Origin of the sequence: Staphylococcus sp. Y174-1, assembly GCF_049897865.1 — a bacterium.
Taxonomy (GTDB): domain Bacteria; phylum Bacillota; class Bacilli; order Staphylococcales; family Staphylococcaceae; genus Staphylococcus; species Staphylococcus saprophyticus.
Genome location: NZ_JAFCXB010000001.1, coordinates 1 through 57,671, shown reverse-complemented (window position 1 = coordinate 57,671; position 57,671 = coordinate 1). Strand labels below are relative to the sequence as shown.

54 protein-coding genes, 34 tRNA genes, 1 rRNA gene, 2 pseudogenes and 1 riboswitch are annotated in these 57,671 nt (G+C 32.2%); of the genes and pseudogenes, 17 read left to right on the top strand and 74 right to left on the bottom strand.

Annotation, left to right across the window (positions count from 1 at the left end; genetic code table 11):
* The first annotated feature begins 134 nt into the window (after positions 1-134).
* The gene (locus ACP7BT_RS00455) at positions 135-1,061 is read left to right on the top strand and encodes an osmoprotectant ABC transporter substrate-binding protein (RefSeq protein WP_037538233.1); all 927 of its coding nucleotides are present in this window, start codon (positions 135-137) and stop codon (positions 1,059-1,061) included.
* Positions 1,062-1,283: 222 nt separating this feature from the next.
* Here ACP7BT_RS00455 and ACP7BT_RS00450 read toward each other — a convergent pair whose 3' ends face one another.
* Positions 1,284-2,135 carry an N-acetylglucosaminidase gene (locus tag ACP7BT_RS00450; RefSeq protein ID WP_002482919.1) on the bottom strand — a complete coding sequence of 284 codons (852 nt, stop codon included), beginning with the start codon at positions 2,133-2,135 and terminating at the stop codon, positions 1,284-1,286.
* Positions 2,136-2,302: 167 nt separating this feature from the next.
* Complete coding sequence (locus tag ACP7BT_RS00445) at positions 2,303-2,527, bottom strand: hypothetical protein (protein WP_002482918.1); 225 nt, start codon at positions 2,525-2,527, stop codon at positions 2,303-2,305.
* A 220-nt stretch (positions 2,528-2,747) separates the two neighbouring features.
* Between ACP7BT_RS00445 and ACP7BT_RS00440 the strand changes: the two genes are divergently transcribed.
* Together ACP7BT_RS00440 and ACP7BT_RS00435 are read left to right on the top strand one after the other, a co-directional pair.
* Positions 2,748-3,218, top strand: coding sequence for a sigma-70 family RNA polymerase sigma factor (locus ACP7BT_RS00440; RefSeq protein ID WP_041080044.1), 471 nt, complete (start codon positions 2,748-2,750; stop codon positions 3,216-3,218).
* Between the two features lie 13 nt (positions 3,219-3,231).
* Complete coding sequence (locus ACP7BT_RS00435; RefSeq protein ID WP_041080046.1) at positions 3,232-3,657, top strand: competence protein ComK; 426 nt, start codon at positions 3,232-3,234, stop codon at positions 3,655-3,657.
* A gap of 7 nt (positions 3,658-3,664) precedes the next feature.
* On the opposite strand, the gene ACP7BT_RS00430 is transcribed toward ACP7BT_RS00435, so the two are convergent.
* From ACP7BT_RS00430 to ACP7BT_RS00415, 4 genes and pseudogenes are all read right to left on the bottom strand, one after another.
* Positions 3,665-4,114 carry a hypothetical protein gene (locus ACP7BT_RS00430; protein WP_011302838.1) on the bottom strand — a complete coding sequence of 150 codons (450 nt, stop codon included), beginning with the start codon at positions 4,112-4,114 and terminating at the stop codon, positions 3,665-3,667.
* A 99-nt stretch (positions 4,115-4,213) separates the two neighbouring features.
* Positions 4,214-4,471 carry a pentapeptide repeat-containing protein gene (locus ACP7BT_RS00425; RefSeq protein WP_002482914.1) on the bottom strand — a complete coding sequence of 86 codons (258 nt, stop codon included), beginning with the start codon at positions 4,469-4,471 and terminating at the stop codon, positions 4,214-4,216.
* 108 nt (positions 4,472-4,579) lie between these two features.
* A pseudogene (locus ACP7BT_RS00420) lies at positions 4,580-4,714 on the bottom strand (pentapeptide repeat-containing protein); the annotation flags it as partial.
* Between the two features lie 515 nt (positions 4,715-5,229).
* Positions 5,230-5,943, bottom strand: coding sequence for a transaldolase (locus ACP7BT_RS00415; RefSeq protein ID WP_002482913.1), 714 nt, complete (start codon positions 5,941-5,943; stop codon positions 5,230-5,232).
* Positions 5,944-6,227: 284 nt separating this feature from the next.
* On the opposite strand from ACP7BT_RS00415, the gene ACP7BT_RS00410 reads away from it, so the two are divergent.
* From ACP7BT_RS00410 to ACP7BT_RS00400, 3 genes are all read left to right on the top strand, one after another.
* Complete coding sequence (locus ACP7BT_RS00410; protein WP_011302835.1) at positions 6,228-6,533, top strand: hypothetical protein; 306 nt, start codon at positions 6,228-6,230, stop codon at positions 6,531-6,533.
* Between the two features lie 210 nt (positions 6,534-6,743).
* Positions 6,744-7,109: a fluoride efflux transporter CrcB gene (gene crcB / locus ACP7BT_RS00405; RefSeq protein ID WP_011302834.1), complete on the top strand. Its 366-nt coding sequence runs from the start codon at positions 6,744-6,746 to the stop codon at positions 7,107-7,109.
* A complete protein-coding gene (locus ACP7BT_RS00400) occupies positions 7,106-7,462 on the top strand; it encodes a fluoride efflux transporter FluC (RefSeq protein WP_037538161.1) in 357 nt (118 codons plus the stop codon). The genes crcB and ACP7BT_RS00400 overlap by 4 nt, the downstream gene beginning before the upstream one ends.
* A 269-nt stretch (positions 7,463-7,731) precedes the next feature.
* Here ACP7BT_RS00400 and ACP7BT_RS00395 read toward each other — a convergent pair whose 3' ends face one another.
* The 3 genes from ACP7BT_RS00395 to metK form a co-directional block, all read right to left on the bottom strand.
* Positions 7,732-8,568: an aldo/keto reductase gene (locus ACP7BT_RS00395; RefSeq protein WP_002482912.1), complete on the bottom strand. Its 837-nt coding sequence runs from the start codon at positions 8,566-8,568 to the stop codon at positions 7,732-7,734.
* Positions 8,569-8,776: 208 nt separating this feature from the next.
* Positions 8,777-9,685 (bottom strand): nuclease-related domain-containing protein, encoded by a 909-nt coding sequence (locus ACP7BT_RS00390; RefSeq protein WP_002482911.1) that lies wholly within the window; start codon positions 9,683-9,685, stop codon positions 8,777-8,779.
* 98 nt (positions 9,686-9,783) lie between these two features.
* On the bottom strand, positions 9,784-10,980 hold the full coding sequence (metK, locus tag ACP7BT_RS00385) for a methionine adenosyltransferase (RefSeq protein ID WP_002482910.1): 1,197 nt from the start codon (positions 10,978-10,980) through the stop codon (positions 9,784-9,786).
* Between the two features lie 110 nt (positions 10,981-11,090).
* A riboswitch (SAM riboswitch) is annotated at positions 11,091-11,202 on the bottom strand.
* A gap of 166 nt (positions 11,203-11,368) precedes the next feature.
* Between metK and pckA the strand changes: the two genes are divergently transcribed.
* Positions 11,369-12,958 carry a phosphoenolpyruvate carboxykinase (ATP) gene (pckA, locus tag ACP7BT_RS00380; RefSeq protein WP_041080048.1) on the top strand — a complete coding sequence of 530 codons (1,590 nt, stop codon included), beginning with the start codon at positions 11,369-11,371 and terminating at the stop codon, positions 12,956-12,958.
* Between the two features lie 95 nt (positions 12,959-13,053).
* Here the strand turns inward: pckA and ACP7BT_RS00375 are convergent, their stop codons facing one another.
* A complete protein-coding gene (locus tag ACP7BT_RS00375) occupies positions 13,054-13,845 on the bottom strand; it encodes an alpha/beta hydrolase family protein (RefSeq protein WP_174543878.1) in 792 nt (263 codons plus the stop codon).
* A complete protein-coding gene (gene ytkD / locus ACP7BT_RS00370; protein ID WP_041080050.1) occupies positions 13,829-14,305 on the bottom strand; it encodes an RNA deprotection pyrophosphohydrolase in 477 nt (158 codons plus the stop codon). The genes ACP7BT_RS00375 and ytkD overlap by 17 nt, the downstream gene beginning before the upstream one ends.
* A 59-nt stretch (positions 14,306-14,364) precedes the next feature.
* Between ytkD and yidD the strand changes: the two genes are divergently transcribed.
* Entirely contained in the window at positions 14,365-14,616 is a 252-nt protein-coding gene (gene yidD / locus ACP7BT_RS00365) for a membrane protein insertion efficiency factor YidD (protein WP_011302826.1), read from the top strand.
* On the opposite strand, the gene menC is transcribed toward yidD, so the two are convergent.
* From menC to hemE, 15 genes and pseudogenes are all read right to left on the bottom strand, one after another.
* Positions 14,606-15,610, bottom strand: coding sequence for an o-succinylbenzoate synthase (gene menC, locus ACP7BT_RS00360; protein ID WP_041080052.1), 1,005 nt, complete (start codon positions 15,608-15,610; stop codon positions 14,606-14,608). The two genes, yidD and menC, sit on opposite strands and share 11 nt — an antisense overlap.
* Before the next feature lie 19 nt (positions 15,611-15,629).
* Positions 15,630-17,012 carry an o-succinylbenzoate--CoA ligase gene (menE, locus tag ACP7BT_RS00355; protein ID WP_037538157.1) on the bottom strand — a complete coding sequence of 461 codons (1,383 nt, stop codon included), beginning with the start codon at positions 17,010-17,012 and terminating at the stop codon, positions 15,630-15,632.
* A 190-nt stretch (positions 17,013-17,202) separates the two neighbouring features.
* Positions 17,203-17,642: pseudogene (locus ACP7BT_RS00350) on the bottom strand (carboxymuconolactone decarboxylase family protein).
* 256 nt (positions 17,643-17,898) lie between these two features.
* Positions 17,899-17,987, bottom strand: a tRNA-Ser gene (locus ACP7BT_RS00345).
* A gap of 39 nt (positions 17,988-18,026) precedes the next feature.
* Positions 18,027-18,098: transfer RNA gene (locus tag ACP7BT_RS00340), tRNA-Glu, on the bottom strand.
* Between the two features lies 1 nt (position 18,099).
* Positions 18,100-18,174: transfer RNA gene (locus ACP7BT_RS00335), tRNA-Asn, on the bottom strand.
* Positions 18,175-18,184: 10 nt separating this feature from the next.
* Positions 18,185-18,258 (bottom strand) — tRNA-Gly (locus ACP7BT_RS00330).
* Positions 18,259-18,271: 13 nt separating this feature from the next.
* A tRNA-His gene (locus ACP7BT_RS00325) sits at positions 18,272-18,347 on the bottom strand.
* 22 nt (positions 18,348-18,369) lie between these two features.
* A tRNA-Phe gene (locus tag ACP7BT_RS00320) sits at positions 18,370-18,442 on the bottom strand.
* A gap of 10 nt (positions 18,443-18,452) precedes the next feature.
* Positions 18,453-18,528, bottom strand: a tRNA-Asp gene (locus tag ACP7BT_RS00315).
* An 11-nt stretch (positions 18,529-18,539) separates the two neighbouring features.
* Positions 18,540-18,613 (bottom strand) — tRNA-Met (locus ACP7BT_RS00310).
* Between the two features lie 361 nt (positions 18,614-18,974).
* A complete protein-coding gene (locus ACP7BT_RS00305) occupies positions 18,975-19,532 on the bottom strand; it encodes an RBBP9/YdeN family alpha/beta hydrolase (RefSeq protein ID WP_002482903.1) in 558 nt (185 codons plus the stop codon).
* A 170-nt stretch (positions 19,533-19,702) separates the two neighbouring features.
* On the bottom strand, positions 19,703-21,097 hold the full coding sequence (gene hemY, locus ACP7BT_RS00300) for a protoporphyrinogen oxidase (RefSeq protein WP_041080110.1): 1,395 nt from the start codon (positions 21,095-21,097) through the stop codon (positions 19,703-19,705).
* A 17-nt stretch (positions 21,098-21,114) separates the two neighbouring features.
* Positions 21,115-22,038, bottom strand: coding sequence for a ferrochelatase (gene hemH, locus ACP7BT_RS00295; RefSeq protein WP_002482901.1), 924 nt, complete (start codon positions 22,036-22,038; stop codon positions 21,115-21,117).
* Positions 22,039-22,123: 85 nt separating this feature from the next.
* A complete protein-coding gene (gene hemE / locus ACP7BT_RS00290; protein ID WP_037538155.1) occupies positions 22,124-23,158 on the bottom strand; it encodes a uroporphyrinogen decarboxylase in 1,035 nt (344 codons plus the stop codon).
* A 261-nt stretch (positions 23,159-23,419) separates the two neighbouring features.
* Between hemE and ACP7BT_RS00285 the strand changes: the two genes are divergently transcribed.
* The gene (locus tag ACP7BT_RS00285) at positions 23,420-23,923 is read left to right on the top strand and encodes an antibiotic biosynthesis monooxygenase (protein ID WP_002482899.1); all 504 of its coding nucleotides are present in this window, start codon (positions 23,420-23,422) and stop codon (positions 23,921-23,923) included.
* A gap of 62 nt (positions 23,924-23,985) precedes the next feature.
* Here the strand turns inward: ACP7BT_RS00285 and ecsB are convergent, their stop codons facing one another.
* Positions 23,986-25,209, bottom strand: coding sequence for an ABC transporter permease EcsB (gene ecsB / locus ACP7BT_RS00280; RefSeq protein ID WP_041080112.1), 1,224 nt, complete (start codon positions 25,207-25,209; stop codon positions 23,986-23,988).
* The gene (ecsA, locus tag ACP7BT_RS00275; RefSeq protein ID WP_002482897.1) at positions 25,206-25,943 is read right to left on the bottom strand and encodes an ABC transporter ATP-binding protein EcsA; all 738 of its coding nucleotides are present in this window, start codon (positions 25,941-25,943) and stop codon (positions 25,206-25,208) included. Before ecsA ends, ecsB begins: the two co-directional genes overlap by 4 nt.
* A 128-nt stretch (positions 25,944-26,071) precedes the next feature.
* Between ecsA and ACP7BT_RS00270 the strand changes: the two genes are divergently transcribed.
* The 4 genes from ACP7BT_RS00270 to ACP7BT_RS00255 all read left to right on the top strand — a co-directional run bounded on the left by ACP7BT_RS00270 (position 26,072) and on the right by ACP7BT_RS00255 (position 28,931).
* Entirely contained in the window at positions 26,072-26,497 is a 426-nt protein-coding gene (locus tag ACP7BT_RS00270) for an HIT family protein (protein WP_002482896.1), read from the top strand.
* Between the two features lie 78 nt (positions 26,498-26,575).
* Complete coding sequence (locus tag ACP7BT_RS00265) at positions 26,576-26,950, top strand: YtxH domain-containing protein (protein ID WP_002482895.1); 375 nt, start codon at positions 26,576-26,578, stop codon at positions 26,948-26,950.
* A gap of 204 nt (positions 26,951-27,154) precedes the next feature.
* Positions 27,155-27,718, top strand: coding sequence for a DUF3267 domain-containing protein (locus ACP7BT_RS00260; protein ID WP_002482894.1), 564 nt, complete (start codon positions 27,155-27,157; stop codon positions 27,716-27,718).
* Positions 27,719-27,938: 220 nt separating this feature from the next.
* The gene (locus tag ACP7BT_RS00255) at positions 27,939-28,931 is read left to right on the top strand and encodes a peptidylprolyl isomerase PrsA (protein WP_011302817.1); all 993 of its coding nucleotides are present in this window, start codon (positions 27,939-27,941) and stop codon (positions 28,929-28,931) included.
* A gap of 143 nt (positions 28,932-29,074) precedes the next feature.
* Here the strand turns inward: ACP7BT_RS00255 and yhaM are convergent, their stop codons facing one another.
* The 6 genes from yhaM to xdrA all read right to left on the bottom strand — a co-directional run bounded on the left by yhaM (position 29,075) and on the right by xdrA (position 36,806).
* Positions 29,075-30,016 (bottom strand): 3'-5' exoribonuclease YhaM, encoded by a 942-nt coding sequence (yhaM, locus tag ACP7BT_RS00250; RefSeq protein ID WP_002482892.1) that lies wholly within the window; start codon positions 30,014-30,016, stop codon positions 29,075-29,077.
* On the bottom strand, positions 30,016-32,949 hold the full coding sequence (locus ACP7BT_RS00245) for an ATP-binding protein (protein WP_002482891.1): 2,934 nt from the start codon (positions 32,947-32,949) through the stop codon (positions 30,016-30,018). The genes yhaM and ACP7BT_RS00245 overlap by 1 nt, the downstream gene beginning before the upstream one ends.
* Before the next feature lies 1 nt (position 32,950).
* Positions 32,951-34,135 (bottom strand): metallophosphoesterase family protein, encoded by a 1,185-nt coding sequence (locus tag ACP7BT_RS00240; RefSeq protein WP_041080114.1) that lies wholly within the window; start codon positions 34,133-34,135, stop codon positions 32,951-32,953.
* 415 nt (positions 34,136-34,550) lie between these two features.
* Positions 34,551-34,895 (bottom strand): YlbF/YmcA family competence regulator, encoded by a 345-nt coding sequence (locus tag ACP7BT_RS00235; protein ID WP_002482889.1) that lies wholly within the window; start codon positions 34,893-34,895, stop codon positions 34,551-34,553.
* A gap of 68 nt (positions 34,896-34,963) precedes the next feature.
* Positions 34,964-36,094 (bottom strand): DUF445 domain-containing protein, encoded by a 1,131-nt coding sequence (locus tag ACP7BT_RS00230; RefSeq protein WP_002482888.1) that lies wholly within the window; start codon positions 36,092-36,094, stop codon positions 34,964-34,966.
* A gap of 247 nt (positions 36,095-36,341) precedes the next feature.
* A complete protein-coding gene (gene xdrA / locus ACP7BT_RS00225) occupies positions 36,342-36,806 on the bottom strand; it encodes an XRE family transcriptional regulator XdrA (protein ID WP_002482887.1) in 465 nt (154 codons plus the stop codon).
* A gap of 428 nt (positions 36,807-37,234) precedes the next feature.
* Here xdrA and purU point away from each other — a divergent pair, with 428 nt between their 5' ends.
* From purU to ACP7BT_RS00210, 3 genes are all read left to right on the top strand, one after another.
* Positions 37,235-38,086, top strand: coding sequence for a formyltetrahydrofolate deformylase (gene purU, locus ACP7BT_RS00220; RefSeq protein WP_011302813.1), 852 nt, complete (start codon positions 37,235-37,237; stop codon positions 38,084-38,086).
* 473 nt (positions 38,087-38,559) lie between these two features.
* Entirely contained in the window at positions 38,560-39,360 is an 801-nt protein-coding gene (locus tag ACP7BT_RS00215; protein WP_041080116.1) for an ABC transporter permease, read from the top strand.
* 335 nt (positions 39,361-39,695) lie between these two features.
* A complete protein-coding gene (locus ACP7BT_RS00210; RefSeq protein ID WP_002482884.1) occupies positions 39,696-40,004 on the top strand; it encodes a hypothetical protein in 309 nt (102 codons plus the stop codon).
* Between the two features lie 766 nt (positions 40,005-40,770).
* Here the strand turns inward: ACP7BT_RS00210 and ACP7BT_RS00205 are convergent.
* The 3 genes from ACP7BT_RS00205 to ACP7BT_RS00195 all read right to left on the bottom strand — a co-directional run bounded on the left by ACP7BT_RS00205 (position 40,771) and on the right by ACP7BT_RS00195 (position 43,939).
* Positions 40,771-42,060: a dicarboxylate/amino acid:cation symporter gene (locus ACP7BT_RS00205; RefSeq protein WP_041080118.1), complete on the bottom strand. Its 1,290-nt coding sequence runs from the start codon at positions 42,058-42,060 to the stop codon at positions 40,771-40,773.
* A 125-nt stretch (positions 42,061-42,185) separates the two neighbouring features.
* Positions 42,186-42,809 carry a response regulator gene (locus ACP7BT_RS00200; protein WP_041080120.1) on the bottom strand — a complete coding sequence of 208 codons (624 nt, stop codon included), beginning with the start codon at positions 42,807-42,809 and terminating at the stop codon, positions 42,186-42,188.
* Positions 42,810-42,823: 14 nt separating this feature from the next.
* Positions 42,824-43,939 carry a GAF domain-containing sensor histidine kinase gene (locus ACP7BT_RS00195; protein WP_041080122.1) on the bottom strand — a complete coding sequence of 372 codons (1,116 nt, stop codon included), beginning with the start codon at positions 43,937-43,939 and terminating at the stop codon, positions 42,824-42,826.
* 184 nt (positions 43,940-44,123) lie between these two features.
* Between ACP7BT_RS00195 and ACP7BT_RS00190 the strand changes: the two genes are divergently transcribed.
* Positions 44,124-44,951, top strand: a complete 828-nt coding sequence (locus ACP7BT_RS00190) for an RluA family pseudouridine synthase (RefSeq protein WP_041080124.1) — start codon at positions 44,124-44,126, stop codon at positions 44,949-44,951.
* A 202-nt stretch (positions 44,952-45,153) separates the two neighbouring features.
* Here ACP7BT_RS00190 and fumC read toward each other — a convergent pair whose 3' ends face one another.
* The 37 genes from fumC to rrf all read right to left on the bottom strand — a co-directional run bounded on the left by fumC (position 45,154) and on the right by rrf (position 57,670).
* On the bottom strand, positions 45,154-46,539 hold the full coding sequence (fumC, locus tag ACP7BT_RS00185; RefSeq protein WP_041080126.1) for a class II fumarate hydratase: 1,386 nt from the start codon (positions 46,537-46,539) through the stop codon (positions 45,154-45,156).
* A 377-nt stretch (positions 46,540-46,916) separates the two neighbouring features.
* Positions 46,917-47,333, bottom strand: coding sequence for a hypothetical protein (locus tag ACP7BT_RS00180; protein ID WP_041080128.1), 417 nt, complete (start codon positions 47,331-47,333; stop codon positions 46,917-46,919).
* Positions 47,334-47,489: 156 nt separating this feature from the next.
* On the bottom strand, positions 47,490-47,675 hold the full coding sequence (locus tag ACP7BT_RS00175; protein WP_011302805.1) for an SAS053 family DNA gyrase inhibitor: 186 nt from the start codon (positions 47,673-47,675) through the stop codon (positions 47,490-47,492).
* Between the two features lie 21 nt (positions 47,676-47,696).
* Complete coding sequence (locus ACP7BT_RS00170; RefSeq protein ID WP_002482876.1) at positions 47,697-48,296, bottom strand: 6-phosphogluconolactonase; 600 nt, start codon at positions 48,294-48,296, stop codon at positions 47,697-47,699.
* Between the two features lie 180 nt (positions 48,297-48,476).
* The gene (trmL, locus tag ACP7BT_RS00165) at positions 48,477-48,947 is read right to left on the bottom strand and encodes a tRNA (uridine(34)/cytosine(34)/5-carboxymethylaminomethyluridine(34)-2'-O)-methyltransferase TrmL (RefSeq protein WP_002482875.1); all 471 of its coding nucleotides are present in this window, start codon (positions 48,945-48,947) and stop codon (positions 48,477-48,479) included.
* A 4-nt stretch (positions 48,948-48,951) separates the two neighbouring features.
* Positions 48,952-50,079, bottom strand: coding sequence for a tRNA epoxyqueuosine(34) reductase QueG (gene queG / locus ACP7BT_RS00160; protein ID WP_002482874.1), 1,128 nt, complete (start codon positions 50,077-50,079; stop codon positions 48,952-48,954).
* A gap of 160 nt (positions 50,080-50,239) precedes the next feature.
* Positions 50,240-50,962 (bottom strand): amino acid ABC transporter ATP-binding protein, encoded by a 723-nt coding sequence (locus ACP7BT_RS00155; protein WP_002482873.1) that lies wholly within the window; start codon positions 50,960-50,962, stop codon positions 50,240-50,242.
* Positions 50,955-52,418 (bottom strand): ABC transporter substrate-binding protein/permease, encoded by a 1,464-nt coding sequence (locus ACP7BT_RS00150; protein WP_002482872.1) that lies wholly within the window; start codon positions 52,416-52,418, stop codon positions 50,955-50,957. The genes ACP7BT_RS00155 and ACP7BT_RS00150 overlap by 8 nt, the downstream gene beginning before the upstream one ends.
* A 629-nt stretch (positions 52,419-53,047) precedes the next feature.
* The gene (locus ACP7BT_RS00145; RefSeq protein WP_041080130.1) at positions 53,048-54,115 is read right to left on the bottom strand and encodes a PTS transporter subunit IIC; all 1,068 of its coding nucleotides are present in this window, start codon (positions 54,113-54,115) and stop codon (positions 53,048-53,050) included.
* A 201-nt stretch (positions 54,116-54,316) separates the two neighbouring features.
* Positions 54,317-54,399 (bottom strand) — tRNA-Leu (locus ACP7BT_RS00140).
* Positions 54,400-54,698: 299 nt separating this feature from the next.
* Positions 54,699-55,085 carry an aspartate 1-decarboxylase gene (panD, locus tag ACP7BT_RS00135; RefSeq protein WP_002482870.1) on the bottom strand — a complete coding sequence of 129 codons (387 nt, stop codon included), beginning with the start codon at positions 55,083-55,085 and terminating at the stop codon, positions 54,699-54,701.
* 212 nt (positions 55,086-55,297) lie between these two features.
* A tRNA-Gly gene (locus tag ACP7BT_RS00130) sits at positions 55,298-55,372 on the bottom strand.
* A 9-nt stretch (positions 55,373-55,381) separates the two neighbouring features.
* A tRNA-Gly gene (locus tag ACP7BT_RS00125) sits at positions 55,382-55,456 on the bottom strand.
* Between the two features lie 21 nt (positions 55,457-55,477).
* Positions 55,478-55,552, bottom strand: a tRNA-Gly gene (locus ACP7BT_RS00120).
* Positions 55,553-55,562: 10 nt separating this feature from the next.
* Positions 55,563-55,633: transfer RNA gene (locus ACP7BT_RS00115), tRNA-Cys, on the bottom strand.
* A gap of 9 nt (positions 55,634-55,642) precedes the next feature.
* Positions 55,643-55,714, bottom strand: a tRNA-Gln gene (locus ACP7BT_RS00110).
* Between the two features lie 11 nt (positions 55,715-55,725).
* Positions 55,726-55,798 (bottom strand) — tRNA-His (locus ACP7BT_RS00105).
* Positions 55,799-55,800: 2 nt separating this feature from the next.
* Positions 55,801-55,874: transfer RNA gene (locus tag ACP7BT_RS00100), tRNA-Trp, on the bottom strand.
* Between the two features lie 15 nt (positions 55,875-55,889).
* Positions 55,890-55,973 (bottom strand) — tRNA-Tyr (locus ACP7BT_RS00095).
* Between the two features lie 6 nt (positions 55,974-55,979).
* Positions 55,980-56,055, bottom strand: a tRNA-Thr gene (locus tag ACP7BT_RS00090).
* 12 nt (positions 56,056-56,067) lie between these two features.
* Positions 56,068-56,140, bottom strand: a tRNA-Phe gene (locus tag ACP7BT_RS00085).
* A gap of 8 nt (positions 56,141-56,148) precedes the next feature.
* Positions 56,149-56,224: transfer RNA gene (locus ACP7BT_RS00080), tRNA-Asp, on the bottom strand.
* Positions 56,225-56,233: 9 nt separating this feature from the next.
* Positions 56,234-56,307: transfer RNA gene (locus tag ACP7BT_RS00075), tRNA-Met, on the bottom strand.
* Between the two features lie 13 nt (positions 56,308-56,320).
* A tRNA-Ser gene (locus ACP7BT_RS00070) sits at positions 56,321-56,413 on the bottom strand.
* A 44-nt stretch (positions 56,414-56,457) separates the two neighbouring features.
* Positions 56,458-56,550, bottom strand: a tRNA-Ser gene (locus tag ACP7BT_RS00065).
* Positions 56,551-56,559: 9 nt separating this feature from the next.
* Positions 56,560-56,633, bottom strand: a tRNA-Ile gene (locus ACP7BT_RS00060).
* Positions 56,634-56,660: 27 nt separating this feature from the next.
* Positions 56,661-56,734: transfer RNA gene (locus tag ACP7BT_RS00055), tRNA-Met, on the bottom strand.
* Positions 56,735-56,759: 25 nt separating this feature from the next.
* Positions 56,760-56,835, bottom strand: a tRNA-Ala gene (locus ACP7BT_RS00050).
* A 20-nt stretch (positions 56,836-56,855) separates the two neighbouring features.
* Positions 56,856-56,929: transfer RNA gene (locus ACP7BT_RS00045), tRNA-Pro, on the bottom strand.
* Between the two features lie 8 nt (positions 56,930-56,937).
* Positions 56,938-57,011: transfer RNA gene (locus ACP7BT_RS00040), tRNA-Arg, on the bottom strand.
* Between the two features lie 18 nt (positions 57,012-57,029).
* A tRNA-Leu gene (locus tag ACP7BT_RS00035) sits at positions 57,030-57,115 on the bottom strand.
* A gap of 7 nt (positions 57,116-57,122) precedes the next feature.
* A tRNA-Gly gene (locus tag ACP7BT_RS00030) sits at positions 57,123-57,197 on the bottom strand.
* A gap of 3 nt (positions 57,198-57,200) precedes the next feature.
* Positions 57,201-57,282: transfer RNA gene (locus tag ACP7BT_RS00025), tRNA-Leu, on the bottom strand.
* 16 nt (positions 57,283-57,298) lie between these two features.
* A tRNA-Lys gene (locus ACP7BT_RS00020) sits at positions 57,299-57,374 on the bottom strand.
* A 7-nt stretch (positions 57,375-57,381) separates the two neighbouring features.
* A tRNA-Thr gene (locus ACP7BT_RS00015) sits at positions 57,382-57,457 on the bottom strand.
* A 13-nt stretch (positions 57,458-57,470) separates the two neighbouring features.
* Positions 57,471-57,546: transfer RNA gene (locus ACP7BT_RS00010), tRNA-Val, on the bottom strand.
* Between the two features lie 9 nt (positions 57,547-57,555).
* Positions 57,556-57,670: ribosomal RNA gene (gene rrf, locus ACP7BT_RS00005) — 5S ribosomal RNA — on the bottom strand.
* Position 57,671 lies beyond the last annotated feature (1 nt).

The following is a 57,671-nucleotide window of genomic DNA, read 5'->3' as shown; positions in this document are numbered from 1 at the left end:
CAATGATTTATCTTACTTTACACATTAATGGTTTACAGTTGTTTCATCCGTTAAGTTATAATGTTTTATTAAATATGTTATTCTAAATATATTGAGAAATTTATTTTTTTGTATTTTAAATAAGGAGTATAATAATGAAATTTTTAAAACGATTTGTCATTTTGGTTTTATTTAGCACAATTTTTTTAGCAAGTTGTGAATTACCTGGCCTTGGTGGTGGACAATCAAAAAGCACTGTAAGAATATCTGCATTAGCCACAAGTGAATCCCAGATTATGGCCTATATGTTAAAAGAGTTAATTGAGCACGATACTGATGGGAAAGTAAAAGGTTCAATCATTAATAATTTAGGTTCCGCAACCATTCAACATAATGCATTAATGAATGGTGATGCTGATGTATCAAGCACACGATATACTGGTACTGATTTAGTAGGTGCACTTGAACAGAAACCAATCACCGATTCTACCAAAGCTATGCATGTTACAAAAAAATTATTTAATCAAAAATTTGATCAAACGTTTTTTAATTCATACGGTTTTGAAAACACGTTTGCCTTTATGGTCACAAAAGAAACAGCCAAAAAATTCAACTTACATACTGTTTCAGATTTAGAAAAAGTAAAAGACAAAGTAAATGTTGGCACAGATACCACGTGGATTAAACGCGGTGGCGACGGTTATGCCCCATTCCAAGAACATTACGGTTTTGCTTTCAATTCTATAAAACCTATGCAAATCGGACTTGTTTATGATGCATTAAAAAACCAAAAACTAGATGTTGCACTTGGCTATACTACAGATGGTAGAATTGCAGCATACGATTTAGTGGTTCTCAAAGACGATAAAAACTTCTTTCCGCCTTATGATGCCAGTGCAGTAGCGCCAAATAAACTTTTAGCTCAACAACCAGAACTAAAAAAAGCAATAAAAAAATTAGAAGGTCAAATCAGTACAGAACAAATGCAAAAATTAAATTATGAAGCTGATGGTCAAGGTAAAGAACCTGCCATTGTTGCGAAAGAATTTTTAAAACAACATCATTATTTTGATAAAAAATAGTATTGATTTCTACCTCTATATGCTTTGTTATTTTCAATGCACCTATTATCTTAGGTACATTCAAATATGAATTAGGAAGTGAAATAATGAAATTTATATTCAAAGTTTTCATATCTGCTTTGTTATTGTTTTTGCTTATTGGACAAAAAAATAAAGCACAGTAAAACACAAACGCATCTAAAAAGAGCCTAAGGCATCTATTTATGTCTTAGGCTCTTTAAATTATTGTTTATGTTTATTATCATCTTTATAAACAAAATATTTATAATACTTACCTTCTGTTTTCATATCTTCATAAAAGTGTGCCATTAATGAAGCGTTACTTTCTGCCCATTTTATGTCAGTAGCATATTGATGTTCGCCTGGATTTTTCGGATTCCATCTCATACTATATAGCGTATTTTGATCTTTATTTGATAAAAAATGTCCATGAATAAAGTTAGCACCGCCACTAATTGCTTTTTGTGGTGTATCCCATCCATGTTTCTTGGCATATTCAGACCCTGTTTTAATAGGATCTTCATCTAAAGCACCTACACCGAAGAAATTATAGTATTTTTTACCATCAATCTCTACGCCACTTGAAAGTTCACTTTTAGCAGAACCTGTTTCAAGCAATGCGTGTGAAATTAAGTAGACCTCATTTACATGTTTGTCTTTAGCAGCCTTTATAAATTCATCAGAATGCTTAAGTAATGTTGGGTTATCAATTAACATACGTTTGATTCTGTTATGGTCAATACCTTGATATTTATCTAATTCTAAAAATTGGTATTTTTGCGTATCACTCTCAATAAACTTACTACTATCCATCGCAGCTTTTATTTCAGTTGACGATGCGTCTCTCCATGTTTTGTTATCTTTACTTGAAACTTGTTGGCTTGTGTAGTTATCTATTTGCTTTTTAGATGCTTTATCTAAAGTTACTTTTAAATTATCAACTTTTTCTTGTTCATCTACTTCTTTAAAAAAGATTTGATCTGAAATCATTGAAAATACAATAATTGCAGCTACACCTAAGATTACCAATAAACCTATAATTGATAAAATTGAGCCTTTTTTATGCTTCGTCATGTTCCACACCTCTTAGGTAATAATTAGGAATGAGAAGTCTCTATCATTTATGTATCAATGCGCTTGAGACTATCTGATAATAAATTCTAACACTAAATAGTTAAACGCACAATTTTATCTAAGTGTTGTTACATATTCATAAAAAAAGTAATGAAATTTTAATTTCATTACTCTTGACTTTTACGATATTCCATTATGATAAAGCTCGATGCTTGTGATCTATTTTTATAATAATAACGATTCAAATCAATCGTACCTTCAATTTCTCCATCACGATACATCATTTCATTTGTTAAGTTATTTATCATTACAAAATCTGATTTATCTTTAATCATATCTAAATCATTATGTTTAGCAAAAAAATGCTCTAAATTTAAATGTGCGTAATCCATATAAACCTCCTGATAATTGTCCGAAGATAATAATACATCTTTTAGTGTTATATCTCTAAGTTGAATACGCGTTCATGTTATAAAAACTAAAATTTATTACTCTTATGTTATCTATTTAACACCTATTATCTATATTTAGCAAATGAAATTTATTATTTGTCTTTATAAAATGAATTTATCCGGAATTACAAGTTGTATATACAGCAATAGGAGGCACCAAATGCACTTTAGTAAAATTTATAATAAATCAAAACACATCATATATGTTCTTCTAAAAAAATACAATATTAAGTACAATAATGATGAATTTGTACAATTACTCACGATTAAATTATGGGAACTATCCAGAAAGTATAATGCCCAAAAATCTTCTTCATTTCAATCTTATTTATATACACGGTTAAATTTCTATTTAATTGATTTATTTCGTAAGCAACACAACACTTATGAAATATGCGAACCATTTGATGAAGTACGTTGTCATCAAATTCCTAGCATCTACCCTGATAGTAAAATAGAGGCTCATCATTTCTTAACAACGCTTACAACACAAGAACAACAGTGGTTACAATTAAAATTATATGGTTATAAACAAAAAGAGATTGCACAACACCTAAAGTGTTCAATATCAACCATAAAAAATATACAGCAACGTGTTCAAGTAAAATATTCTAAATACTATAAATTTTAATGAGGTGAATTTAATGAATAACCTTGCTAAACTATTATATTTCAAAACCGTTATCGGTCCCGAATTACTTACCATTTGTCAATATACAACACATCAATTTACGTATCCATCTTCCATTAATCAAACATTAAAATATATCCTTGAAACCAACCATCTTTCTTTACCCATACAAATTAAGCAAGCTAAGGACATACTTAAAATACGAAAACTCATCCCCATCTATATTAATAACCATACGATCGTCTTCCCAATTAAAGCAAAGCGCTCCCCAATACAATATTTTATCAATGCATTAGCAATTAATGGCTTAAAATCACAAGGTGCACAAACAGTTATTTATTTTGATAATGCAACTTTTATCATAGTTGATGTAGCATATATCGTTGTACATAAAAAATGGCAAGAAAGTTTAACACTTTCTCACCTAATAGATAGTTAGTATTTTATTACAATGCTTTGTTATGCTTATATTCTAATAATTTTTTCGTAAAGTAACCAGTGACCAACCTAATTAAATACAAACTAACAATAACAAGTAATAATGCTCCAATAAATGTTAATATGACTGTCAGTGTCGATAACTGTACTTCTGGTTTTATAAAATATTGTACAGCAGTTAAACTTGTAATAAAACCAAACAAGAAAATACCTAATAACATAATATATGTAAATAAAATACCTAATAATAAAGCAAATAACTGCGTAGACGATACTACTTTTTCTTTAAAAACATATTCTTTTAAAAATTGATTAGAAAATGCAATAGGTCGATTTAAATGTTCATTATCATGCTTTTCAACTACGCTTTCCAAAACAGAATCCAATTTACTTTTTTCTTTTTTATTTAAAAACCATAACTGCTTTTTAACTTTTTGCTTAAAAATATTTGCTTTCATTTAATATGTACTCCTTTAGCAATTTCGCCATACATCTCTTTCAAATAGTAATGAAATTATCTCAATGAATCAATTATAATTGAACACATTTTTTACAAATTATGCATCAACGACATCTAGTCCCATTAATGTAGCGAATTGAATTGCTTGTTCTTTAGATACCTTACACCCAACTAAATCTTCTTTATTGACGACAATTGTTTCAAATTGTGATGTGCTTAAATCACAACCTTTTAATGGCGTTTGATGTATTGTTACGTGGTTCATGTTTGTTTCATCGAATGTAATTTGTTTTAATGTTGATTCATAAAAAGCACCATGTTCAAGTTGACACGTATCAAATAGTAACTTATCCATTTTAGAGTCTATAAAACTAACAAAATTAGCTTTAACTTCACAAAATGAAGTATGACCCAACCTCATTTGTTTTAAATAAGTCCCTGTCATACGACAATTTTTAAATATCACTCTATGTAAACTACCATGTTCCATTTTAACATTAGAAAAATCACAATTTTCAAAAATCACGTCTGTAAAATCTACACGTCCTATATCAGAATTAGTAAAGTTGCAATTTGTGATGCGTGAACCATATATCAATAACCTATCTAAAGTTTGATCAACGAAATTTGAATGATTAATAGCTGCTTGCTCTAAAATATCGTCTTCATCATCAAAAACATCAGTAAGTATTTTATAATCTAAACTAACATTTATTTTGGGCTGTTGCAGTTTCTTTATTGTATCTCCTATTCAATCAATCTATTTCACTATATATTAGCAAATACGTAGGTGCTCTGTACATGACTTAATATATAATTTAATATTTATGTATAAGTATAATGGGCTTGCTAATGACTTAACTATTTTTTAACAAAAAAATTGAGTCTGAAACATCTATTGATGTCTCAGACTCTTTTTCAATTGAATAGTAGACGTAAGGTACCATTTTCAATATAAAACTACATTCATATTTTACATGAACTTGTCGTCACTATGAATAAGTTTTAGCTCAGGTAAACCTCTATCATCCCATCCATAAAAAGTGGGTGTACGTAATCTTTATTGTAAAATTCGTTTGTTATCCCACTCATAATTAAATTCATTCTAAAGTTTTATAGAATAGATAAACCAGAACTTTGGATGTCTTTAGCAAATCCTTGTACAGTGTCTACTGATAATTCACTAATATCACGACCAAGATTATTATTTACTTTTTTAACAACATCTGCTGGACATGTGATAATATCTGCACCGACTTCGTCTGCTTGAATGACATTAATCACTTCACGACAGCTTGCCCATAGTAATTTAACGCCTTCTTTACTATGCGTTACTTCTGCTGCTTCTTTCATCAATGGAATAGGATCTACACCTGTGTCAGCAATACGACCAGCGAAAACTGATACATAAGTTGGTACACCTTCTGTTACAGCATCAGTAATTTCTTTAACTTGGTCTAAAGTATAAACAGCAGTTACATTTAAACGAACGTTTTCTGCTGATAATTTTTTAATTAGAGAAATTGTTGATTCACCTTTAGTGTTTACAACTGGAATTTTAACGAATACATTGTCACCATATTGTTTTAAAATTTCAGCCTCTTTTGCCATAGTTTCTAAATCATCTGCGAATACTTCAAATGAAATAGAAGCATCAGGAATTTCACGTACAGCTTCTTCAGCAAAAGCTTTATAGTCCGTTACACCCGCTTTTGCCATTAAACTAGGGTTAGTTGTGAAACCATCAACCTGTTTGTTTTTATAAGCTGCTTTCATTTCTTCAATATCTGCACCATCTGCAAACACTTCAACATTTAAATTTACCATTACTAATTCCTCCTGACTTAAATAAATAATTCAATTAAGAATTATTTTCTAACGGTTATTAACCATACAGTTTATTTATACCATCAATATTAGAAAAATTCTAATTTTTTGCTTAAAATCTTATCATTCAATACATCTTCATAATCAATTCACATCAGTCAACGATTTAATTTGACGCACTTTTTAAAACTCAAATATCAGAAAATAATATAAAATAGTAAATTTCATTAAATATTCTTATATTTATGGTATCATTGTAAAATGAATTGCACTAGGAGGTAAATATGGCACGTTCAAAACTTTATTTTTATTTATCTAGTTTATTAGTAATTATAAGTCTTTATTTTAATACTAGAAATCCTCTACTAAGCACACATTTTAGTTCAATGATTAAATTAATATTTGTGTGTAGTATCATTAACGCTATTATTTTAATTATTTCAATTATATTTGCAGATAAAGCTATCAAACATTTACATAATGATTCAGATTGGATTAGAATAGCCAGCAAAATCTTGCCATACATTATTTTGGTGGTATTAATCATTCATATCATTGCTTCCCTATCAACGTTTGGTATTATTTTCTAGTTTATAGTAAGGATGAGATGTAGAATGTATTTTAAATTTTACTCAAAAATTTCATCTACCAACTTTAGTAATAGTGAAATATAAAACCATATTATATGTTTTAACACGTAAACATTAATTTTTATCAACTTCTACCAATATGATTGACGAAACTGGGGCATTTTTTAATTATGTTCCAGTTTTTAATTTTAAGGAAGGACATACATTAATATGCAATATTTATTTATTTTTCTAGGTGGTGCTGTCGGTGCATTACTAAGATATTTACTTTCATTTATAAATACATCTTTTGAAATGCCTATTGGCACATTTATTGCAAATTTATGCGGTGCATTTTTGATGGGGTTTCTTGGCACTCTAGCTATCCAATACTTTAATAATAGCCCAATGCTCAAAAAAGGTATCACAACAGGTTTTATAGGATCACTGACTACCTTCTCGACGTTTCAATTTGAACTTGTACAATTTTTTGAAAGCGGCTCTTTTATTTTACTCATTGTATATGCATTAACGAGTTACATCTTTGGTATCTTACTATGCTTCTTGGGTGTTAGATTGGGGGCTAAAATTTCATGATTCAATGTATATTAGTTATGCTAGGCGGCGGCATTGGTGCGGTAATTAGAGGATTCGTCACAAATGTATTTAATCAGAAATTTAATACTTCCCTTCCTATACCTACACTTTTAGTAAATGTAGTAGGCAGTTTTTGTATCGGACTACTTATGGGTATGTGTTTAAATATAAATTGGATTAATCCTTTTATTATCGTAGGCATACTGGGTGGATTAACTACATTTTCAACTTTGTCTTCCGAACTCGTTAAATTATTGACAACACCGAAACAAATCAATTTATTTATACTTTATTCTATTTTACAATATGGCGTTTCATTCGTAGCCTGCTTGTTGGGTTACTATCTTTTTTAAATCTTCTTAGCAACATACTAGATAATCTTCCATCCATAAATAAAACAGTCTGAGACCTTTAATGATGTCTCAGACTGTTTTTGATTATGATGTAAGTATAAAGCAACACACTTTATACTTAAACATCGATTCATGTATTCCAATTAAAGTAGCAGGACTTATACCTAAACTTCAGTCAAAGTAGCCCTCTATACTACAATCCATGTTTAGTGGAGCTAAGTCATCTTTATTAAAAAATCGGTTTCCACCTTATTTTTTATTTCATCGACTTAGTGACCATTGTACCCTATTGGATCTGGTCCAATCCTTTTATCTTCATTCAGGCTATCTAATTTTTCAATTTGAGTTGGTGTTAAATTAAAATCAAAGACATTCAAATTTTCTTCAATTCTAGACGGTGTAACTGATTTTGGTATCACTACTACACCGTGTTCAATATTCCATCTTATAATGACTTGTGCTGGTGATTTTCCAACTTCTTCTGCTACTGATTTAACGGTTGCATCCTCTAAGATTTGTGCATTCATTAATGGTGACCACGATTCCATATGAATATTTTGTACTTCTAAATATCTTCTTAGTGATTCTTGTAATAAGTATGGGTGAAATTCAACTTGATTAATGACTGGTTTTATAGAAACCTGTGCCAATAATGCTTCTAAATGTTCAACATTAAAGTTACTCACACCAATATTTTTCACTTTATTATCTTTATATAAATCTTCCATCCCTTGCCAAGTGTCAATCATTAAAGCTTCATCAGTACCTGGCCAATGCATTAAATACAAATCAAGATAATCTAAGTTAAGTTTTTTTAGACTCGTTTCATATGCAGTTTCAACATTTTTGCGACCATAATCATCTAACCACAATTTTGATGTAATAAACAAATCACTTCTTTTCAGTCCTGTAGAAGCAAGACCTTCCGCAATACCTTCGCCAACTTTATCTTCATTTTCATAAATCATGGCTGTATCGATATGTGTATAACCACTCTCAATCGCATGTTTAACCGACGCTTTACACTCATCGTTATTTTCAACACGGAACGTTCCTAAACCTACTATAGGCATTTCATTGCCATTATAAAAACTAATATTTTCCAAGTTAAAGTCCCCTTTTAGTTAAGTTAATGTTTATATTAATGAATATTATCAAAAATATAAATAATAATGCTTATAAATTTAAAAATATCTATTCAGGATACTTTTAATTAGAACAATTTAAAAAGTCGAAATATTATTATATATGACAAAAAGCTACAGACAAAAGTGAACTAACTTTGTCTGTAGCTTTTTTATATCTCATAATATTCTAATTAAATGATTCGATTTCATCCATTACACGTTGTAAGTCTTCAACATTGTATTGAATGCGACCATGAAAGACAAATTTATTAAAGAATTCGTCTAATTGTTCTGGTCCTACTAAAACTTTTGAATTTGAACTTTGTGCATAATTTGTAATCGTAACATCGCCATCATTTTTAGGGTTGAAGTATAAGATAGTTGTTGGTGTAAATTTTAAATTTAATTCTGTTTGGATATCACCAGCAAGTCTTTCAATTTCATTTAAATGCGTCGTGTAATTAACAAATGATAAAGCATCTTTATCTTCATTTTGATCTAAGACAAGTGTTTGTGGAACTTGACCATCAAGATCTAATGTATTAAATACTTGTTCCATCATCGGCTGTTCTTTAAATTGTGCAGCACTTACGCCATTATACACATGACCTTTAAGCAATTGTGAATCAATGATATATAAACCTGTACGTGTTAGGACTAAGTGACTGATACGTTGCACATCACTAAACTCATTCCTTGGTAAAAAGATATTTGCCATAATATGCATATCTTCTGGACGAATTCTTTTCTCATTTACAAGTCGTTCGCGAATACCTATTAATCTCATATCAGTTACATATTCACTTTGATTTTTAGAGAATAATTTTAATGCATCAATTTCTCTATCTTTAGAATTAACCGCAGCCGTATATTCTTCTTTTTGTTTTGTTACCGTTTTTTTATTTTCAATTCTTTCTTTTTCTAGCTCTTCTTCATGCTCATCGCTCAGTTGTTGCTCTCTTGATTTATATTGCGCTTCAACTTTTTCTTGCGCTTTTTTCTTACTTTTTAAAGCAACAATAAATAAAATCAAACAAATGACTGCTACGACAATTGCCACGATTAAACCAATCTCTATTGGTCCAAATGAATTCATAACAAAAACGCTCCTTTATGTGTTCAGTAACTTAATTATAATAGATATGCGCATCGTATTCGATAGTAAAGTTTAAAATTTAAACATTTTGTCTCAGTTTAAGCTTTGACACTATCTTTTAATAAGTTAACTTTATCTAATTTTTCCCATGGTAATAGCACATCAGTACGTCCAAAATGACCATATGCAGCTGTTTGTTTATAAATTGGATGTTTTAAATCAAGCATTTTAATAATTCCGGCAGGTCTTAAATCAAAATGTTTTCTTACAGCTTCTACTAATTCATATTCACTGACTTTACCAGTACCAAATGTATCTATTGAAATTGAAACCGGTTCAGCAACACCAATCGCATACGCTAATTGTACTTCACATTTTTCAGCCAATTGAGCTGCAACAATATTTTTAGCTACATAACGTGCAGCATATGCAGCTGAGCGGTCAACTTTAGTTGGATCCTTACCACTGAAGCATCCACCACCATGACGTGCATATCCACCATATGTGTCCACGATGATTTTTCGACCTGTTAGTCCTGCATCTCCTTGAGGACCGCCGATTACAAATCTACCAGTTGGGTTAATATAAAATTTCGTCTGTTCATCTAATAATGACTCTGGCACTGTTGGATAAATAACGTGTGTTTTAATATCATCTTTAATTTGATCCAATTCAATATCTTCAGCATGTTGCGTAGATAAAACAATAGTATCTATTCGAACTGGTTTATCTTGTTCATCATATTCAACTGTCACTTGAACCTTTCCATCAGGACGCAAGTATTTTAAAATTTCATCTTTACGTACGTCAGATAAGCGTTTAGCTAACTGATGTGATAAGAAAATGGGTAACGGCATATACGTATCTGTTTCATTAGTTGCATAACCAAACATCAAGCCTTGATCTCCTGCACCCGTAGCTTCAATTTCCGCTTCAGAAGCTTCGTCGCGATATTCTAAAGCTGTATCTACACCTTGTGCGATGTCAGAAGATTGTTCGTCAATTGCTGTTAATACAGCCATCGTTTGGCTGTCATAACCGAATTTCGCACGTGTGTAACCTATTTCTTTAATTGTTTCTCTAACTACTTTTGGTATATCAACATAAGTTGTTGTTGAAATTTCTCCTGAAATTAAAGCCATACCTGTGGTTACAGTCGTTTCACAAGCCACACGTGCATTTGGGTCATCTTTTAAAATTTCATCTAAAATCGCATCCGATACTTGGTCAGCAATCTTGTCCGGATGCCCTTCTGTTACAGATTCTGAAGTAAACAATCTTTTATTATATGTCATAATTTGCTCCTTTAGTTTTAAATTACGAAAATTCTCTCTCTGTTGAGCTCATTAAAAAAGGCCTTCTACACTATAGTAAATAGAGAGAAGGCCCTTTATACGTCCATTCGCTCTTATCGTTCAGACGCTATTTGTCTGCAAACGGTTTGGCACCTTTCTTCAATTAAGAAGAGGTTGCTGGGCTTCATTGGGTCCATGTCCCTCCGCCACTCAGGATAAGAGAATCCGTTAATCTATATAGTACCTAATCTAACATATAATGTCAATTTTACATTTATTAATATTTATTTAAAATTCCTTTGAAATTGGTGTGGACTATTAATCTATATATGTTATACTCTGTAATTGTAAAGGCTTACATCAACTAAATAGCGTGGAGGGATCAAGTATGGCGGTAGATACATACACTTATACAAGCAAAATTGAAAGCATTTTAGACAAGCAATCTTCATTATTTCAATTATCTACAACTCAGTTGTATAATAAAATTTTAGAAAATAATGAAGGCGAACTAACGGAATTAGGCGCCATCAATGCAAAAACTGGTAAATATACTGGTCGTTCACCAAAAGATAAGTTTATTGTCACTGAGCCATCTTATAGAGATGACATCGATTGGGGCAACATAAACCAACCTATCGAAGAAGAAAAATTTCTAAATTTATATGATAAAGTATTAAACTATCTTGATAAGAAAGATGAGCTTTATGTTTTTAACGGTTATGCAGGTAGCGATGAAGATTCACAGTTAAAACTCACTGTTGTTAATGAATTGGCTTGGCATAATTTGTTCGCTCAAAACATGTTCATCCGTCCAAGTACAAATGAAGAAGCTCAAGAAGTCAAACCAAACTTCACTATTATTTCTGCACCTCACTTCAAAGCAGACCCATCCATAGATGGTACAAATTCAGAAACCTTCATTATCACATCATTTAAACATAAAGTAATCCTAATAGGTGGAACTGAATATGCTGGTGAAATGAAAAAAGGAATCTTCTCCGTAATGAACTACTTACTACCTAAAGATGACATTATGAGTATGCATTGTTCAGCAAATGTTGGCGAAAAAGGCGACGTAGCTCTATTCTTTGGTTTATCAGGTACTGGAAAGACAACACTTTCTGCTGACCCTACACGTAAACTCATCGGTGATGATGAGCATGGATGGAATAATAACGGTATCTTCAACATCGAAGGTGGCTGTTACGCAAAAGCAATTAATCTATCACAGAAAAAAGAACCACAAATTTATGATGCTATTAAATACGGAACAATTCTAGAAAACGTTGTTGTTGATGAAGAAGGCGATGTTGATTTTGACGACAATCAATACACGGAAAATACTAGAGCTGCATACCCTATTCACCACATTGATAATATTGTGACACCATCTAAAGCAGCGCATCCTAATACAATTATTTTCTTAACTGCAGATGCATTTGGTGTATTACCACCTATTTCAAAATTAACCAAAGACCAAGCGATGTATCATTTTTTAAGTGGTTTCACTGCTAAATTAGCTGGAACAGAACGAGGCGTTACTGAGCCTGAACCATCATTCTCTACTTGTTTTGGTTCCCCATTCTTACCATTAAACGCTAAAGTTTATGCTGATTTATTAGGTAACTTAATAGATAAACATGGCGTTGATGTTTACTTAGTTAACACGGGTTGGACTGGCGGAAAGTATGGCGTTGGACGTCGTATTAGCCTAAATTATACAAGACAAATGGTTAATCAAGCCATTACAGGTAAATTGAGAGATGCAGAATATGTGAAAGATGATATGTTCGGATTAGATATTCCTGTTGAAGTAGAAGATGTACCTCAAACATTGCTCAATCCTATCAATGCTTGGAGTAAGCCAGAAGCATACAGAACACAAGCTCAAGATTTAATTAATCGTTTTAAATCTAATTTTGAAAAATTTGGAGAAGATGTTGACGAATTAGCCGTCAATGGCGGATTTGAATAATTTAAAATATTAGAAAAGTAGCCATGTAGTCTTCTATTACAATAGAAAACTACATGGCTACTTTTTATTTGTAAATACTTTATATCTATAACATCTTATCTATCATATTGGTTTTTAAGCTTGTTCTGTTCAACATCATCCATCCACTGTTTAATTGCCAGTAGCGTATCTTTGAGCGCAAATGGTCTTGGTACGTGTCCCTCCGACATTTGGTAATAAGTACGAAATGTCGCACCAATCTTTTCAAGTTGTTCCACTAAATAGTAAGCATTATGAATACCTACTTGTTTATCCTTACCCCCATGAACTATAAATATGGGCGGGCTTGTGTTTTTAATTTGAGCGATAGCATCACGTTGTTTATAAGCTTCTATATTCTTTTTAGGATCTCCAATCATACGTTTAAGCATTCCCCTTAAATCAACGCGTTCTTCATACATCAGATTTATGTCTGAGACACCGCCCCAAATAATATAACTCGTCACCGGTAAATCTTGAAATGTTAATAAACCTTGAAGTCCACCTCTAGAAAAACCAATCATGTGAATGGGAATACCAGGGTACTTTTGATTTAACAAACGTATCGCAACTGTAACGTCATGCAGATCCGAACCATAAAACTCATCTTTGCCTTCGCTACCATTATTACCTCTATAATAAGGTCCAAAGACCAATGTATGTTCATCCGCAAATTGCATCAATCTTCCCGTTCTCACCTTACCTACTTGCCCTTTACCACCTCGTAAATATAAAACAATTCTCTGCACTTTTGCATGAGGTGTCATCAGCAGCCCCTTAACATTTAAATGATCTACTCTATAGATTACTTCATCAAATATATGGCTATTTGATTCAACCGGCATTCTCTTTTTATGAATAAAATCCAAGTTCAATCACTCTCTCTAAACATTGTAATATTGCTGGATCTTTCAATAAGTAACTTTTTTTATCTTCTGGAATCTCAGATAATGATTTATACAATAGTGGTCCATCCGTTTCAAAATAATCTGGTTGCTCAGTGATAGCTTCTATCTCCACCATAAAGACATCTTTAGTAAAGGACATTCCAATTTGACGATCAACCTTATATTGCGCTATGTATTCACAGTATTTAATCGTTGCGCCAGTTTCTTCAAAGACTTCTCGTGCTGCAGCAGTTTCACTCGCCTCACCTTTTTCTCTTTTACCACCCGGAAATTCAATACCACGTATTTTATGTTTTGTGAATAACAAGCTACCCTTATATTTAGGGATTATAAGTACATGATTACCGTTGGCATAATCTGCTTTCTTTTTAAATGTTAGGTACACATCGTCATTTTCTTTGTCTTTAAACTTCACATACATCACTCTTCCCCTTATTATGTTAAACTAGCTATGCTAAGATTTTTGTTGGAGGCAAAATTATGAAAACTATATTTCTAGGACTTATCCATATATATCAACGCTTTATATCACCATTAACCCCTGCAACTTGTCGTTTTTATCCAACCTGTTCTGAATATACTAGAGAAGCCATAGTAGTGTATGGTCCCTTCAAAGGCACATGGTTAGGTATTAAAAGAATTTCAAAATGTCACCCGCTTCATAAAGGTGGCTTTGATCCCGTACCGCTAAAGAAAACAAAGCATAAAAAAGATAAAAACATTAACAAATAAAATTCAATATCTTATGATTTACCACTGGAGGCTCAAAATAAATTGAGCCTCCTTTTAATATACCTGCCTGATTAATCATATCTACCTCGTAGTAATAACCTTCTGGTGTAATATCACTAGGATAATCAGCATATTGTGCTAACATCGCTGTAAAATACCTACTTAGGCCATATTCATACATACCACCTATCACGATTTTCACATCTAGAGTATTGAGCATTTTTATCAAATCCATCACTTTATCTATGCCACCCAATCTAAATGGTTTTAACACAACGACATCAATGCCAAAATCATTAATAGCTTGTGAAATAAGTGATTTAGATGTCGCTTTCTCGTCAATCGCAACGGGTGGTAGTTCATTTTTTTCAAAATGTGTTAAATGTTGTAGTGACTTAAAAGGTTCCTCAATATATAATATTTGCGCTTCACTTAGTGTTTTTAATTTATCATAATCTACTTTGCTTAATGATTCATTCGCATCGATGGCTATATCAGGTCGAAAAGCTAATTGTGACACCTTTTCCACATCATCTAAGATATCAGCATTCCATTTAAGCTTTACGCGTTGCGGTTGCGTTTGAACAAGTTGTTGAAAATTTCTTGAAGTCATGCCATTAACTGTCGCGCCATAAGGCACATTCAATGATTCTAAAACATGAAACATTTGATAACAAGCCATCACCAACATGCTACGTGTTGCAGGATAATTAGATAATTGCGTTAATGCATCTTGAATTTCTAAAAAAGAATGAAACGTTTTACCCTGAACCTGTTGAAACCATAGTTTTGAAAAATGTTTTACATCCTCTATTGTTTCATTTGCATACCAATTCGTTTCAAACGCATTGCTTTCACCAAAATATGATTTACCTTTATCTGTTATTAATTCAACGAAAAGCGCTTTGCGCGTATTCATTTTTACTTTAGGGGTAATGACAGGTGTTTTAAATTTTGCATTATAATCATACAAATGCATGTTAACTATTTTCATATGTACTCCTTAGTTAAGATTATAAACGCGTTCTTTGAAGTTTACCAGTTGACGTGTAAGGTAAACGAGATACTCGTTGAAATTGTTTAGGTACTTTATATTTTGCAAGTTTTTCTTTAAAAAACACAGTTAATTGTTCTTCTGCGATATCTTTATTTGCAACATAATACAGATAAGGTACTGAACCCCAAGTATCGTCCTCAACACCGATACACATAGCATCTTCGATATTAGGGAATTGTTTGGCTACAGATTCTATTTCAAATGGGTATATGTTTTCACCACCGCTAATAATTAAATCTTTTCTACGATCGTATATCATGACGTAGCCTTCCTCATCTATTTCCGCTATATCACCAGTTTTAAAATAACCGTCTTCGAATGTATCCATTTTTACTTTAGGAAAAAGATAACCATCCATTACATTTTTACCTTTAATCAATAGTTCTCCATGTCCATCTATATTAGGTGATTTAATTTTAACTTCAACATCATTACTCGGTTTGCCAACAGTATCAAATCGATGTTCAAGCATTTCAGGTGTCGCCGTTAAAAATTGCGAGCATGTCTCTGTCATGCCAAACGAATTATATATTGGTAAATCATAGCTTAAAGCTTGTTGAATTAAGTTACGAGAAAGCTTAGCCCCACCTAACAGTATTTTCTCAATATAGAATGGACGGTGTAATCCAGCATCCATTAACCATTTTAATGTTTGTGGCACTAGCGATACATGCGTTGGCGCTTCATTTTTTATGATATTTAACATTTGCTCCGTATTAAATTTTGATTCTAACCGTAATGTGAAGCCTTCAATTAATGAACGTAATACGACACTTAATCCTGAAATATGATATATCGGTAACACAGATAACCATTTTGTTTTCTCATTAAAGCCCAAGCTTTCTCGACATCCAAGAGCACTCGCCAAATGATTATTGAATGTTTGCGGCACTGCTTTTTGTGGCCCTGTAGTACCGGATGTAAACATAATAGATGCTATACGCGTTAATGAAAATATCTCTTCAAAATACTTATCATTATTAACTGAAATAAGCTCATTAAAAGGCACAACTTGAATATGTTCTAATTCAAGATCATGCATGGAAATTACTGTATCAACATTTATTGAATCCATCTGTGCTATCATCTCATTTCGAGTTAACCGAGTATTTATCATAGCTGCTTCAATCCCTGCCAGCCAAGCAGCATTAATAAGCAAAACAGATTCAATAGTATTATCAATATAAAAGCCTATTCTCTTTTTATTTAACTGATGTAAAGTACAAGCAAGTTTTGAAGCTCTGTCGTACATTGTCGCAAACGTGACTTGCGTTTCACCATCATCAATAAATATATGTTCACCCTTTTGTTGCGCCTGTTGTTTTAACCAAAAATCCACTTCATCATTCCTCCATCTCATACTCATTATAACGTGTTTAGTCTTATTTAACAGTGTCTGCACATCAACAACAAATAATCTATTAAACTCAAATGTTATAATTAAAGGTAAACACGTTAACATTACCCCGATGACCACAAAATAAAAAAGCATCCATAAATTGCCTGGATGCCTTTAATTCTAAGACTTACTATATAAGGTGTTGATTACCCATAGAAATGGATAGTCTATTCCACATATTAATTTGATTAATAATTAATACTAAATCTGTATATTCTTCTTCAGAGAATAATGTACGTACCTCATCATACAGTTTATCTGGCACACCATTTTTAGAGATATGTGTAATTGCTTCTGCTAATTTAAATGCTAACTTTGCTTTTTCAGAAAAAACATTCGTATCATCCCAAGCATTTAATAAATATATTTCTTCTTCTGAAACCTTCATTTTTCTAGCATCTGCAGTATGCATGCCAATACAAAATGCACAACCATTGATTTGTGAGACGCGTATTTTAATCAATTCACGTAGTTTTCTATCTATCGATGTTTTTTCAATTGTTTCTCTAAATCCATAATTAAACCAAGTTCTTCTTTTGCGATTTCATAATAGTCTATTCGATTATCCATGAATGAACCTACATATCTTTTTAAACGAAGTGATTTATCTTTAAATTAATTAAAAATAAAAAATAATACTTGCAATCGTTGATATTTTACCACTATTAAAGCGTTGACAAACTTATTTTGGATATCTGCTATAAATATACAAGATTTGTAAATCAGACCCTAATTTTATTTTCGTTCAACTCATTATTTAAACTAATAAAAAACCTCGTTATTCAACACTTTAATAAATGTAGAATAACGAGGCATCTATTATTAGCGGAGAGTGAGGGATTCGAACCCTCGAGACGCTTGTGGCGCCTACACACTTTCCAGGCGTGCTCCTTCGGCCAACTCGGACAACTCTCCATATAAAAAAACAGAAGCGATAATTCACTTCTGTTTGTATGACCCCGACGGGACTCGAACCCGTGTTACCGCCGTGAAAGGGCGGTGTCTTAACCGCTTGACCACGGGGCCATGGCTCCACAGGTAGGACTCGAACCTACGACCGATCGGTTAACAGCCGATAGCTCTACCACTGAGCTACTGTGGAATAATTAAAATGGAGCGGGTGATGGGAATCGAACCCACAACATCAGCTTGGAAGGCTGAGGTTTTGCCATTAAACTACACCCGCACTTTAACGATTATGGGGCGGATGATGGGAATCGAACCCACGAGTGTCGGAACCACAATCCGATGCGTTAACCACTTCGCCACAACCGCCAAAGTATAAACTTTAAAAGAATGGTTCAGGACAGAGTCGAACTGCCGACACATGGAGCTTCAATCCATTGCTCTACCAACTGAGCTACTGAACCATAATAAAAATGGCGGTCCCGATGGGATTCGAACCCACGATCTCCTGCGTGACAGGCAGGCGTGTTAACCGCTACACTACGGGACCTATTTAAAAAGTTGCGGGAGGCGGATTTGAACCACCGACCTTCGGGTTATGAGCCCGACGAGCTACCGAACTGCTCCATCCCGCGTTAATAATATTTATGACGCCTACCCAATTAATATATCATAAACATTTACTTAATGTCAACGTTTTTTAAAATTAATTAACATTAACTTAATTCGAAATTAAAATTCAAATGCGATAATTGATGTTTGCACATCTCGTATCAATTAGGACTTACTCAGTATATAAATTTTTCACATGATAGTCAATGGATTCCAGAAATTATTTTGTGTAAAAATGGAATATAACTATAATATTTTATATTTTGTTTCTTATTTATACAAAAACCTATCGCCCTTTATGATTGATACATCAAACAAAGCTTTTTACTAATTAATTTATCCTCCCATTTCTCGACTATAAATCTATAACAATAATAATTTCGATTACTCACTCATAATGCCTTGCATTTTACTTTGTAGCTGTGTAAATGTCGTGAAACCATCATCTTCCATAAAATGACCGCCAAATTCAGTTACTTTACATGTCCCTCCAAGCGTATCCATTAATCTTTTTGTTTCTTTGTAAGACACATAGGAATCATTTTTGGCACATAGACCATAAAATGCCTCTACTTTTTGTTTAACGTTTTCGTAATCTATATGAAAGTCTTCAATTTGATTGGTTTCGACAAATGGTATGACATCCTCCATGAATCCAGAAATACTAAATAATCCTTGTATAGTATTAATTTGTGATTTCTCTATAAACTTTAAAGCTGCGAGTGTTCCAAAACCATGCGTTACAAAAAACGTTTCATACTTAGTAACACAAATTTGATTTTTCATGTTACTCATCCAAGTATCAATATGATCATTTTCATCAACCGGCAAGTTAAATAAAGTTACATTATAACCTTCTAGCGTGAGGTTACTGGCTAACCATTCATACCAATGATTTGATGCATCACCTTGTTTTGAATGTACTATAATTATATCCGTCATATAAATCCCCCATTAAAAATAACTTTCTAATATATATATATCATTTTATCATTTATATAGCATGTCATCGTTTTTAATGCTACATAAATAATATCAATTAAAAAACGAGGCAGAAACCAAAATTGTATTTGATTTCAAATCCTCGCTCCGTATCTTTACTCGCATATACTCTATAATTCATTTAATAATTCTGATACTGCATTTTTACCTTGTAAAATACAGTCTGGCAGGCCAACCGCTTCAAATGAAGCACCGGCTATTCTTAACCTAGGATAATTATGTTTAATATGCGCTTGAATCGCAGATATGTTATCCATATGATCCACACGATATTGCGGCATACTATTAGGTAAACGATTCACAATACTGAAATCTGGTGCGCCTTTAAAAGTCATCATTTGTGTTAAATCTCGTTTAACAATATCTACAAGTTCTTCATCTGAATGATCTTTCACAACCGTATCACCTGGTTTACCAACATAAGCACGTATCAGCACCTTACCTTCTGGTGTAGTAAAAGGCCATTTTTTACTTGTCCATGTACATGCTGTGATATCGGTTTGGCTCGTTCTTGCAATCACGAAACCCGTACCGTCATAGGTATTTTCAATATGCTGTTCATCAAATGCTAGTACAACCGTTGCAACGGTTGTAGATGGCATTGTTTTGAAATAATCAAGGGCTGGATCATTACCAAACCATTTCATAAAGGTTTGATGTGGTGTGGTAACAAGCACACTGTCGTAGATATTTTTTTCATCATCTACAACAAGCTCATAATTCGTTTGTGAGATGACGATATCATCTATAGGTGTATTAAATCTGATTTTTACACCTTGGTTTACGACATAATCAGTTAATTTTTCAATAAAAGAAGTCAGCCCATGCCTAAATTGTTTAAATTGGCCTTTTGGTGCTCCTGGATATAATTGTCGTTGTTTTTGACGTTGCATTTTTTCGTATCGCATACCTTTAATTAAACTACCAAACTGTTCTTCTCTTTCTTTAAACTCCGGAAAAGTAGACATTAAACTTAATTCATCAATGTTTGTACCATAAATACCACCCATTAAAGGTTCAATTAAATTTTCTAAGACTTCATCTCCTAGACGTTCACGAAAGAATGACCCAACAGAAATATCGCGTTCTATTTGAATAGGCTTTTTTAATAAATCTAAACCAGCACGTAATTTACCTTTAGGCGAAATCAATTTTGTTTTAATAAAAGGTTTAAGGTTAGTTGGCACACCTAAGATAGATCCCCCTGGAATAGGAAACAGTTTATTTTTAGCATAAATATAAGATTGTCCTGTTTGATTAGTGATAAGTTCATCTGCTAATCCAATATCTTTAGCAATGTCTGTCATAATCTGTTTGCGTCCTAGATAAGATTCTGGACCTAATTCAATCGTATAACCATCTTTTCGATAGGTTTGAATCTTACCGCCAGTTCGATTAGTCGCTTCATATATCGTCACATCTATATCTGGTCGTTGTTTTTTTATAAAATATGCACTAGATAAACCTGTGATACCAGCTCCGATAATAGCAATACTTTTAGTCAAAATAAGTCACGCTTCCTTTAATAAACATTTTTTATCTCTTCAACAATTGCGCCAATAAATAGCGGATCAGTATCTGGCATTTTTGGACGATGATAATGTACACCTAATTCATCACAAATCACTTTACATTCATAATCGTTATCATAGAGTACTTCTAAATGTTCACAAACAAAACCCACTGGGGTATAGATAAAGTGTTCATATTTATGTTCATTGTATAACGCTCGAGTTAAATCTTGAACATCAGGTCCTAACCAAGGTGTACCCGTATTCCCTTCAGATTGCCATCCTTCAGCTACATGTATAATATTTGAATGTTGTTCTAATAACTGAGCAGTTTCATGTAACTCATTAGGATAAGGATCGTTATTTTTCTCAATTAAGCCTTTTGGCAAACTATGAGCTGAAACAACAAGAACTGTTTTGTCATGTTCATCTTGTGGAATATCTGCTAATGTTTCATTGATTTTCTCTGTCCAATATTGAATGAATTTAGGTTGTTGATAGTAATGTTCAACATGTTTAAACGTGATGCCGTATTTATCTGCTTCTTTTTGTGCACGTGTATTGTAAGAGCCAACTGAAAAGCTAGAATAATGTGGTGCTAATACAACTGTAACAGCTTCATCTATACCGTCTTCATGCATTGATTGTACAGCGTCTTCAATAAATGGGTGAATGTGTTTTAAACCGATATATAGTTTAAATTCAACGTCGTCATAGGCTTGATTGAGCGCATCACGAAGTGACTCTGCTTGTCTATTTGTCGTTCCTGCTAACGGAGATAAACCACCAATAAATTGATATCTATCTTTTAAATCTTGTAGTTCCGCTTCAGTAGGTTTTTTCCCATGTCTAATATCTGTATAATAAGCTTCTATATCGCTTTCTTTATATGGTGTTCCATAAGCCATAACCAATAGGCCTATTGTTTTTGTCATTTTAAGATCATCCTTTTGTATTATAATTTTTAGATGCATATGACATAATTATTTGTAATTCGTGATAGTCAAAATTTATGTCGTACTATCTCTGTGTGTAGTCATGTACAAATGTAGTCACACGTTTTAATGTTTCGGGCTTCACCTCTGGAAATACGCCATGACCTAAATTGAAAATATGTTTGCCATGCGCTATCCCTTGGTCTAATATTGCTTTCAGCCTTTCTTCTATTACATCCCATGGTGCCAATAATAGAGATGGATCTAAATTCCCTTGCAATGTCTTATCAATGTTCCTTGAACTAGCTTCTTTAATTGATAGTCTCCAATCCAATCCCAATACATCTATAGGTAATGTGTTCCATTCATCTGCTAAATGGCTAGCACCAACTCCAAATAGAATAACAGGTACATTATACTTCTCCTTAATACCGCTTATCAATTTATTCATCGCAGGTTTAATATAATAGCGATAATCTTGAACGTTCAATGCACCCACCCAAGAATCGAATACTTGGATAATTTGTGCACCTGCCTCTATTTGTGCAGAAGTATAAGTTATAGACATTTCAACTAAGTGATCCATTAATGCAAACCATGTCGCTTCATCACTATACATCATTGCTTTTGTAAAGTTATAGTTCTTAGAAGGACCACCTTCAATCATATAACTTGCAAGTGTAAATGGCGCACCAGTAAATCCAATCAATGGCACATTCAACTTTTCTTCAGTTAATAATTTAATCGTATCTAACACATAAGGTACATCTCTCTTTGGATCAATGTGTCCTAATTTTTCAACATCCTGTATCGTTTTAATTGGATTATGAATCACTGGACCTATGCCAGATTTAATTTCTACATCCACACCTATTGGCTGTAGAGGTGTCATGATATCTTTATAAAGTACCGCTGCATCTGTATTATAGTTATCTACAGGCAGATGTGTTACATACGCACACAGTTCTGGTTGGTGTGTAATTTCAAATAATGAATACTTTTCTTTTAATCTTCTATATTCTGGCTGAGACCTGCCAGCTTGACGCATAAACCAAACTGGTGTGTGCGAAACCGACTCGCCTTTTATCATATTTAGGATCGTATTGTTTTTATTATGCACCTTTTAATCCTCCTAGATTATAATCATTCTTGTCTATAATACCATATTGCTTAATTACGCGTATTTTATTGTTCTAAAATGTCATAAAAAAGACAAACAGTCTCATTTTAACAGCTTAATTATTTGACTATTGTTTTATAATAAAAATCAATTATAATGTTATCAAAGCCTATTTTATATTTATTTGAAAAAGTAGATATTTTTATAGTAAAGTGAAATAGTTATTTATACTTTCATATACCAAGCAAGGGGGACAATCTTATGAAAATTTATGCATCTTATGGAACGTTTGGTTACTTAAACCAGATTAGGCTAAATAATCCTGACCATAACTTATTACAATTTTCAGCGTCTGATTCTTCAGTCATTCTTGAAGAAACTGACCAAACTTCTGTATTAAAACAACCTTTAGTCTATGATGTACTTAAAGCTGAGGGAGATTTAAATGAAAATTATTTTTATTCGGTCATATTTGTACCTACATCAGAAGATCATGCTTATCAACTAGAAAAAAGATTAGAAAATATTACTGCTGACTTTAAACAATTTGCGGGTTATCGAAGCTATCGTTTCCTAAAACCTGATCAAGGTTTAACTTATAAGATTTACTTTGGCTTTGAAAGTAGAACGGCTTATGAAGACTTTAAAGCATCATCTATTTTCAAAGATAATTTTGATAAATTAGCATTAAGTCAATTCTTTGGTTCTAGTGGCCAACATTCTAGTTATTTCGAAAGATATTTATTCCCTATCGATGATAATTGATTTAATGTAATGAACTTAAAAACACTGTTTATGTCAAAGCAAATGACATAAACAGTGTTTTTTTAATCTCGCAATAACGTTTCTTGATATTTTAATTTTTTAATTACATTTCTAATTGTTAACCAACCCACTATTAAGAATAATAAGCCAAAATAACTGTATAATGGGAAAGATATCGCATATACGATAATAAATAAAATGCCTATCATAAACATTAATCTATATAAAAATTGTTCATAACCTTTAATCACTTTTGATTCTGGTGTTGGCCAAACTTGTGGCCATAAACCATATGCCTGTTGTGTATAAAATTGTGCCATTTGAAGCAAGATAATATACATAAACAAACTTCCTATGATCAAAGTGATTACGGGTTGATGCAACCAAAACATAAGAATGAGCGCAATAATAACTAACCTTAATATTATATTAAAAACATCTTTCCCTCTTGCGAAGCTCCTAACGAATAAATATAAATACATATAATTCTCATTGAATTTCTTAAACTTAGGAGTTCGTAAAATAGGATCCAAATAACTTCGTCGAACCGCTGTTTCTTTAAGGTGTTTGACATCTGTAAACATATTTACAAATTTATAGTAATTCATATGATGTTGTTGCTCTGACTTAATCATTCTTTCCCAAGGAAACAATTGATGCTTATTTTGATATTGAAGTAGTAGTGTTAAGCCTATAATAATTAATATCGAAGTGATACTTGCAAATGATTTGGCATCTAATGTCACATAATAGCCTGATGCAAGTACAATAAAAAGTAATGTATGCAATGACCAACTTTCCAATTTATACGTGTACCATTGCCATTTTAATAATAAGCCTACAAATGGCATGATTAACATTAATAATGCAAATAATATATAAAAGCCAAATGTCTGGTCATTAATCACATAAAACAATGGAAATAATACAATCATAATAACAACTTGTAAGCCAATACGTGAAACATAGCTATAAATCAAACTTTGCTTAATATAGTGATTCATATTGCTTTCGAATGGCAATAAAAATAATTTATCTGCATCTTTAAGCAACGTACGTAATGGAAACATTGACGTTATTGAAACGAATATACTAACAATAAGTGAATAATTAATATGTTTCGGTATTGATTTAAGCCAATCACCGTAGCCTAATATAAATGCACCTAACATAATAACTAAAAACAAAGAAAAATGACCATTAAAAATAAATTTATTATAATATTGTTTTTCTTTACTTATTTCACGTTTTCTAGTTTTAAATAATTGTTCTGCATCTCGTTTCATGAATTTTGGCCACCTTGCGTGACATGGATATAGATTTCATCTAATGTCTTACCTTTTAGCCCTGTTTGAGCACGCAACTCTTCCAAGTTTCCAAAAGCAACTATTTCTCCTTCATCCATGATTAAAAATCTATCACAATAACGCTCTGCAGTTGCTAGTATATGTGTACTCATCAGCACTGTACGACCTTCTTGCTTTTTTTCCACCATCAAATCTAACATAGATTGAATACCTAACGGATCTAAACCAAGAAATGGTTCATCGATAATATATAGTTCAGGATTAACTATAAATGCGCATATAATCATCACTTTTTGTTTCATACCTTTAGAAAAGTGACTTGGAAAAATATTTAATTCATCTTCTAAACGAAACGTTTTTAATAATGGACGCGCACGTTCCATAGCAACTTCTCTGCTAATATTATATGCCATTGCTGTCATATAAATATGTTCTTGTAAAGTTAGTTCTTCATAAATAACTGGTGATTCTGGTATATACGATAACTTTCTTCTATATGTTTCAACATCTTGCTTTATATTTATATCAGAAATAGACAAGTTACCTTCCATAGGTGTTAACAATCCAAGCATATGCTTAATCGTTGTACTCTTACCTGCCCCATTTAATCCTATAAGTCCCACAATTTCACCTTGTGTTAATTCAAAATTTATATTTTTAATTACAGGTCGTTTTCCATAACCACCTGTTAAATGTTCTACTTTTACTGTCATATAGCACCTCCACAAAATATATTGTATCAAAAATCTTTAATTAGTCATAAATTTACTGCAAAAACTGACGTAAATAATACAGTAATGCTATAATAGGCAATAACAATCTTACAAGGAGTGAAGATTTTATGTCAGAAACAATCTTTAGTAAAATTATAGATGGTGAAATACCAAGTCATAAAGTATATGAAGATGAATATGTCTATGCATTTTTAGATATATCACAAGTTACCAAGGGTCATACACTTTTAATCCCTAAAAAAGCATCTGCTAATATTTTTGAAACTGACAGTGAAACAATGAAACATATTGGTGTCGCACTGCCAAAAGTTGCTAACGCTATTAAAACAGCTTTTAACCCAGATGGACTCAATATTATACAGAATAATGGTGAATTTGCCGATCAATCTGTCTTTCATCTTCATTTCCATTTACTACCAAGATATGAAAATGATGTCGATGGTTTTGGCTATAAATGGGAAACACACGAAGAAAGTATCGACGATGAACAAAAGGCTGAAATTGCACAAGAAATAGCCGCTCAATTCGATTAATCATGCTTACCTTATTACATATGGGGTATATAAAAAATATTAACGGATGAGATACTACTAGAAATGAGGAGAATTTTTATGAAAACAGCTCAAATATTATTAGGCCTAGGCGCTGGCGTTGCAACTGGCCTCGGTGTAGCTTTAATGAATCGTGATAAAAAAGATTCTAGCCTAAATACTGCACGTGCTAAAAAACCAACTGGTGCTGAATCAGAAGTAGATAGAGAAATAAACACAATTAAGCAAAGTGTGAATGACATAGCCAACTATATTTCACAAATCAAAACTGAAAGTACTGAATTCGGTAGTTCTATCGGTGACGAAGTAAAAACGATGATTGGTGATTTCAAATCTGATATCAATCCAAATATTGAGAATTTGCAATCACATATTGAAAACCTTCAAAACCGTGGTGAAGAAATTTCAAAAGCATTTGATAAAGATGAAAAATAACCACTAATTAAAGTATCAATTATTGAACTGTTATCTAACATTTAAACTAATGCTAGATAACAGTTTTTTAATTGAAAATACTTTTATGCATGCTATAAACTTACCTACTCAAATGATGGAATATATCTTGACGTTTCACATATTAAGATAGATAATACATAAGTATATATCATATGACTTTAGTTTAAGAGGAGTGAATAAACAATGTATCTCTGTACAAGACAAATCGATATCAATGCTCGATTTGGATTACCAAGGATTGCATTTCTAAGTTTAGTTACAACCATTATTACATTTCTCCTTGCTTATGAAATACTCTATTTTTTTTCTAACACAAAACTAACTGATCAATATTTTTTAATCTTTTTACTACTCGTGGTTATTTTGTACCCTATCCACAAAGCCATTCACCTCATATTTTTTATTCCATATTATAAATCGTTTAAAAAATATAAATTGTTACGGCATAAAAAAATACCATTTTATAATACGTATGTGAACACACCAGTAAATAAGTATTATTTTTGTTTTGATTTAATAACACCAGTTATAATCATCACTGTAATTTGTGCTTATTTCAGTACACTGTTTCCACAATACGGTCATTATCTGATGTTTTTAATTGCTTTAAATATGGGTTATTCAGTTATGGATTTTCTATATTTAAAAATCATTTTATTTTCAAATGAAGGTGATTATATAGAAGAACATCAAACAGGTATTAATATATTAAATAAAGTTAATACGCATTATGAGAAAAAAGTATAGTCTTGTTTCATAATGATTTACTTGTATGCATAGATAAATATTACAGAGGTGAACATAAGTAATCTAACAATAGGTTACGATGTCACCTCTTTTTTGATTAAGTTATATCAAAAGTCACAAAACACTAATACTATAGTCGTAGAAATTATGTTTCTAATTGGTGAATAATCAATAATATGTTATATTTACGTTGTTATTCTTACAAAAGGAGTTTCCAACTATGAAAACATTTAAAAAAGTTTTACTTCCTGTTACAGCTAGTGCATTGTTATTAGGCGCATGTGGTAACAGTGCAACAGATTCAAAAGAAGATACAATTATTTCTTCAAAAGCTGGCGACGTTAAAGTCGAAGATGTTATGAACAAGATGGGTGATGAGCAAATTGCTAATACATCATTCTCAATCATGTTAAACAAATTGCTTGCTGATAAATATAAAGACGATGTAAATACAAAAGATATTGATAAAGAAGTTGAAAAAGAACAAAAACAATATGGTGGCAAAGATCAATTTGAAAGTATGTTAAAACAACAAAAAATGTCTATAGGCGATTATAAAGAACAGAAAAAATTACAAGCTTATCAAAAAGAACTACTTAATGATAAAGTGAGTATGTCTGACAAAGAAATTAAAGAAAATACCAAAAAAGGCTCTCACATTCTAATTAAAGTTAAAGAAAATAAAGATGATAAAGAAGGCTTATCTGATAAAGAAGCTAAAGCAAAAGCTGAAAAAATCCAAAAAGAAGTTGAAAAACACCCAGATAAATTTGGAGAAATTGCTAAAAAAGAATCAATGGATAAAGCCTCTGCTAAAAAAGATGGTAGCTTAGGTTATGTCGTCAAAGGTCAAATGGAAGACAAATTTGAAAAAGCATTATTCAAACTTAAAGAAGGTAAAGTATCTGACGTAGTTAAAACAGATTACGGTTACCATATTATCAAAGCAGATAAAGAAAATGACTTTGATAAAGAAAAAGGCAAATTAAAAGCACAATTAATTCAAACTAAAATTCAAAAAGATCCTAAGCTTTTAACTGACGCTTATAAAGAATTATTAGATGAATATAAAGTTGATTATAAAGATAGAGATATTAAAAAAGCGATTGAAGACTCAATATTAGATCCAGAAAAAATCAAACAACAGCAGCAACAACAACAGCAACAACAATCTATGCAACAAAGTGGTGCTGGCATGTCAACTGGACAATAATTTCATAAATGAATCAAGTGGTATAGAAACCTATTCAATTAGATTTCTATACCACTTTTTTCGAAAATGAAAAAGGTTCGAGAACATCCACAAATGTCTCGAACCTTTTAATATTATATATCCAACCTAAAAGACCTTCATTATTAATCTAGCGATTTAGGATTGTAAAATTGTCTACCATCTAATCCAAAAATACGTTCTGTAAATTGACCTTTATCAGTTTTCTTATAAGCTTTTTCAAACATATTCATTTTCGCATCTATATTATCAATGAAGAATAATATTTCTGCCTCTTTCATATGAGGTAATTTCGGCGAACCAAATTCCATTTTACCATGATGCGCTAAAATCATGTGGCGTAGCAATAACACTTCTTCACCTTCAAGATTCAGCTCTCTTGCCGCTTCTGCGACTTCATCACTAGCAATTGAAATATGCCCTAATAAATTACCTTCGACAGTATAGGAAGTAGCTACTGGACCACTTAATTCTCTAACTTTGCCTAAATCATGCAAAATAATTGCGCTATATAACAAACTGCGATTTAACAATGGATAAATATCACAAATTGATTTTGCAACACGTAGCATTGTTAACACATGATAGCTTAAACCACTCGCAAAATTATGATGATGTGTACTAGCTGCTGGAAAAGTAAAAAACGCTTCTTGATGCTTACGTATCAAATGTCTCGTAATACGTTGTAACGTTGCATTTTCAATGTCCAACATATAATGCGATATTTCCTCTTGAATTTCATCTGGAGTAAGTGGCGCCCCATCAACAAAATCTTGCGTTTTCATATTATCATCTGGTGTAGCTAATTTTATCTTGTTTATCTTCATTTGCTTACGACCACGATAATTAATTACATCACCAGTAACATGTACGATTTTCTCAGGTTCTAATATTTTCATATCTTCTTTACTCACAGTCCACAATTTGGCTTCTATATCGCCACTTTTATCTTGTAAGTATAGTGTCATATAGTCCTTACCTTGAGCAGTAACACCTTGTGTCGCTTTATGGATTAAGAAAAAATGATCTACTGAATCACCTGGATTTAATTTTTCTACATTTCTCATTATTTACCGCCTTCCTGAATTTTATCTAAAGTAATAATTTGTTTTGAAGGCACACTATTATCTTTCACACATGTAAAGTATAGGATTTGATAACTGTTAGGCATTTGTCTCAAATAATTCATCATGATTTCTTTTCTTTGCTTATCAAAATGAACAAACGCATCGTCTATGATAATTGGGAAAGGATAATATGGCTTTAATGTTTTAATTAAACTTAAACGCAATGCAATGTATAAGATTTCTTTTGTTGATTGGCTTAATTCAACGGGTTCATACATTTGACCATTAACTTGTTTAACCATTAAATTATCATTTGCATACGTAACTTGAACATAATGACCATTTGTTAAATGCGTAAAGATATCTGTTGCTTCATTTATCACTTGTGGTAAACGTTTATCTTTAATTTGTTTAATATGTCCTTCTACCAATGCTTGTAAATAACTTAAACTTGCCCAATCTTTCGCTTCAGCATTCACTTTATTTTTCAATATGTGGAATCTATGTCTTAAATCAGCTAAAGTCTTATCTGTTTCCATATCTGTGATTTTGGCATTTAAGTCACTTACTTCAGATTGCATTTCTAAATACTGATCATTATAATCATCAACTTGACGTGCTAATACTTCATCTTCGTTAGTAAGTTGTGCAGATGTTTTCTCACTTAAACTTGAACTTGTATCATAATTATAATTTTGATTTTCCAGATATTTTGATAAGTCATTAAATCTCGACATATTTTGATGATAATTTTGATATTGAACATGATGTTGATAATATGATTCTTCATCGTTAACATTAACAAAATTGAATAATTGGTCAATCACACGGCTATTTTCATTTAATCTACTATTCAGTTGTGAAACTTCACTTTCAATTAATTTGATTTGTTCATCATTACGTGTCCATTTTTCCAAATTACTTGTTTCTTCTTTAAGCCATTGTCTTATATCGTGGAATAGCGATAATTCATTAAAATACGTAAATTGGTTTTTAGTTACTTCTTGCGCATGTTCGTAAAAATCATTTAATTGTTGTTTTAAGGCTTGTACCTGTGTTTGCAAATCATCGATATGCTTTTCATGTGTTTTAATTTTATTCATTGTTCCAATACTATCTACGATTAATTCATCTGACATTTTATCAGATAAATATAAATCAGCTTTCACTTTATCAATGTTTTGTTGCGCATTTTGATATTGTTCCTTTGCCTGAGTTAAAGTATTGGTTAAGTATTCAGCCTTCTTATCTATTGCTTCTTTTGTTTTGATTGTTGTTTGTAGCTGTTCTCGTACTCTGTACTGATCATCCAAGTCGAAGTCAAGATCATAGTTATCTTCAAGTTGTGTTACTTGCTGTTGCAAATCTTCAATTTCTTTAGAAAAAGATTCACTATGTCCGACCTCTTTCGTTTTAACAAAGAATATACCGACAATAAATACGACTGATAGAATAGCAAAGATAATCCCGAAAATGATATTCGCAGATACAAATGAGAAGACTGTCAGTCCAATGCCAATAATAGCCAATATAATTAAACTTATTCGCATTAAATTTTGTTTCTTCTCATTCTCTCTTTGCTCTTTATCAAATGTTTCTTTCATTTTTTGATAAAGATTGTTTTTCTCTTGAAGCTCAAACACTTGTCTATTATATTGTTTTTTCTTTTCAAAGTTCTCTTCTGGAACAATATCTGCTTCAAGCGCATTCATTTCTGCGTGATTTGTATCATTATCAATTTTATTTTCTTCAATATTACGTTCGAGTTGTTGGATATAAGCCATTTGCTCTTGTTTATCTTTTATTTGATTACTGACATGACTCTTCATAGCTTCTGAACCATCGACTTCATGATGAACAGTTTGCCATCCAATGTTTGACTTCAAGCCTTCTTTTTCACGTTCTTTATCTTGTATTTCTTTATCTAACGCCTTAACTTCATATTCTTTTTGTTTTATTTCATTTTCTTGTTGATGTAAATGATTAAATGCATCAATGTCACTTTGCCTTGGTACTGTTATTTTTTCATTTTCGGCTTTAAGATGTGCTAATCGTTCTGTTCTTAAACTGATATCACGCTTTAAATTTTGAGTTTGTAACTTTGCCGATTCATAACGATCTATACCTTGTTCTGGAAAAACAACAGGCTCTATATTCAATTGGGTTTCCAATTGTTTCCACTCTTGAGTCTGTTCAAGTAAAGCGAGTTCTTTTTGTTTACGTTCATGCATTTTAGATAGCTGTGCTAAATTTTGTTTTAAATTATTAAGTCGTCTTTCTGCTTTATCTTTATCATCTACTAATCGCTTATAAGAAGTTAATTTTGCTTCTTCTTCACGAATTTGGCCTTCTAATTCTTTCAGTTGTTCTATTTGTTGATTGATAATTGGATTGCGACCATTTTTTTTATAAAGTTCTTCCTTTTTAGTATTTAATACCTCACGCATAGTCGTAAATTCAGTAGAGCCTAAAGCACCAGCATGTAAAAGATAATTTTGTAATTGTGTTTCATCCATATTTTTATGAATATCTTGCAACCCTAAAACATCGAATGAAAAAATCCCTTGATACGTACGTTTCGAGATAAAATTCAGTTCTTTTTTTAACCAACTTTCATCTTTAATGCTACCATTAGCCAAATAAACTTTCACATCACCAGTCGCACTGCCTTTAATACGTTCTACTTCGACGAGCGAGCCGTCATCTTGAATTAATGTTAATTTACCACCGTATTGATTACCTAATCTTGGTTCTAAACGTGGTTCGTTCTCTTTTTTTGTAGGAAATCCAAAGAGAATTGAATGAATAAATGCTTGTATTGTAGATTTACCCGTTTCATTTTCACCATAAATCTGAGTAAATGATTCGTCAAATTCAATTTTTCTTTCAATAAATCTACCGTATCCATAAATCTCTAATGATTTGATTTTCATATTATTCACCCCTCATATCTGACTTCAATAATTCTTCAGCATGTTCAATTAATGCTCTTCTATCGAAATCACTATAATTTTCTAGATATTTAGACGCTTTGGGATTTAAATACAAATCATTCATAGCACCGTCATAAACAGTTGTATCATCTATTAATTCAGGCGAGAATTCTTTAACTAATGTATTTTGATCTTCATATTTGTTTTTAATTGAGAGTTGTTCTACAAATACAAAATCATGCTCATTTTCTTCAAAATCACTTATCATTTCATGTACTTGCAAAATATCTTGTTCAGATATCAATTGATCTGAATTTACAACAACATTCAGTTGATAGATGGCTTTTCCATTTTTTCTCACTTGTGATTTAAAAGATTGAATGTCATCAAAAAGACCTTGCTTCGATGTTTTATCCGATTCTATAGTTGCTTTTTCAAATCTTATAAATTGAGTAGGAACAAATTGCGCGTTGAGTTTTAAATCGTCCCCTTCAACTAACAAGCATCCTTTTTCACCCAGCTCTTTAAAATGTCTGCCTTGAATGTTACCAGGATAATGAATTTGTGGCATATCACTCAGTTGTTGACGCTCATGAATGTGGCCTAAAGCCCAATAGTGATATAACTTATTATTTAAGTCTTCTAGTCTGAATTCAGTATATCGATCATTGGTATTTGATTTGCTATATGTACCATGCAAGATACCAATATGTATGCCTTTTTGACCTTGACTTGAAGGATATGCATCTAATTTATTTTCATAACTTGCATCATTTTGATAACTAAAACCATGCAAATAAATCTCTTCGCCATTTTTAGTGATTGTTTGATAAGTTTCAACATTTTCAGAGAAAACGGAAACATTATCTGGCCATACTGTGCCAATACTTGCTGATAATGGATCATGATTCCCGTGACATAAATAAACAAATATTTGTTCTCTCTTTAATCGTTCAAACTGTTCCTTTAAGAATACCTCTGCACGTAGCGTGCGGTTATGTTGATCAAATAAATCACCAGAAATAATCATAAAATCTATTTCTTCATTTAATGCTAAATCTACTATTTTTTTAAAACTTTCGTAAGCACTTTTTTGCATATCATCAAAAATAGACTGACTAAGATAACTTCTAGATTTAAAAGGACTATCTAAGTGTAAGTCAGCGCAATGAATAAATTTCACCATACAGTATAGTTCTCCTTTATTGAAAGGTTTATTTGTACTTATGCATATACCACAATTAATTAACATCTAAGTTATTTCTGTCACTTGTTAAATTGTATGCATAACAATCCTTTTATCTCTATATTTTACCATATTGTTTATTCACCAGTCGATAAAACTAAGCGAGCAATCACTTTGTTTCTCTAATATCTACCTTATTAGTAAAAATCCCTTTCAATCAGTAGCCAAAATATAATCAATCTATATATTCACAAAAAAATAGACCAAGACAAATATATGTCTCGATCTATTTAACCATATAGGTCGCATCGGTATTGAACTACTACAAAATCAAATTTATAAAAGATAGGATTACTGTTTTATTCTTTAAACGACTATATTATTTAAATAAAATTCATTTATATTCAACTAAAAATTAGTCAGCGTAAATTTCATCTAAAGGTTTAACAATGATTTGGTTGATTTCTTGGAATACTTGGCTCATATTTTGTTCAGCAGCCATTAATTCAGAAATGTTTGAATCATTTTCGATTTTTTGAGCTTGTTCTTGTGCTTTTTGTAGCTCTTCTTCACCGATTTCTTCACCTTGCATTTGTTTTTGTTGGAAACTTAATTGTGTTTCACGGAATTCATCAAATAAATCTTTTGATTCTTGATTTTCTTTAACTTTTGCATAAGCATTTTGAATAGCTTGATATTCATCACTTTCTCTTAATGCTTGTTCTAATTGATTTGCATGATCGTATAAATTTACTGCCACTATGCTTCACTCCTTTTTTGTATATGTGTGAAAACCACATCGATATTACAATAACATAATTTAATATGTTATACAAAAATTGCAATTACACCTTGGAATAAACCGATTATGCCACCGAGTAAAAATCCCAAAAACATGATTAATTTCAATTCTTTATTAGCGATATCAATGATTAATTTTTCAATATAAGCTAAATCAAATGTATTAATTTGTTCTTCTACCATTTGTCTCAAGTTTATTTTTTTCATAATTGGAGATAGATGTTTTGACGCATTATCAATAATTACATCGGTTAACGTCTTAGATACTTTTGTTTCTAAGAATGAAATAAAGCTTGGCATAATGGTATGCAATGGTTTATGTGAAGTTTGTTCTAAGTCCACATATCCTAATGCTAATTCTGTCACTGATGTTTTAAAAGCTTGATATTGCGTTTCATTTATCAATTCATTCAACTGTTTCGATTTCATTGTTGCATATTCATTTTCAATAATCTGCGTAGCAATTGCTTTTGCTTTATGATGACTCGTTAATCTAATGAGTTCATGCTGTATTCGCTCTGCAATGCTTTCTTTTGTCATGAACATTTGTAACATACCAACAATTTTTCCTTTTTCGTTGAAGAATGTATCTAACATAGAAGCAATATCTGCCCCACCTTTTTCTGATTTCAAGTATACGCGTGCTCTATCAAATAACAACTCAGGAAGTAGCGCAATTTTATCATCTATACTACTTTCAATGTCATTAGGAATAAGTTGCTGGATTGGCGTATTTTGATAATCTAAATAAAAGTTATCCATTTTATCTGAAATTAATTCATCTAATTTTTGATTTGCTGTTTTAGAAAAATCAATATCTACAATGTCTGCTAATGATTGTATTGTCGTATGATTCTCTTTCAATTTAGCGATTTGCTTAAATATAATCTCTTCAATTGCATCTCTAGAAGTTGGTGCATTTAACTTAGCTTGAATAACTTCTTCTGTAAGTAAGTGTTCTTCAACGACTTGACCAATTTTATCCGCAATTTCTTTTCTTCTTTTAGGTATTAATCCTGGAGTGAAAGGCACTCTCTTTTTGAAAATATAATATGTTTTAAACGGGTGAAACAACATTTTAACAGCAATGACATTGGTTACCCCACCAATCAGTGCGCCTATAACCATCATAAAGATGATAACTAAAAATGTCTGCATGTGTATGACTCCTTTGTTTGCTTAAATAAATTTCAAATTTTCTTATAATCATTTTTACATTGTATAACATATAACGATTCATTGCGTAGAAAAACATTCCAAAATTTTACTTATAACATAAAAAAAGACCTAAATCTATGTTTAGGTCAAGTAGAGGTAGAGTGACTAAATCATTCATATATAATATCACTTCCCATGACTGATAATTATATAAATAATGATTCTTCTATCACTAATTGAATTAATATTATACGTGCATTAATTCTTCTTTAGAAATTCTACCAAAATAAGTTTCAGCTTCTCTTAATTTTGAAGTACCAAATATCGGCTGTGTCTCTTGATTTAGCACACGATAGATATCACTCACTTTGTTACTTTGTAAGATGAAGCCATTACGACTATCAACAGTGTTCCAATAGATATCACTTGTTGTAGAATGGTTAGGATATGCACAATGATTACGAGAAATCGTTTGTACCATTTCTAGAGGATCACATCCAAATGTACTATTTAACACATCTGAATCTCTAAATAATGCACAAATTGACACACATGTTGTCCAGTTAGGTAATACTCTCTCTTTTTCTATTTGTACCAATGTCTTTTTAGAAAGACCTATTGTTTGGGCCATCGTATCTTGCGTATAACCTGCTTCAATACGTACCATTTTAAATTTTGTTTGAATTAAATCTGTGAAACTCTGTCTATCCATTACTTTAATCTACCTTTCATAAAAGAATATTTTATCCGGACACAAGAAATTGCAATAATACACGCTTCTTGAAACACAAATTACATCATAATACAATTTTTAGGAAAATAAAAGAGTGAAATGAAATTTTCATTGTTAATTATCATTGGCGCAATTATCAAAATAATCAATCTTATATCTTATAATATTTTAAAAACAAAAATCACTTTGTTTGTAAGCGTATTATTATTGTGAAATGTGTTATCAACTCAAATTACTTATTACTCTTTTAAGATAAAAACACTATTTATTATTATAGACCATTTTTCTTGTTTACGCATAGATAAACTACAAATTTCTCTAAATTAATTTAAATGATAGCTTTTGTTTACATTATTTAGAATTTTCATTATAATCTGAGTTACTTTTAAAATTTTGAGGTGCTTAATATGAAAAATACATATATATTACTAGCTAGATGTACAGACAGCGTAGGTTTAACGTCATTAATTACAACGATTATTGCGGATCATGGATCTAATATTTTACATTTAGATCATTTTACAGAGTATGAAAGCAACCAATCTGAAAATGGTAAATTATTTTTACGCTTAGAATTTGAACAAGTTACAGAACTTAAAGAAGCATTAGAATCGACTTTAAATCAATACGATATAAAATTTGAACTTTTCGATAATAATGATAAAACGAAAATCGCATTATTTGTTTCTAAAGAAGATCACGCATTTAACGAAGTGCTATTAAGAGTACAACGAGGTGAATTGCCTGCAGAAATTGTATGTGTCGTAAGTAACCATGAAACAAACAGACATTTTGCTGAATCTTTGTCTATTCCATTTTATTATGTGCCAAATAATAAAGAGAAACAAGAAGTAGAGCAAGAGATACTTAATATTTGTAGCCATCACGAAATCGATCTCATTGTACTAGCAAAATATATGCAAATTTTAACTGATCATTTTGTAAGTCATTATCCAAACCAAATTATAAATATTCATCATTCATTCTTGCCATCATTTATCGGTGCAAATCCTTATAAACAAGCTTGGGAACGCGGTGTTAAACTTGTAGGCGCTACAAGTCATTATGTTACGTCGGATTTAGATGAAGGCCCAATTATCGAACAGGATGTCACACGCATAAATCATCGCTACAGTGTTCAAGATTTAAGAAAAATAGGACGTCACGTTGAATCAACCGTGCTAGCACAAGCAGTCGAATATCACGTACAACATAAAATTATTGTAAATGATGGAAATAAGACGATTGTCTTTAATTAACAAATATTTTTTGTGTACTAATCACTGTTTCAGAGATAAAAAATAAAATTTTTAAGAATTATATATTTTCTAAAACCTACTATTGTAAATAGATACATTTAAAGTTATCTGAAACTCATTGTATTGACTTCAGATAACTTTATTATTTATATATAGTTCCACTTACTCCTGTAATATACTTCTTTAATTTACTTATATATCGTTCAATTCTGTTATACAACAGAATCTGACGATTATAAAATGATTTTGCGATTTCATTAATTTTTTTAAATTTAATAGACTCGAAATACCAGTATATTGGAAAGCAATGATCTAATCGCACTATTCAATAATCTATTTTTATTCTCCCTATCATATGACTCAAAATATTCTATGTATCAAATGATAATTCATTTACTTACATTCCAAAAATAATGTATAATTATTTTCACTAATATTAATAAAAACTAAATATGAAAGCGTGATATGTTCAAATGAATTCAGTATGGTTTATATTAAAGGAACAGTTGACGAACCTGTATTTAATTAAAAGACTAGCAGATTTCCAATTACGAATTTCTAACCATAACAACTATTTAGGTGTAGCTTGGGAAATCATTAATCCAGCATTGCAAATTGCAGTATATTGGTTTGTATTTGGTCTAGGTTTACGGAATAATGCTACTCATGATGGGATACCTTTTATTTATTGGCTTATTGTAGGTATAAGTATGTGGTTTTTTGTAAATCAAGGTGTTTTAGAGGGTACAAAAGCGATTGTATCAAAATACAATCAAGTTGCAAAAATGAATTTTCCATTATCTGTCATACCTAGTTACATTGTATTTAGTAGATTTTATGGACATCTCGGCTTATTGTTGATTGTGTTAATCATTTGCTTTTCTGGTGGATATCACCCTTCTATTTATTCATTACAATTATTAATTTATGTACCTTATGCCTTAATATTAACGACTATTATCTCAATATTCACATCAACTTTGGCCGTATTGATTCGTGATACGCAAATGGTTATTCAATCGTTAATGAGAATCATATTTTTTGTATCTTCCATATTATACGCACCTAAAAATGAAATTGTGGTAACAGTCATGAAATTAAACCCGATTTATTTTTTAGCTGAAGGATACCGAGCCGCCCTATTGCACAAAGAATGGTATTTTATTAATCATTGGCATTTAACTGTTTATAATTTTGTACTTGTCTTGATTCTTTTTATCGTAGGAGCTGTCGTGCACATGCGTTATAGAGATCATTTTGCTGATTTTATGTAATTTATCTTAATAAAGCTCCCTTACATTGATAGAACTACTTTTTCATTTTATGAAAATAAGGCATTCCTATACATAAGCTCTAGCTTTTGTATTCTATATAAAGTGTATCCGGGACTTTATACATGTGCATTAGCTTAAATGTACATTATTTTCCACTTCTCAATTTAACCGCCCTTAGCTAAACGATGTAATCATTATTGAAACTCCACAATTATCCGAGATTTCATATATGTAATTTGTAATAGACTATTCTCATGTTATACTCAATTAAAATAATTTATAAGTAAATGTTTTATCAATATATGACAAATAAACTTTAGATTGGGGAATTAATTATGCAAGTAGATATCAATCATCCCGTCATTGCTATAAGTGCTTCGTTAAAATTTTTTCAATTACAAACTGTTTCAGGGCAACTCATTTTGCTAGATGATCGTATCATCTTTAAATCTCTAGAGACAATGCAAATTGGAAATATTAAGGAGACATTTTTATTTACAGATATCAAAAGCTTGAAGACAGGTTTCTCACTTTCACCTTTTAGAATTACAATAATGGACCATGATGGTGAAACATGGATATTTGATCAAGTCCATCGTAAAGATGCAAAAAAATTTGTAGAACTGTATCATGCTATTACATAATACCCATTTAGCCTTCATCATTTTCAATACAAGTTACTAAAAAAATGTTTGTAACAGACAACTGATTATCAATTAAATTTGCCTATCAAACGTGCAACTTACTTATGTTATTGCACATATATTGCATCTAATTTAATCGGCTGTCACTACTTATCTTTATCATCTTTTCTGCCTAAGAAATAATCAATAATTAAAATGATAAAAGGTATAGATAATGTTATGAATACTGAATAATGACCTCTCTTTATAAAAAAGTATGTGCATATCACCGTTATTATTAAACAAATTGCTAAGACAATCAGTACATATAATTTATTTTTATTCATATGCATAGTGCTCCCTCAAATTTAGTTCAATCACAAGATAACATATGATGCAAATCACTTCTAATTTGATGATATCCGTGTTTCAGTGTTTATGATTATTAAAAATACGAACCTATTAAAGTATATCAGTACGCATTAAAAAGTCTGAGACAAAATAGATGTCTCAGACTTTTTCAATTAGGCAGTAGATGATTGAGTTGAAAATATAAAGACTCACTTATTTATAAAAACTATTTTTCCATTTTTTATAGAAACAAATCGTTCTTTTGCATAAGCTAAAGCTTAGATATGCCACATAAAAATGCTAGTGAGACTTATGTATGCACGTTAGCTCAGGTAAAGCTTTATTCTAGTCATCTTTGCCTTGATTGCATAGGTAGGACGACGTAATCTTTATTAGAAAATTTGATTTCTATGCCCTACCCTTTATTAATCTATATTTATTCATTAAGTGTACGTTCTTTTGCTAACTTTCTTTCTTCAGCCTTTGAAATAACTAAAGCACATGCTGCGTCGCCTGTTATATTGACTGATGTTCTTGTCATATCAAGTAATCTATCAATCCCTAAAATAATACCGATGGCTGCTGGATCTAGTCCTACTGCATTTAATACCATTGCGAGCATAATCAATCCCACGCCAGGAACCCCAGCTGTACCAATAGATGCCACAACTGCTATAACGACAACTGTTATAATTTGCGAAACAGATAAAGTCACGCCAGAAATTTGAGCGATAAATATCGTTGCAACACCTTGCATTATGGCAGTACCATCCATGTTAATCGTTGCGCCTAAGGGTTGAACAAATGAAGCAATTTCCCGTCTAACCCCCATTTTTTTCGTGCATTCTAATGATACAGGTAAAGTAGCCGTAGAACTTGAAGCACTAAAACCTAATGTGATAGCTGGAATAAAGTCTTTGAAAAACTTTAATGGACTTGATTTTGCCATAAATTTAACGGCAGCACCATATACCACAAAGAAATGAATCCCTAACCCCAGTAAGACAATAAAGAAATACATACCTAATTGCTGGATTGCCCCAAATCCAGCACCAGTAAAGGCATGTGCTACAAGACCAAATGTACCAATTGGTGCAAAGACACTCATAATCATTGTTACAATATACATGAGTACATCATTGGTTTGTTCTAAAAATTTATGAACCATTTGTGCCTTTGAACCCACCATGATAATACCTACACCAATGAAAATAGCAAATGTAATAATTTGCAACATATTTTCATCCGTCATGGCTTGCAATGGATTTTTAGGAAATAAATTAATTAAAGTTTGATCAAATGTTTGTTTGGCGGCTGAATCTTGTGAACTGTCTTCTTTCTCTAATGTTTGTTGATAACTGGATACATCATCACTATTTAATAGTTCTGATTTTCCAGCACCGGGTTGTAATACTAAAGCCAATGTAATACCAATGACAATTGCAATCGCTGTCGTGGTTAAATAGAAGGTAATCGTTTTTATACCTATGCCCCCTAATAATTTTGGATCACCTACACCGACTACCCCTAAGACGATGGAAACAAAAACAACTGGCACTACTAACATAAAGATTAAATTCAGAAAGATTTGTCCGATAACATTAAATAGGTATTTATCTACGTTTTCTACAAAAGCTGTATTCGAAAATACATTAAAGATAGAACCAATTGCAATACCTAATACTAACGCTATGACGATCTTTAATGAAAGATGCTTCGTTTTCATAGCAATATCCCCCTTTTAGTTATTACTATTTATTATATAGTATTTTTATATAAATTAAAGTAATAATTCACCAAAATAGATATAGTGCCATGCCATGACATTATTTATGATCGTTTTATTACACACTATATTAAATTGTTTTGCATAGCATAAATTGCCGCCTGTGTACGATCCGTTACTTGAAGTTTACTAAATATATGGCTAACATGCGTTTTAATTGTTTTCTCTGATACAAAAAGTGTTTCTGCAATTTCTTTATTTGTTTTACCTTTTGCCATTTCCGTAAGTACTTCTGATTCCCTTTTTGAAAGCTTGTTTGCATAATGTGGCTTTTTACTTACTGTTTCAATGACATGTTGTGCTTGAGGATGAATGATTTTTTCTCCTGCAAGAACATGTTTTATTGTTTTTATTAATTGCTCAGGCTCTACATCTTTCATCTCATAACCATCTGCACCTTTATCAATTGCAGAAATAACATGTTCATCATCAATATAACTTGTTAACACTAATATTTTTACATTTGGATATTTTTTCTTCATCCATTCTGTAATTTCAATACCATTCATTTCTGGCATTACTAAATCTAATAATACAATATCGGGTAACGTGTTGTTTTCTAGATAATCTAAAAAGGTTCGACCATCTGAAAATCCACCTATAACCTCTAAATCTTCTACCGTTGATAATAAAAATTCTAATCCTTGCCTAACAATATGATGATCATCTACAAGTATAATTCGACTCATAACTTTCTTCCTTCCTATAACCACAACGGCACGCTTATATATATTTTAGTACCCTTGTTTTCAATTGATTCAATATATAAATTACCATTTATCGCTTTCGCACGTTGTCTCATATTATTGATTCCATGTGAATAATTAAAATTTGATTGATTCATATTAAAACCTTTACCAAAATCTTTAATTTCCACGATTAAAGATTGATGATTTTGCGTCAATTTCACATTAATCTCATTTGTATTCGCATGTTTCTTAGTATTATTCATAGCTTCTTGGATAATACGGTAGACATTTTCTTCTATTAAACTTGGTAAATTAATCAAACCTTCAACTTTTACACTTAACTCAATTTGTAAAATATCACTATAGTTATTTAATGCATTTACTAATCCTTGTTCTAATCCAACAGGTTTAAGTTGCCAGATCAATGACCGCATCTCATTCACGGCTTGTTGACTTGTATCTTCTATTACATTAAACGCATTCCGTGATACTTCCTCTTTCGTAATACCCTGGGCAGCATGTGCAGTCAGTTTCACAGAAAATAATAATTGATTCACTGAATCATGTAAATCTCGAGCTAATCGATTTCTTTCACTGATACGAGCAGCTTCTTTTTCTTTATTTGTGAGAATAATTCGTTTGATAGCAGAACCTATTTGAAAAGCAACTGACTCTAGTAATTCTAAGTCCTCTTCACTGTAGCTTGTTTTATAAGGTGTCGCCACATTTAATAATCCAAACTGTTCTTCTCCTGAACGTAATGGCACCGTTGCATGATGTGTAATACCATTTGTTTCAGCATGATGTGCACGATTAGCTAAATTAATGCGAGAGCAATTTATAATATTTGATGCCTTAGTTAACTTTTTATTTTGATATGCTTGAACACACCAACACGTGCCTTCACACATGTATTTACAATTGTCTTTGGCTAACGCTCCTGGAAGCTCAAAATGCGAGACTAATTCATGTTGCCCTACATCATCTATAAAGAAAATCCATCCAGTAGTAAAATCCGTTCCTTCTATAAGATATCTCAACGCGCCATCCATCATGCTGTATGTTTCTGTTTCTTCATTTAAAAATTCAGCTATTTCTTTAAGTAATGCAAGTCTTGTCGGTTTTTCCATTTAACCATTCCATTCCGTTACTACTTTAATATATATTATACCTTCTTCATGTTAAATTTTAAAATGTTGCTTCTACAACATTAATAAATGCATTCATTTAAATTTTAAATATAGAATTCATTTGACTAATATTTTTAATACTTTCTTTATGGTATGATAATAGTTGATAATCAAGGAGGATACTATGAAATTTGAAATCCCTAATAAATATAATCAATTAACATTAAGAGAAATTTTTCAACAATTGCAATTACCAAAAAAAGATTTACACACTTTAAATATGTCGAAAGCAATTACCATTAACGAATCGCCTGGAACGCTCATGACTAAAGTAAATACTGGCGATAATGTTTATATTCCAACACCAGATGAAGTGAGTAATTACTTACCTAGTTACCGCTTCGCTCAAATTTATTATGAAGATGATGACATAGCAATTGTCATGAAACCAAAAGGTGTGAAAACACATCCAAATGATTTAAAAGAAAGTAATACATTAATGAACCATGTCATTTATACAATAAAAAGTGATTATGTAGAACCTATTCACCGATTAGACCAAGAAACAGTTGGTTTATTAATCGTCGCAAAAAACCCATTAATGAAAAAAATCTTAGACCGTATGCTAGAGGAAAATGAAATAGACCGTATATATAAAGCAAATGTACATAGTTTATTACCTATCAAACCTCAGACTATCGATATGCCTATTGGTAAAGATAAATTTCATTCTAATAAACGTCGTGTCTCTTCTACAGGTCAATCTGCAATCACACATATTTTAAATTCAAAAATGATTAAAGAAGACGTCTGTGAATTAGAAATAAAATTAGATACCGGTAGAACGCATCAAATTCGTGTACACTTAGCAGAAATTGGTCACCCAGTTATTGGTGATCCATTATATGGTAACTCTACGTTAAGAAAATTAGAATTAAATAGTCACAAAATAGAATTTATTCATCCACTCAAACAAGAAAGTATAACTGTAAGTTTAGACGATGAAGTTTAATCATATAAAATAATTGCAATACCTTATCTCTATTAAAATAAGCTAGCATACTATTAAGTGTAAAAAAACTGTTGCATTTGATTATTCTGTAGTCAATTGCTAACGTTCAACGCATTAAAGTATAAAACAAAAAGAGCTAATCCATATGATAGGATTAGCTCTCTTAATTTAAATATTTGTATTTTCAGTGCTCTATGGAGTTTTATTTAGGTTCAACCATATCTTCTGGTTTAATCCATTGTTCGAATTGTTCTTCTGTAACATACCCTGAATTAATTGCTGATTCTTTTAAAGTAAGCCCTTCACGGTGAGCTTTTTTAGCGATACTAGCTGCTTTTTCATATCCAATGTGTGGATTCAAAGCAGTTACGAGCATTAATGATTGGTTTAAATAATTATCAATATTCTCTGGAATTGGCTCAATACCAACTGCACAATTATTATTAAATGTGTCCATACCATCTGCTAATAAATAAATTGACTGCAAGTTATTTAATAAAATAACTGGTTTGTATACATTGAGTTCAAAGTTACCTTGTGAACTTGCAATACCAACTGCTGTATCATTACCCATTACTTGAACTGCAACCATAGTTAACATTTCACATTGCGTTGGATTAACCTTACCAGGCATGATAGATGAACCAGGTTCATTCTCTGGTATGGAAATCTCAGCAAGACCCGCACGAGGTCCTGAAGCTAACCATCTTACATCATTGGCAATTTTCATTAGATCTGTTGCAAGTGCTTTAAGTGTACCATGCAATTGTACAACTTCGTCATGTGCTGTTAATGCATGGAATTTATTTTCAGATGATACAAAAGGATAGCCTGTATTTTCAGCTATAAATTTAGCTACTTTGTCACCAAACTCTGGATGTGCATTAATTCCTGTACCTACTGCAGTACCACCAATAGCTAAGTTTAAAATATGCGCTTTTGATTCACTTAACAACGTTTCACATTTATCTAACATATAACGCCAACCACTAATTTCTTGACCTAGTCGAATCGGTGTAGCATCTTGTAGATGCGTACGCCCAATTTTAATAATATCGTGATATTGTTCTTCTTTTTGTTTAAACGTATCTCTCAGTGTTTTTAATGCAGGTTCTAATTTTGTTTCAACTTCATTGTATAATGCAACATGCATTGCTGTTGGGAATGTATCATTAGAACTTTGAGATTTATTTACATCATCATTAGGATGAATAGACTCATCGATACCTTGCTCTTTTAAGTAAGTATTGGCAACATAACTTACAACTTCGTTTACATTCATATTACTTTGTGTACCACTCCCTGTTTGCCAAACAACAAGTGGGAAATGTTCATCTAATTCTTTATTTAATACGCGGTCACATGCATAGACAATCGCATCTTTTTTGGCATCTGATAATTTACCTAATGCATGATTAGCTAATGCTGCTCCTCTTTTTAATTGCGCAAATCCGTATACAACTTCAATTGGCATACGTTCTTTACCCACTGGAAAATTACGTTTACTTCTTTCTGTTTGTGCACCCCAGTATTTATCTGCAGGTACTTCAATTTCACCGAATGTATCATGTTCTATTCTTACTGACATTTATAATTCTCCCCTTCATTATTCATTGTTCGCTATTAGTATAGCATTAAACATTTTATAGGAGCAATCGTATTATATAGCGTTTTCATAATTCAATTGATAATTTTAAAATACATAAACAACAACACATTGATATTTTTTCTTTTATATAAAAAGGTAGCAGGAGAGTAATCAAATTTTTTAATCGTTTGTTTAAATAAGTGAGATTTTACCTTTTCAATTCAGTCATCTACTGCCTAAATGAAAAAAAGCGTCTGAGACATCTACTTTGTCTCAGACGCGATAATTGGAAATACAATTAAAATTTTTATATTAGATGAATGAACATAGTGACGTACATTTTATTAATCTTAAAAGCTCTATTATTAAAAATTGTCTTAACGCTCTTTAATGATATTAACACTTTTAAATTGATTTTTTGCCGCTTGAATCACGCCAACTGCAGTTAAAATTAATAAGATCGCACCTATCACTAATGTAACTGGACTAATTGTTATTAATAATCCTAGGAAACCATCTAAATTATCATAAAAGCTACCTAAAGGCTTAAATAATAATACAGTTATAACAATACAACATAACACACTAATAATGACGCCTGTTTGATTACTTTTTACAAAAGTTGATGCATTCACTTGATCTACTAAACCTTGTGATAAATTAATTTGTAATTTAATAATTTTGAATAATACTGGTAAATAAAGCGCTCCAATTGCCATTGGAAAACCTTTTATAGAAATTAAATTTACAATAACAGCACTTATCATGATATATTTCCAATATTTGCTTAACATTTATATAATTCTCCTTAAATCAATAATGCTTTAATAATAACACATTCACATTTAACATGGCATTTCTTTTTTTACCACATGACTTCGAAAAAAATCGTCATCACAATTACACAAAAAACCTTTGTGAACCATAATAATTCACAAAGGTGGCTTAAACTATTCATTTAAATCGGAACGTACTGCTGGGTCATGTGATTTATCTAATTTATCTTCATCATTTTCTTCAGAGATTTGTTCCATTTCTTTTCCTAATTCTACGACATCCTCTAAATCATCAACCATCGCGTTTTCTGACTCTAATTCATCACGATGTAGATTATTTTGATTTTTATCTAAACTCATTGCAATCACCTCACATATAAATTATGCAAAACGTGCAGTGAAATAATGTCTAACATCTTCTGGTAAACCTTCAGCAGCCGCTTCATCTAAAATAACATTAACCATACGATGCGCTTTTAAATCTGAAGGTTCAAAACTTGTTTTACCATTTTCTTCATAAAGTTTATGAACGACTTCTTTTTTATTGCTACCTGTAATAATTAAAATAACTTCACGTGACGAGAATAAACCTTGATTCACACTTACATCTAATTTACCATTTGTATCAATAGAAAGTACTTGTGTAATCAATTTCCCTTTATTTTCTTTAGTTTTGATTTTATCTTTAATAAATGATTCCGTATCTTCACCAAATGAAACATTGAAGATTTGGCCTTCTGGAACACCAAGTGCTTCAAAGTAGGATTTATTGTTATCATAATCCAGAATATTAATTTGACTAAAATCTACTGCATGTTTATCAACATTTTTCTTTAATTCATCCAATACTGGTGCATTGTCACTTGAAAGGTGTACACCAGCAATTGTTGTTGGATTGTTGTTAAATTGTTTTCTTAAGATATCTGCAGCATATTCCGCTACAACTTGTTCATTTTCTAAAACTTTAAAGTTCATTGCCATAGTAATTACACTCCTCTTTGTCTATTAAGACGCGTTCTAGCATTATTTTTATTATTACCCTTGTTACAGTAACCATAAACTATTTACTTAATTTAACTTATGATTCTTCTGATTTAAATTATATTTAGGCTTAACTTCATTATACAAAGCTTTAACTATAATTTCATTCATTTTAAACAATTAATGTAACCCAGGGAAACTTTGTTGTCTTAAAGCTTCGTATATAAGTAATGAAGCTGTATTAGATAGATTTAATGATCTAATATTATCATTCATTGGTATTCTTAAGGCAGTTTCAGCATAAGCATCTTTTACCCAATCAGGTAATCCAGTTGTTTCTCGTCCAAATATGAAAAAGTGGTCATGTTCTGTATCTGTGAAATCAAAATCTGAATACGTCTTTTTACCAAATTTAGTCAACAAATAGTATGTACCATCTGTGTTTTCAAAAAATGATTCAATGTTTTCATAATAGGTAATGTTCACAGATTCCCAATAATCTAAGCCTGCACGTTTTAACATTTTATCATCTGTACTAAAACCTAATGGCTTAATTAAATGTAAATGTGTATATGTACCAGCGCATGTTCTAGCAATACTGCCTGTATTACCAGGTATTTGTGGCTGAAATAATACTATATGGTTTGTCATGCTTTTATTCGCTCCTCATTTCAAGTCCTTTTATCATTTCTACTTGGACTTCTTCTATTTCATCATTATAATGTTGTTCTATAAAAGGCCTTGCCGCTTCACCTTGAATTTGACCTATTGCCCAATATGCAGTACCACGAATCATGGGTCTAGGATCATTCAAAGCTACTTCTTGTAATTCTGATATTGCAGTTTCATCTTTAAAATGCGCTAATGCGACGATAGCATTCCGCTGTATCGGTTTCTTCCCTCTCCATGCACCTGCTAAATGACCATAAGTGTTTTTAAATTCCTTATTACTCATTTGCAACAAAGGCACCAACCTAGGTTTCAAAATTTCTGGTTCTAATACGATATCATCTTGTTGAGTATTGATTCCTTTATTTCTTGGACAAACTTGCTGACATGTATCACAACCATATAAACGATTACCAATTTTATAACGATATTCATCAGCTAAATACCCTTTAGTTTGCGTTAAAAAGCTGATACATTTTTGACTATTTAATTGTCCATCACCAACAAGTGCTCCAGTTGGGCAACGATCAACACAAATGGTACAATCACCACAACTATCGATTAACGGATCATCTGGTGGAAAAGGTATACTTACAAGCATTTCACCTAGATATGTCCATGTACCTAATTCTGGATTAATAACAAAACCGTTTCTACCTACGTAACCTAAGCCCGCGCGTTCAGCAACTGCGCGATCTGAAAGTACACCAGTATCTACCATTGATTGTATTTCTACACCAGGTACTTTTTCTTCTAAATACGCACCTAATTTATCTAGGCGTTTCCTCATAATCGAATGATAGTCTTGTCCCCACGATGCTCGTGCAAACATACCACGGCGATCACCACGAACACTTTTAGGAGCGCCTTTCAATTTATTAGGATAACCCACTGCAATTGCAATGATTGATCTAGCTGTCGGCAGCGATAACTTCGGTTCAGTTCTCAATTCGATATCCGATTCTTCGAAACCAGATGCATAGCCTTTCGCATGATAGTCAGCTAACTTTTGTTTCAACTCATCAAAAGGATCAGCTGTAGTAAAACCAATACTATCGATACCAATTGTATGAGCATAATCTATGACATCTTGTTTCAATTGGTTTAAATCCATTTAATTACACCCCACATTAAAAACATACATTCCATAGTTTAACATATTCCGAAGTGTTTAGCGTATGACGTATTTTAGTTTTTCATGACAAAATTAAAAACCAAGTATCTAAAGTTACGATTATTAATTAATCTAACCTTAAATGCTTGGTTTCAACAGCTTATAGTACTCTACTCAAGAAGTTTTTAGTTCTTTCATGTTGTTGATGATCAAAAATATCTGTTGGCGATCCAGATTCAACAATCACGCCATCTGCCATAAAGACCACTTTATCACTTACATCCCTTGCAAAGTTCATTTCATGTGTGACAACGACCATTGTCATACCTTCTTTTGCTAGATCTTTCATTACCTTAAGCACATCACCAACAACTTCAGGATCAAGTGCTGACGTTGGTTCATCAAATAATAACACTTCAGGATTCATTGCCAATGCTCTAGCAATTGCAACCCTCTGCTTTTGTCCACCAGATAATTGAGAGGGATAAGCGTCTGCTTTATCTGCTAATCCAACCTTTTCAAGTAATGATTTCGCCTGTTGTTTTAAATTAGCGATATTATCTTTTTTCAATAAACTTGGCGCTAATATAACATTATCTATGACCTTTTTATGAGGAAACAAATTAAAATTTTGAAATACCATCCCCATTTGTTGACGTAAGGTTTCTAACTCAGTGCTGTTATGAGTTAAATGTTGTTCTTTAAAAATAACTTCCCCACTAGTCGGTGTTTCTAACAAATTCATGCAACGAAGTAATGTACTTTTCCCACTACCAGAAGGACCAATGATTGCGACGACTTCACCTTGATTTACCGTTAAATCAATTCCTTTGAGCACTTCATTTTTACCAAAAGATTTATATAAATTTTTAATATTAATCACTAACTTTCATTCTCCCTTCAAAGTAATACATCACTCTAGATAATGTAAATGTAAGAATAAAGTATAGTATTGCAGCAACGATTAATGGTGTAAATGGATCAAATGACGCACCTTGTACAACTTGTGCATTGAACATTATTTCACTAACACCAATGACTGAAACAATTGACGATTCTTTAATTACCGTTACAAATTCATTACCTAAAGCCGGTAAAATATTTTTAATAGCTTGCGGTAAAATAACTGACTTCATTGTCTGACCATAAGTTAAACCTAAACTACGTGCTGCTTCAGTTTGTCCACTATCAACAGCGTTAATACCTGCTCTTATTATTTCGGCAATATATGCTGAACAATTAATTACTAAAGCAATCATACCGCATATAAGCGCTGATATATTTAATCCAAGAACTGCTGTTGTTCCAAAGTAAACAAGGAATACTTGAACTAAAAGCGGTGTCCCTCTTAGGAATTCAATATAAGCTGAAGCAAGCCAACTTAATAATTTAATTTTGCTTAACTTAAGTAAAGCAATACCAGCACCAAACACTGTCCCTAATAGAACACCAACAATGGAAATTAATATCGTGTTCTGAATACCTTTTAAGAAGAAATTACCATACTTAGTGAAAAAATTACCGTCATCTTTTTTCATTGCTTCTGCCGCAGAAGCTTTATAATCCTTAATTAAATTATTATCTTTAACATCTTTGATAGATGCATTCAATTTTTCCATTAATTTTGGAGAATGTTTCGGAGCAGCGATTGCTGTACTTTTTGTACCTTCATTAAATTTAACATTTTCAGCAAATGTTAAATCTTTATTTTGTTTCAAATAAGCTTCAGCTACTGGTCCTTCGATGACCATTCCTTTTACCTTACCACTCTTTAATGACATGATTACTTCTGGAACTCTAGTCAAAGATTGTACCTGTGCATTATCAATTTCACTCTGAGCAATTTTTTCTTGTTGTGTTTGTTTTTGAACACCTATTTTTTTATTTGCAAAATCGTCAATATCTTTTAAATTATCTGCATCTGATTTTTTTATTATCATTTTTTGTTGGACTGTCATATATGGGTTAGAAAAATCTACTTCTTTTTCACGCTCTGGTGTTGGTGTCATACCAGAAATAATTAAATCGACTTTCCCAGTCTTAATTGCTCCCAATAAACTGTCAAATTGCATATTTACAATTTTTAATTTCAGATGATTATCTTTAGCTACTTTTTTAGCTAAGTCAATATCGATACCTGCATATTCCGATTTACCATTTACATTATGCTCAAATTCATATGGTGCATAATCTGCAGATAAACCTACGCGTAATTCACCACGCGCTTTTATTTTATCCCATTGATCCTGTTCCGCTCCATGTGCAACAGGGCTAATGTAAGTTAATATACCGCTACTAATTAAAATAACAGTCATAATCAATTTAATCATGTGTTTCATTTTCTAACCCCTTTCTATATAATTCATTATTATACATAATTACGAAATAATATTCAATATAATTTTAGGAATCTATTTAAACTTATATAAACAGCTAATTACCTCAAATTCTGTCCCTTGAGTATAAAAAAAGAGAGCCTGGGACAAAACTAGATGTCTCAGACTCTTGTTCAATTAGGCACTAAATGACTAAATTGAAAATGTATAGCCTACTTATTTTAAAGAAACTATTTTTCCTATTCTTATGGAAAAGAGTAGTTCTTATACATAGGCTAAATCTTATATATAATTCTAGTGAAACTTATACATGCACGTTAGCTCAGGCAGACCTTTATCATAGTTATCTCTGCCTTGGTTACATAGGTGGAACTACAAAAGACCCACTAGAAAATTTAATTTCTGCCCTATGCTTCATAATCAATTACAGGTTGCTGTCATGCTTGTTAATATACATTAATTTATACTCTATACCTTAAAGTAAAATATATAGACATAGAAAATAATATTGACACTATAATAAACTTAAAGTTTTAGATTTTTAGACTTAACTACACCTATACAATACCTTGAAAATGTATAGATATTCATTTTCTTAGATAACCAACTGCCATACACAAATTCAAAACACTTTATTGTTTTGGTATTTCAAATCTATATATGTCATCTGAATAACTGCCTATGAATTTTTTACATAATTCATGTACAAAAAATGCTGCTACAAATGGAATAATAAGATAACCAAAAATTAAAAGGATAATATTTATTACTGGATCACCATCCATCCGATTAAATGCGTTTATTGGCCCTACTAAACCTGTATAACCAAAACCAGCAGACATTGGTGTCCCTTGAATTCCTATGAAATAAGCAATTAACCCTCCTATGATACCATTAATAACTAAAGGCACCGCGATGATTAAATGTTTAAAGTATACTGGAATCATCATTTTAGCTGCACCAATAATTAATACAAGATTGACACCTGCACCATTCACTCGTATTGAACCGAATAAAAATGTTACACAAGCTGCTACAATACCCATATTAGCTGCACCACTTCCTAAACCAGACAAACCAATTGCAGTGGCAATTGCTACCACAGATATGGGTGTAACCATTAATAAAGAATATGTAACACAGATAAGGATAGACATCAACATAGGATTCAGTTCTGTAAAAGAACTCACTAAATGTCCAATTCCTTTCGTCACATTCGATACATACCCTAGTGTATAAATACCTATAATGCCACTTACAACCGGAATCACTACCGGTAAAATAATCATTTCAAGCGATCCTAATTTGTTTTGAAGTATTAAATATAAAAAACAGGCTACCATGACTACTAATATCGTATTTATAATATCTCCAATACCATTTAACATAAAACCGTTTGATGTTATTTTTACTGCTCCACTACCAAGCATTGCAGAAACGCCAACCATCGTTGCACCAGCACCACTAAATTTAAATTGATGCGCTGCTAATACTCCAATAATAAAAGCCATAAATGATTGAATTAATACAACCAATTGATACACTGATTCTAATAATTGATTACCTTCTTTGAAGAATTTTAATAACTCTCCTAACAATGCATTCGGTATTAATGCAATTACAACACCAGCACCCACAGCTTGAAGTATGTTGCTAAAAAATTGTTTACTACTATTGTTTTTAGTTTTACTCTTAGACATTCATTTTCCTCCAAATAAAGCATTAGACTCATAATATTATACTTTCTTAAAAACCACAATATAAAGCTATAATGGTAAATATAATATCAATGATTTATATTCTTTTTTTAAATTTAAAACAAAACGTATATTTGACATAAAAAAAGAACCTCGTAGATACGAGGTTCAAAAACAAACAGAGTCTGTTTATTACTATAGTTATACCGGTGGTCGGGATCGAACCGACACTCCAAGAAGGAACGGGATTTTGAGTCCCGCGCGTCTGCCAATTCCGCCACACCGGCTCAATAAATAATTGAGCGATCACTTATTTTACAAAAAGTAACCGTTTATGTTCGAAACAGCATAAATACATTATATAACTTAGAACTTTTGTCGTCAATAGATTTCTTAATAAAGAGCGTAATCACTAGCTTTTGAAAGAAAAACACCTTACTAAAAAAGTATAAATTGTCACTATTCATAATATCTTTGCCTTATAAATAAATTAAACTAATTACCACGTCTTAATTTAAATAAATTCATCATTTTTAATTAGAATCAAATTATTAAGTACAAATCAAATTAACTATTTACTTAAAAATCAATCTAAAATTATTTCATTTTCCTTTTCACCAATCATTTGTGTTATTTGGTTAAATTCATTCATTACAGCTACTTTAGGTACGTGATTTATAAGCTCAGTTTCATTTAATTGAACATATGTCATAATAATCACAACATCGTCTACTTCTACTAACCTAGAAGCAGCTCCATTTAAGCATATCTTACCACTTCCACGTTCTCCTTCAATAACATAGGTTTCAAAACGTGCACCATTATTATTATTTACAATTGCCACTTTCTCATTGGGTAATATATCTACTGCTTCCAATATATCTTTATCAATCGTAATACTACCTACATAGTTTAAATTAGATTCTGTTACTCTTGCTCTGTGAATTTTTCCATTCATCATTGTACGTATCATAGAAATTATAGCTCCTATAGTTCAAATTTTTAATTATACATAAATCAAGTATTAATTATTACTTCATATAACATAACCACTTAATAATACCACATTGATTAAGACGTTAAAATAATATTTACCTCAATATAAATAAACAACAATCCAAAGTGATTATTAAATTTATATACTTAAAAAAGTGTAAAAAAAAACTTCCTCAATGGAAGAATAAATGGAGCGGAAGATAGGACTTACACCTATACCTCATTCCGGGAAGGAACGTGTTCTAAAAGTTGAACTACTCCCGCAAAATAATATGGAGCGGAGGATAGGACTTACACCTACACCTCGTTCTGGGAAAGAACGTGTTCTAAAAGTTGAACTACCCCCGCAAGGGATATAATAATTTAATATGGAGCGGAAGATAGGACTTACACCTATACCTCATTCCGGGAAGGAACGTGTTCTAAAAGTTGAACTACTCCCGCATATTGTTGAAGGCGGCAACCGGATTTGAACCGGTGATAAAGGTTTTGCAGACCTCTGCCTTACCACTTGGCTATGCCGCCAATAAAAAACTGGGCTAGCTGGATTCGAACCAGCGCGTGATGGAGTCAAAGTCCATTGCCTTACCGCTTGGCTATAGCCCAATAATACTAAGGGCGGATGATGGGAATCGAACCCACGAGTGTCGGAACCACAATCCGATGCGTTAACCACTTCGCCACAACCGCCATGGCAGGGGCAGTAGGAATCGAACCCACATCAAAGGTTTTGGAGACCTCTATTCTACCGTTGAAATATGCCCCTATTAAATTAAATAAATGGTGGAGGGGGGCAGATTCGAACTGCCGAACCCGAAGGAGCGGATTTACAGTCCGCCGCGTTTAGCCACTTCGCTACCCCTCCAAAAGATGGTGCCGGCCAGAGGACTTGAACCCCCAACCTACTGATTACAAGTCAGTTGCTCTACCAGTTGAGCTAGGCCGGCTTGCATTAAAAATGGTTCAGGACAGAATCGAACTGCCGACACATGGAGCTTCAATCCATTGCTCTACCAACTGAGCTACTGAACCATAATAAATGGCGGTCCCGATGGGATTCGAACCCACGATCTCCTGCGTGACAGGCAGGCGTGTTAACCGCTACACTACGGGACCTTTTAAAAATTGCGGGAGGCGGATTTGAACCACCGACCTTCGGGTTATGAGCCCGACGAGCTACCGAACTGCTCCATCCCGCGTTAATAATATAAATGGCGGAGGAAGAGGGATTCGAACCCCCGCGAGCCGTTAAGCTCCTGTCGGTTTTCAAGACCGATCCCTTCAGCCGGACTTGGGTATTCCTCCACAAATATTAGCTAAAAATAAATTATATTCAATTATTATAAAGATGGCGGAGGAAGAGGGATTCGAACCCCCGCGGGCCGTTAAGCCCCTGTCGGTTTTCAAGACCGATCCCTTCAGCCGGACTTGGGTATTCCTCCAAAATTATATGGACCTTGCAGGACTCGAACCTGCGACCGAACGGTTATGAGCCGTTAGCTCTAACCAACTGAGCTAAAGGTCCTAAATATAATTTACAACTAATAATTAGTGGCGGTGGAGGGGATCGAACCCCCGACCTCACGGGTATGAACCGTACGCTCTAGCCAGCTGAGCTACACCGCCGTTGTATTTTAGTTTGTATTAAATATGGTGGAGACTAGCGGGATCGAACCGCTGACCTCCTGCGTGCAAAGCAGGCGCTCTCCCATCTGAGCTAAGCCCCCATATACAAATTTTCAGGGAATCGGGAAGACAGGATTCGAACCTGCGACCCCTTGGTCCCAAACCAAGTGCTCTACCAAGCTGAGCTACTTCCCGTAAATTAGTGCGCCCAATAGGGGTCGAACCTATAACCTCTTGATTCGTAGTCAAGTACTCTATCCAGTTGAGCTATGGGCGCATAATTTTTATAGGATGATGCCGAGGACCGGAATCGAACCGGTACGATAATCACTTATCGCAGGATTTTAAGTCCTGTGCGTCTGCCAGTTCCGCCACCCCGGCAAAATAATGGAGCAGAAGACGGGATTCGAACCCGCGACCCCGACCTTGGCAAGGTCGTATTCTACCGCTGAACTACTTCTGCATATGCGGGTGAAGGGAGTCGAACCCCCACGCCGTAAGGCGCTAGATCCTAAGTCTAGTGCGTCTGCCAATTCCGCCACACCCGCGATATTAAAATGATAATGGTGAGCCATAGTGGGCTCGAACCACTGACCCTCTGATTAAAAGTCAGATGCTCTACCAACTGAGCTAATGGCTCATCAAAATGGTGCCGGCCAGAGGACTTGAACCCCCAACCTACTGATTACAAGTCAGTTGCTCTACCAGTTGAGCTAGGCCGGCTAAATTAAATAAATGGTGGAGGATGACGGGTTCGAACCGCCGACCCTCTGCTTGTAAGGCAGATGCTCTCCCAGCTGAGCTAATCCTCCATATAAATTGCCTGGCAACGTCCTACTCTTGCGGAACGTAAGTCCGACTACCATCGGCGCTAAGGAGCTTAACTTCTGTGTTCGGCATGGGAACAGGTGTGACCTCCTTGCCATTGTCACCAGAC

Bases quoted from the DNA above. Each gene is read 5' to 3' on its own strand.
- ACP7BT_RS00145 (WP_041080130.1), bottom strand. From the start codon at position 54,115: ATGTCTAAGAGTAAAACTAAAAACAATAGTAGTAAACAATTTTTTAGC.
- panD (WP_002482870.1), bottom strand. From the start codon at position 55,085: ATGATACGTACAATGATGAATGGAAAAATTCACAGAGCAAGAGTAACA.
- ACP7BT_RS00180 (WP_041080128.1), bottom strand. From the start codon at position 47,333: ATGTTAAGCAAATATTGGAAATATATCATGATAAGTGCTGTTATTGTA.
- ACP7BT_RS00455 (WP_037538233.1), top strand. From the start codon at position 135: ATGAAATTTTTAAAACGATTTGTCATTTTGGTTTTATTTAGCACAATT.
- metK (WP_002482910.1), bottom strand. From the start codon at position 10,980: ATGACATATAATAAAAGATTGTTTACTTCAGAATCTGTAACAGAAGGG.
- ACP7BT_RS00445 (WP_002482918.1), bottom strand. From the start codon at position 2,527: ATGGATTACGCACATTTAAATTTAGAGCATTTTTTTGCTAAACATAAT.
- ACP7BT_RS00270 (WP_002482896.1), top strand. From the start codon at position 26,072: ATGTCAGAAACAATCTTTAGTAAAATTATAGATGGTGAAATACCAAGT.
- ACP7BT_RS00190 (WP_041080124.1), top strand. From the start codon at position 44,124: ATGAAATTTGAAATCCCTAATAAATATAATCAATTAACATTAAGAGAA.
- ACP7BT_RS00285 (WP_002482899.1), top strand. From the start codon at position 23,420: ATGAAAATTTATGCATCTTATGGAACGTTTGGTTACTTAAACCAGATT.
- ACP7BT_RS00230 (WP_002482888.1), bottom strand. From the start codon at position 36,094: ATGCAGACATTTTTAGTTATCATCTTTATGATGGTTATAGGCGCACTG.
- ACP7BT_RS00210 (WP_002482884.1), top strand. From the start codon at position 39,696: ATGCAAGTAGATATCAATCATCCCGTCATTGCTATAAGTGCTTCGTTA.
- crcB (WP_011302834.1), top strand. From the start codon at position 6,744: ATGCAATATTTATTTATTTTTCTAGGTGGTGCTGTCGGTGCATTACTA.
- yhaM (WP_002482892.1), bottom strand. From the start codon at position 30,016: ATGAGAAATGTAGAAAAATTAAATCCAGGTGATTCAGTAGATCATTTT.
- ACP7BT_RS00410 (WP_011302835.1), top strand. From the start codon at position 6,228: ATGGCACGTTCAAAACTTTATTTTTATTTATCTAGTTTATTAGTAATT.
- ACP7BT_RS00205 (WP_041080118.1), bottom strand. From the start codon at position 42,060: ATGAAAACGAAGCATCTTTCATTAAAGATCGTCATAGCGTTAGTATTA.
- ACP7BT_RS00175 (WP_011302805.1), bottom strand. From the start codon at position 47,675: ATGAGTTTAGATAAAAATCAAAATAATCTACATCGTGATGAATTAGAG.
- purU (WP_011302813.1), top strand. From the start codon at position 37,235: ATGAAAAATACATATATATTACTAGCTAGATGTACAGACAGCGTAGGT.
- ACP7BT_RS00260 (WP_002482894.1), top strand. From the start codon at position 27,155: ATGTATCTCTGTACAAGACAAATCGATATCAATGCTCGATTTGGATTA.
- fumC (WP_041080126.1), bottom strand. From the start codon at position 46,539: ATGTCAGTAAGAATAGAACATGATACATTCGGTGAAATTGAAGTACCT.
- menC (WP_041080052.1), bottom strand. From the start codon at position 15,610: ATGAAAATAGTTAACATGCATTTGTATGATTATAATGCAAAATTTAAA.
- ACP7BT_RS00255 (WP_011302817.1), top strand. From the start codon at position 27,939: ATGAAAACATTTAAAAAAGTTTTACTTCCTGTTACAGCTAGTGCATTG.
- ACP7BT_RS00435 (WP_041080046.1), top strand. From the start codon at position 3,232: ATGAATAACCTTGCTAAACTATTATATTTCAAAACCGTTATCGGTCCC.
- queG (WP_002482874.1), bottom strand. From the start codon at position 50,079: ATGGATTTAAACCAATTGAAACAAGATGTCATAGATTATGCTCATACA.
- ACP7BT_RS00440 (WP_041080044.1), top strand. From the start codon at position 2,748: ATGCACTTTAGTAAAATTTATAATAAATCAAAACACATCATATATGTT.
- ACP7BT_RS00450 (WP_002482919.1), bottom strand. From the start codon at position 2,135: ATGACGAAGCATAAAAAAGGCTCAATTTTATCAATTATAGGTTTATTG.
- ACP7BT_RS00200 (WP_041080120.1), bottom strand. From the start codon at position 42,809: ATGAGTCGAATTATACTTGTAGATGATCATCATATTGTTAGGCAAGGA.
- ecsB (WP_041080112.1), bottom strand. From the start codon at position 25,209: ATGAAACGAGATGCAGAACAATTATTTAAAACTAGAAAACGTGAAATA.
- xdrA (WP_002482887.1), bottom strand. From the start codon at position 36,806: ATGGATAGACAGAGTTTCACAGATTTAATTCAAACAAAATTTAAAATG.
- ACP7BT_RS00170 (WP_002482876.1), bottom strand. From the start codon at position 48,296: ATGGCAATGAACTTTAAAGTTTTAGAAAATGAACAAGTTGTAGCGGAA.
- pckA (WP_041080048.1), top strand. From the start codon at position 11,369: ATGGCGGTAGATACATACACTTATACAAGCAAAATTGAAAGCATTTTA.
- yidD (WP_011302826.1), top strand. From the start codon at position 14,365: ATGAAAACTATATTTCTAGGACTTATCCATATATATCAACGCTTTATA.
- ACP7BT_RS00425 (WP_002482914.1), bottom strand. From the start codon at position 4,471: ATGGATAAGTTACTATTTGATACGTGTCAACTTGAACATGGTGCTTTT.
- trmL (WP_002482875.1), bottom strand. From the start codon at position 48,947: ATGACAAACCATATAGTATTATTTCAGCCACAAATACCTGGTAATACA.
- ACP7BT_RS00215 (WP_041080116.1), top strand. From the start codon at position 38,560: ATGAATTCAGTATGGTTTATATTAAAGGAACAGTTGACGAACCTGTAT.
- ACP7BT_RS00305 (WP_002482903.1), bottom strand. From the start codon at position 19,532: ATGACGGATATAATTATAGTACATTCAAAACAAGGTGATGCATCAAAT.
- ACP7BT_RS00195 (WP_041080122.1), bottom strand. From the start codon at position 43,939: ATGGAAAAACCGACAAGACTTGCATTACTTAAAGAAATAGCTGAATTT.
- hemH (WP_002482901.1), bottom strand. From the start codon at position 22,038: ATGACAAAAACAATAGGCCTATTGGTTATGGCTTATGGAACACCATAT.
- ACP7BT_RS00150 (WP_002482872.1), bottom strand. From the start codon at position 52,418: ATGAAACACATGATTAAATTGATTATGACTGTTATTTTAATTAGTAGC.
- ACP7BT_RS00430 (WP_011302838.1), bottom strand. From the start codon at position 4,114: ATGAAAGCAAATATTTTTAAGCAAAAAGTTAAAAAGCAGTTATGGTTT.
- ecsA (WP_002482897.1), bottom strand. From the start codon at position 25,943: ATGACAGTAAAAGTAGAACATTTAACAGGTGGTTATGGAAAACGACCT.
- ACP7BT_RS00390 (WP_002482911.1), bottom strand. From the start codon at position 9,685: ATGAATTCATTTGGACCAATAGAGATTGGTTTAATCGTGGCAATTGTC.
- ACP7BT_RS00240 (WP_041080114.1), bottom strand. From the start codon at position 34,135: ATGGTGAAATTTATTCATTGCGCTGACTTACACTTAGATAGTCCTTTT.
- ACP7BT_RS00415 (WP_002482913.1), bottom strand. From the start codon at position 5,943: ATGGTAAATTTAAATGTTGAAGTGTTTGCAGATGGTGCAGATATTGAA.
- ACP7BT_RS00265 (WP_002482895.1), top strand. From the start codon at position 26,576: ATGAAAACAGCTCAAATATTATTAGGCCTAGGCGCTGGCGTTGCAACT.
- ACP7BT_RS00245 (WP_002482891.1), bottom strand. From the start codon at position 32,949: ATGAAAATCAAATCATTAGAGATTTATGGATACGGTAGATTTATTGAA.
- ytkD (WP_041080050.1), bottom strand. From the start codon at position 14,305: ATGTATGTGAAGTTTAAAGACAAAGAAAATGACGATGTGTACCTAACA.
- ACP7BT_RS00400 (WP_037538161.1), top strand. From the start codon at position 7,106: ATGATTCAATGTATATTAGTTATGCTAGGCGGCGGCATTGGTGCGGTA.